The 57,671-nt window shown below is 56.5% G+C and carries 49 protein-coding genes and 1 tRNA gene (2 of these 50 running past the window's edge); 37 read left to right on the forward strand and 13 right to left on the reverse strand.

What is annotated here, in order from left to right:
* From A2273_06425 to A2273_06530, 22 genes are all read left to right on the forward strand, one after another.
* A protein-coding gene (locus A2273_06425) for a hypothetical protein (GenBank protein OGF08570.1) crosses the window boundary here: on the forward strand, nt 1-1,127 show its 3' portion. Its footprint begins 91 nt before the window's first position; only the last 1,127 of its 1,218 coding nucleotides appear in the window; its start codon lies off the left edge, out of view; it ends in the stop codon at nt 1,125-1,127.
* A gap of 4 nt (nt 1,128-1,131) precedes the next feature.
* Complete coding sequence (locus A2273_06430) at nt 1,132-2,682, forward strand: hypothetical protein (GenBank protein OGF08571.1); 1,551 nt, start codon at nt 1,132-1,134, stop codon at nt 2,680-2,682.
* A 2-nt stretch (nt 2,683-2,684) separates the two neighbouring features.
* Nucleotides 2,685-4,025, forward strand: coding sequence for a hypothetical protein (locus tag A2273_06435; protein ID OGF08572.1), 1,341 nt, complete (start codon nt 2,685-2,687; stop codon nt 4,023-4,025).
* Nucleotides 4,022-4,906 carry a hypothetical protein gene (locus tag A2273_06440; GenBank protein ID OGF08573.1) on the forward strand — a complete coding sequence of 295 codons (885 nt, stop codon included), beginning with the start codon at nt 4,022-4,024 and terminating at the stop codon, nt 4,904-4,906. Before A2273_06435 ends, A2273_06440 begins: the two co-directional genes overlap by 4 nt.
* Nucleotide 4,907: 1 nt before the next feature.
* Nucleotides 4,908-6,401 (forward strand): hypothetical protein, encoded by a 1,494-nt coding sequence (locus tag A2273_06445; protein OGF08574.1) that lies wholly within the window; start codon nt 4,908-4,910, stop codon nt 6,399-6,401.
* A gap of 473 nt (nt 6,402-6,874) precedes the next feature.
* Entirely contained in the window at nt 6,875-7,954 is a 1,080-nt protein-coding gene (locus tag A2273_06450) for a sugar ABC transporter ATP-binding protein (GenBank protein ID OGF08575.1), read from the forward strand.
* Between the two features lie 99 nt (nt 7,955-8,053).
* Nucleotides 8,054-8,350, forward strand: a complete 297-nt coding sequence (locus A2273_06455) for a hypothetical protein (protein OGF08576.1) — start codon at nt 8,054-8,056, stop codon at nt 8,348-8,350.
* Between the two features lie 118 nt (nt 8,351-8,468).
* Nucleotides 8,469-9,143: a hypothetical protein gene (locus tag A2273_06460; GenBank protein ID OGF08577.1), complete on the forward strand. Its 675-nt coding sequence runs from the start codon at nt 8,469-8,471 to the stop codon at nt 9,141-9,143.
* 43 nt (nt 9,144-9,186) lie between these two features.
* Nucleotides 9,187-11,289 (forward strand): hypothetical protein, encoded by a 2,103-nt coding sequence (locus A2273_06465; GenBank protein ID OGF08578.1) that lies wholly within the window; start codon nt 9,187-9,189, stop codon nt 11,287-11,289.
* Nucleotides 11,290-11,489: 200 nt separating this feature from the next.
* Nucleotides 11,490-12,386: a hypothetical protein gene (locus tag A2273_06470; protein ID OGF08579.1), complete on the forward strand. Its 897-nt coding sequence runs from the start codon at nt 11,490-11,492 to the stop codon at nt 12,384-12,386.
* Between the two features lies 1 nt (nt 12,387).
* A complete protein-coding gene (locus tag A2273_06475; GenBank protein ID OGF08580.1) occupies nt 12,388-13,011 on the forward strand; it encodes a hypothetical protein in 624 nt (207 codons plus the stop codon).
* A 2-nt stretch (nt 13,012-13,013) separates the two neighbouring features.
* On the forward strand, nt 13,014-13,580 hold the full coding sequence (locus tag A2273_06480) for a hypothetical protein (GenBank protein OGF08581.1): 567 nt from the start codon (nt 13,014-13,016) through the stop codon (nt 13,578-13,580).
* A 329-nt stretch (nt 13,581-13,909) separates the two neighbouring features.
* Nucleotides 13,910-14,785 (forward strand): YicC family protein, encoded by an 876-nt coding sequence (locus tag A2273_06485; protein OGF08582.1) that lies wholly within the window; start codon nt 13,910-13,912, stop codon nt 14,783-14,785.
* A gap of 21 nt (nt 14,786-14,806) precedes the next feature.
* Nucleotides 14,807-16,327 (forward strand): hypothetical protein, encoded by a 1,521-nt coding sequence (locus A2273_06490; protein OGF08583.1) that lies wholly within the window; start codon nt 14,807-14,809, stop codon nt 16,325-16,327.
* A 553-nt stretch (nt 16,328-16,880) separates the two neighbouring features.
* Nucleotides 16,881-17,495 carry a guanylate kinase gene (locus tag A2273_06495; GenBank protein ID OGF08584.1) on the forward strand — a complete coding sequence of 205 codons (615 nt, stop codon included), beginning with the start codon at nt 16,881-16,883 and terminating at the stop codon, nt 17,493-17,495.
* Nucleotides 17,496-17,515: 20 nt separating this feature from the next.
* Entirely contained in the window at nt 17,516-17,710 is a 195-nt protein-coding gene (locus A2273_06500) for a DNA-directed RNA polymerase subunit omega (GenBank protein OGF08585.1), read from the forward strand.
* The gene (locus A2273_06505; GenBank protein ID OGF08586.1) at nt 17,703-18,899 is read left to right on the forward strand and encodes a hypothetical protein; all 1,197 of its coding nucleotides are present in this window, start codon (nt 17,703-17,705) and stop codon (nt 18,897-18,899) included. The genes A2273_06500 and A2273_06505 overlap by 8 nt, the downstream gene beginning before the upstream one ends.
* A 119-nt stretch (nt 18,900-19,018) precedes the next feature.
* Nucleotides 19,019-19,576: a uracil-DNA glycosylase gene (locus A2273_06510; protein OGF08746.1), complete on the forward strand. Its 558-nt coding sequence runs from the start codon at nt 19,019-19,021 to the stop codon at nt 19,574-19,576.
* Complete coding sequence (locus A2273_06515; protein OGF08587.1) at nt 19,566-20,954, forward strand: replicative DNA helicase; 1,389 nt, start codon at nt 19,566-19,568, stop codon at nt 20,952-20,954. Before A2273_06510 ends, A2273_06515 begins: the two co-directional genes overlap by 11 nt.
* Nucleotides 20,955-21,096: 142 nt before the next feature.
* A complete protein-coding gene (locus tag A2273_06520; GenBank protein ID OGF08588.1) occupies nt 21,097-21,897 on the forward strand; it encodes a hypothetical protein in 801 nt (266 codons plus the stop codon).
* Between the two features lie 20 nt (nt 21,898-21,917).
* On the forward strand, nt 21,918-23,408 hold the full coding sequence (locus A2273_06525; GenBank protein OGF08589.1) for a hypothetical protein: 1,491 nt from the start codon (nt 21,918-21,920) through the stop codon (nt 23,406-23,408).
* 11 nt (nt 23,409-23,419) lie between these two features.
* Nucleotides 23,420-24,148, forward strand: a complete 729-nt coding sequence (locus A2273_06530; protein OGF08590.1) for an ABC transporter ATP-binding protein — start codon at nt 23,420-23,422, stop codon at nt 24,146-24,148.
* Nucleotides 24,149-24,271: 123 nt separating this feature from the next.
* Here the strand turns inward: A2273_06530 and A2273_06535 are convergent, their stop codons facing one another.
* The gene (locus tag A2273_06535) at nt 24,272-25,228 is read right to left on the reverse strand and encodes a hypothetical protein (protein ID OGF08591.1); all 957 of its coding nucleotides are present in this window, start codon (nt 25,226-25,228) and stop codon (nt 24,272-24,274) included.
* A 252-nt stretch (nt 25,229-25,480) separates the two neighbouring features.
* Between A2273_06535 and A2273_06540 the strand changes: the two genes are divergently transcribed.
* Nucleotides 25,481-27,604, forward strand: a complete 2,124-nt coding sequence (locus A2273_06540; GenBank protein ID OGF08592.1) for a hypothetical protein — start codon at nt 25,481-25,483, stop codon at nt 27,602-27,604.
* A gap of 92 nt (nt 27,605-27,696) precedes the next feature.
* Here the strand turns inward: A2273_06540 and A2273_06545 are convergent, their stop codons facing one another.
* From A2273_06545 to A2273_06575, 7 genes are read right to left on the reverse strand one after another with little or no spacing between them, the layout of a single operon-like run.
* Nucleotides 27,697-28,275, reverse strand: a complete 579-nt coding sequence (locus A2273_06545) for an orotate phosphoribosyltransferase (GenBank protein ID OGF08593.1) — start codon at nt 28,273-28,275, stop codon at nt 27,697-27,699.
* A complete protein-coding gene (locus A2273_06550; GenBank protein ID OGF08594.1) occupies nt 28,262-28,996 on the reverse strand; it encodes an orotidine 5'-phosphate decarboxylase in 735 nt (244 codons plus the stop codon). Before A2273_06550 ends, A2273_06545 begins: the two co-directional genes overlap by 14 nt.
* Before the next feature lie 14 nt (nt 28,997-29,010).
* On the reverse strand, nt 29,011-29,472 hold the full coding sequence (locus tag A2273_06555) for a hypothetical protein (GenBank protein ID OGF08595.1): 462 nt from the start codon (nt 29,470-29,472) through the stop codon (nt 29,011-29,013).
* Nucleotides 29,466-30,392, reverse strand: a complete 927-nt coding sequence (locus A2273_06560) for a dihydroorotate dehydrogenase B catalytic subunit (GenBank protein ID OGF08596.1) — start codon at nt 30,390-30,392, stop codon at nt 29,466-29,468. The genes A2273_06555 and A2273_06560 overlap by 7 nt, the downstream gene beginning before the upstream one ends.
* Nucleotides 30,389-31,165, reverse strand: a complete 777-nt coding sequence (locus A2273_06565; GenBank protein OGF08597.1) for a hypothetical protein — start codon at nt 31,163-31,165, stop codon at nt 30,389-30,391. The genes A2273_06560 and A2273_06565 overlap by 4 nt, the downstream gene beginning before the upstream one ends.
* Entirely contained in the window at nt 31,166-32,725 is a 1,560-nt protein-coding gene (locus tag A2273_06570) for a hypothetical protein (GenBank protein OGF08598.1), read from the reverse strand. It lies immediately after the preceding gene.
* Between the two features lie 8 nt (nt 32,726-32,733).
* Nucleotides 32,734-34,173, reverse strand: coding sequence for a peptidase C69 (locus A2273_06575; protein ID OGF08599.1), 1,440 nt, complete (start codon nt 34,171-34,173; stop codon nt 32,734-32,736).
* A 253-nt stretch (nt 34,174-34,426) separates the two neighbouring features.
* Here A2273_06575 and A2273_06580 point away from each other — a divergent pair, with 253 nt between their 5' ends.
* The 14 genes from A2273_06580 (at nt 34,427) to A2273_06645 (ending at nt 53,117) form a co-directional block, all read left to right on the forward strand.
* A complete protein-coding gene (locus tag A2273_06580) occupies nt 34,427-35,065 on the forward strand; it encodes a hypothetical protein (protein ID OGF08600.1) in 639 nt (212 codons plus the stop codon).
* Nucleotides 35,065-36,513 carry a hypothetical protein gene (locus tag A2273_06585; GenBank protein OGF08601.1) on the forward strand — a complete coding sequence of 483 codons (1,449 nt, stop codon included), beginning with the start codon at nt 35,065-35,067 and terminating at the stop codon, nt 36,511-36,513. Before A2273_06580 ends, A2273_06585 begins: the two co-directional genes overlap by 1 nt.
* A 5-nt stretch (nt 36,514-36,518) precedes the next feature.
* Nucleotides 36,519-37,190, forward strand: coding sequence for a hypothetical protein (locus tag A2273_06590; protein OGF08602.1), 672 nt, complete (start codon nt 36,519-36,521; stop codon nt 37,188-37,190).
* 4 nt (nt 37,191-37,194) lie between these two features.
* A complete protein-coding gene (locus A2273_06595) occupies nt 37,195-38,982 on the forward strand; it encodes an excinuclease ABC subunit C (protein ID OGF08603.1) in 1,788 nt (595 codons plus the stop codon).
* Nucleotides 38,983-39,495, forward strand: coding sequence for a hypothetical protein (locus A2273_06600; protein OGF08604.1), 513 nt, complete (start codon nt 38,983-38,985; stop codon nt 39,493-39,495).
* Nucleotides 39,496-39,524: 29 nt separating this feature from the next.
* Nucleotides 39,525-40,913, forward strand: a complete 1,389-nt coding sequence (locus tag A2273_06605; protein ID OGF08605.1) for an MBL fold metallo-hydrolase — start codon at nt 39,525-39,527, stop codon at nt 40,911-40,913.
* A gap of 119 nt (nt 40,914-41,032) precedes the next feature.
* A tRNA-Arg gene (locus A2273_06610) sits at nt 41,033-41,109 on the forward strand.
* A gap of 36 nt (nt 41,110-41,145) precedes the next feature.
* On the forward strand, nt 41,146-43,131 hold the full coding sequence (locus tag A2273_06615; GenBank protein OGF08606.1) for a hypothetical protein: 1,986 nt from the start codon (nt 41,146-41,148) through the stop codon (nt 43,129-43,131).
* A 93-nt stretch (nt 43,132-43,224) separates the two neighbouring features.
* Entirely contained in the window at nt 43,225-46,761 is a 3,537-nt protein-coding gene (locus A2273_06620; GenBank protein ID OGF08607.1) for a hypothetical protein, read from the forward strand.
* Nucleotides 46,762-46,876: 115 nt separating this feature from the next.
* Nucleotides 46,877-47,872: a DNA polymerase III subunit delta gene (locus A2273_06625; protein ID OGF08608.1), complete on the forward strand. Its 996-nt coding sequence runs from the start codon at nt 46,877-46,879 to the stop codon at nt 47,870-47,872.
* Nucleotides 47,873-47,888: 16 nt separating this feature from the next.
* On the forward strand, nt 47,889-48,770 hold the full coding sequence (locus A2273_06630) for a hypothetical protein (GenBank protein OGF08609.1): 882 nt from the start codon (nt 47,889-47,891) through the stop codon (nt 48,768-48,770).
* A gap of 92 nt (nt 48,771-48,862) precedes the next feature.
* Nucleotides 48,863-51,484, forward strand: a complete 2,622-nt coding sequence (locus tag A2273_06635; GenBank protein OGF08610.1) for a leucine--tRNA ligase — start codon at nt 48,863-48,865, stop codon at nt 51,482-51,484.
* Between the two features lie 96 nt (nt 51,485-51,580).
* The gene (locus tag A2273_06640) at nt 51,581-52,159 is read left to right on the forward strand and encodes a hypothetical protein (GenBank protein OGF08611.1); all 579 of its coding nucleotides are present in this window, start codon (nt 51,581-51,583) and stop codon (nt 52,157-52,159) included.
* Between the two features lie 118 nt (nt 52,160-52,277).
* On the forward strand, nt 52,278-53,117 hold the full coding sequence (locus A2273_06645; GenBank protein OGF08612.1) for a hypothetical protein: 840 nt from the start codon (nt 52,278-52,280) through the stop codon (nt 53,115-53,117).
* A 70-nt stretch (nt 53,118-53,187) separates the two neighbouring features.
* Here the strand turns inward: A2273_06645 and A2273_06650 are convergent, their stop codons facing one another.
* The 5 genes from A2273_06650 to A2273_06670 form a co-directional block, all read right to left on the reverse strand.
* Nucleotides 53,188-53,889: a hypothetical protein gene (locus A2273_06650; protein ID OGF08613.1), complete on the reverse strand. Its 702-nt coding sequence runs from the start codon at nt 53,887-53,889 to the stop codon at nt 53,188-53,190.
* Between the two features lie 63 nt (nt 53,890-53,952).
* Nucleotides 53,953-55,110 (reverse strand): hypothetical protein, encoded by a 1,158-nt coding sequence (locus A2273_06655; GenBank protein OGF08614.1) that lies wholly within the window; start codon nt 55,108-55,110, stop codon nt 53,953-53,955.
* A gap of 6 nt (nt 55,111-55,116) precedes the next feature.
* Nucleotides 55,117-55,689, reverse strand: a complete 573-nt coding sequence (locus A2273_06660; protein OGF08615.1) for a hypothetical protein — start codon at nt 55,687-55,689, stop codon at nt 55,117-55,119.
* A gap of 141 nt (nt 55,690-55,830) precedes the next feature.
* On the reverse strand, nt 55,831-57,243 hold the full coding sequence (locus A2273_06665; protein ID OGF08616.1) for a hypothetical protein: 1,413 nt from the start codon (nt 57,241-57,243) through the stop codon (nt 55,831-55,833).
* Nucleotides 57,244-57,334: 91 nt separating this feature from the next.
* A protein-coding gene (locus A2273_06670) for a hypothetical protein (GenBank protein ID OGF08617.1) crosses the window boundary here: on the reverse strand, nt 57,335-57,671 show its 3' portion. 446 nt of this gene lie beyond the right edge of the window; the window shows 337 of its 783 coding nt (coding positions 447-783); its start codon lies beyond the right edge, outside the window; its stop codon occupies nt 57,335-57,337.

The raw sequence follows: 57,671 nt of genomic DNA on the forward strand, positions 1-57,671 counted from the left end.
CCTATGGGTCGCCGGCGTCAAGTTATAACGCCCTGGGAACAGCTCTGAACCTAAAGGGGGTAGCCCTTCCCGGACAGGGGCTGCTGGCCAATCCGGCGCTGATGGCCGAGACCGACGGTCTGGAGGCCCAGCTTACCGCCGGCATCAACTGGCGGCGGGAATACCGTTCCATCGAGGTGTTCGACTCCTACGCCAATTCGGTCGGCCTTAGGACCACGGCCATCAATGATCAGACCGATTACAACCTCCAGGGTGCAGAGGTATCGTATGCCGCCAAATTCAGACAATTTCCCAAGACGGCTTTGGGTTTCGGCATCAGCCGGGAATACGATTTCAACTACCGGTTAAAGGCGGAGGAGCGTGATGCCTTTTATTACCTGACCAGCCTGTATGAGCAGGTCCAGGAGGGAGCAGTTTACGGATACAGCGGGGCCCTGGCGGTGAAACTGCTTTCCTTTTTTTCCGCCGGGCTGGGGTTGACCAGGCTGTCGGGTGATCCCAAACTCACCATCACCGAAAATTTTGAAGACCCGACATACACCGACATCGCCATTGGTTATCAGCATAATTACCAAGGCTACCGTTTTTCGGCCGGGGCTTTTGGACAGTTGACCCCGCGGATCAACCTGGGGATAAGCTGGAAAAGCAGCGCCCGGGTGGAGGGCCTATTGTCCTACAGCGATAACGACACTTCCATCAGCCAGACCCAGAGGGTGGGGCTGCCCAGCAGTTACGCCATGGGTGCAACCTACCGGCCGTCCAACGAATTTCCGGCCACCGTCAGCCTGGAATATGAGCATACTCCCTGGCAGAATCTGGAGGATAACCTGTTCTCCTACGAACCGCTGGTCCCGGTGAACAAGTATAGCTTTGGAATATCCCACCGCATGAAAAACAATCTGCCCCTTTATTTTGGAGTGTCCTTTGCCAACTCATATCGTTCATCGTCCATCGGGCTGGCCCGGGCCGGGTTCGGCACCGAGATATCCGTCTCCCAGGTCAGGACCGGGATCTCGGCCGGAGTGGGGCGCCGGACCTATAATTACGGCCAGGCCTTCGGCACCTCCAGCGGAACCACGGTTTCCGAGACCATGGCCGACCTGATGTTAACCTTTTCGCTGAAGTAAGATTATGTTCAAGAACCTCAAACTTATATTTGCGTCCCTGACCTTTCTGATAGCTGGGACCGCCCAGGCCAAGGAATGGCAGCACCTGATAATTCTGCACACCAACGACATCCACGGCCACCTGCCCCAGGAGGAGGCCTGGTGGATCAACCCGAACTTTCCGCCCCCCATCGGCAATGCCGCGGCGGTGGCCACCATCATCAAGGAGGAGCGGCAGCGGGCCGAGCAGAACGGCTGGGGTTTTCTGCTGGTGGAGGGCGGGGATATCTTCCAGGGGACGCCGCTGGGAGAGTTCACCAAGGGCCAGGCGGTGATAGATTTCATGAACCTGATGGGCTATGATGCTATGACGGTGGGCAACCACGATTACGACAAGGGGCAGGAGGTGCTGCTGGACCTGATCGCCGGAGCCGGATTCCCGGTGCTGGGCGCCAATGTGGTGGATTCTTCCAGCGGCCGGACCGTCGACTATCTCAGGCCCTACGTCATCCTGGAACGGGGCGGATTGAGGATCGGCCTCTTCGGCCTGCTGACCCACTACATGAGGGGCATGTCTACCCCGGAGCATGTCCGGGGCTTGGATTTTGCCAAGGAGTCGGCCACCGCCAAGCAGATGGTGGATTCCCTCAAGGCCCAAGATGTCGACCTGATCATCGGTCTGCTGCACACCGGCTTCCGGCACGACAAGGCCATCGCCGACACCGTGGCCGGCATCGACGTGATCATCGGATCACACAGCCATACCGGGCTGCGAACCGCCTACGAGGACCCCAGGCATCACACCATCATCGTCCAGACCTTCGGGCATCTGACCACCATCGGGAAACTGGACCTGATGATAGACCCGGACACCAAGCGGATCGTGGGATACAACAGCGAACTGAAGGAACTGTTCACCGAGGCGGTCCCCCAGGATACCATGGTGGACCGGATAGTGTCCGAAAGTGCGGCCCGGGCCGAAAAGGGGTTTGACGAATCACTGGGAGAGGCTCTGGTGGACATAAAACGCGGCGGGGGCGATAAGGAGAGCTCCATCGGGAACTTTGTATGCGATGCCATGATGGACGCTACCGGAGCCGACATCGCTTTCCAGAATTCGGCCGGCATCAAGGCCGACATCATGAAGGGCGAGATAACCTACCGCAACATCTACAAGGTGGACGCCTTCGGCAATTACCTGGTGACCATGGATATGACCGGCAGCCAGGTGATAAGGGTTTGCGAGACTAGCGTGCTGGGCTACCATGCCATCTTCCAGGTGGGGGGTCTGCAGATGACCTACGACACCAAAAAACCGGTCTGGAAAAGGGTGGTCGGGGTTGCCGTAAACGGCCAGCCCATCGACACCGCCAAGGTCTACAAAGTGGTCACCAATAATTTCCTGGGGGCCGGCGGCGGCAATTACAAGATCTTTCAGGAGGGGGGCAATCGTTCGGATACCTATATCCAGCTGAGACAGGCCATGGTCGACTATGTCAAGAAAAGATCGCCCATAGAGGCCAGGATCGAGGGCCGGATAAGAAAAGCGGAAGGAGGCGGAGAGTTGCTCAAATGAGGATGATATTCAGGATACTGTTTTTATGCCTTTTGTGTATCTGGGTCGGCGTCAGCCAGGCGGAGTACAGATGTTTTTACGGCAACCTGCATGCCCACACCAGCTATTCCGACGGCGAAAGCACCCCCGACACCGCCTACGCCTACGCCCGGGATGTGGCCCGGGTGGATGTTCAGGCCCTGACCGAGCACAACAACGGCGGGAGCTTCGGCGGGGTCAGCTATTCCATCACCCCCGAGCATTACCAGAACCTGAGGCTGATCGCCGACACCATGACCGCGCCGGGCCGGTTCGTGGCCCTGTCCGGACAGGAGGTGGGCAGCATCGGCAGCTCCGGTTTCGGCCATATCAACATCTGGGAGGCCCCCGGCCTGTGGCCCTACAACAACACCGACCTGCTGGGCTGTTATTCCTGGATTTTGGGGCAAGGCTACCCGGCCATGTACTGCCATCCCGATTCCTCCTGGAACAGCAATTTCAACGATCTGTACTACTATCAGGATTACGACCGGGCCATGGACCTGATCGAGGTGATCAACAGCAGCTCGCTCTACGAGGATGCCTATTTCAGGGCCCTGGAGAAGGGCTGGCATGTGGGGGCCTCGTCCAACCAGGACAACCATCACCGGGACTGGGGCCACCGGGTGAATTACTACGGCAACATCCCGCTGACCGGGATCTGGGCCGACACCCTCACCAAACCGGCCATTCTGGAGGCCCTACAGGCCCGGCGCACCACCGCCATGGAGGTCAGCCCGGCCGATGACCGGATAGAGCTGCTGCTTTCGGTGGACGGCCGCTATCAGGGTCAGCATTTCATCCGGCAGGAGGGGACGGCAAAGATCAGGATCGAAGCCCGGGCATCCACCAGCTTCGCCAGCCTGCTGCTTTACAGCAACGGCATTCCATCCGATACTTTCAATCTGGTCCCGGCCTCCAACCAGACGGTATGGGAGCTGGAGAAGAGTATTGGATTGGGCACGGTGTATTATTTTGTCAAGGCCCTGCAGACCGACGGCGACCGGGCCTGGACCAGCCCGGTGCACATCGACGGGGTGGCCGAAAAGAGTCCGGTGGTAACCTGGCCCACCCCCATAAGGAATTTTTCCCGGATCGTTTTCACCCCTCTGCCTGGCGCAATCTCGGTCAAAGCTGTCATCTTCGACCTGTCCGGGCAGAAGATAAAGGAGATAACCGGAAGCCAGCCCGATCAGCCTATCGGCTGGGACGGAAAGGATGCCAGGGGCCGCCAGGTCATGAACGGCGTTTACTTCATCCGGCTGGAACAGAGATCCGCCACCGAAACCAGGACCTCCCTGGGGAAAACGATGGTGTCCCGATGAAAAGATTTATTATCATTTTGGGCGCCGTGGTGCTGGCCCAGACAGTCCAGGCCCAATTACTTTACTGGGGCCTGCCCACCACCGCGGAACAGGTGGCGTTCGGCCAGGGATGTCTGCTGCAATCCCGGGAACCCCAGGGGTTGATGCATAACCCCTCATCCCTGGGCTTCATAAAATACCGGACGCTGGCGGCCTCGGGGATCCAATGGTGGCAGGAGGTATACGGGGGCTCGGCCAGCGCCGTGCTTCCGGTCAGAGGATACGGCACGGCTTCCCTCGGCCTGGGCTATTGGTCACTGGGGACCATGGCCGGGTATTCGGAGGACGGCCGGCCGATGGGAACCGTCCAGTCGCAGGCCACCAACCTGGGGCTGGGTTACGGGCTGGTGCTGGACGATGCCTGGGGGCTGGGTCTGGCCTTGAAATCCTCCCGGTTGAACCTGCCGGACCGCTACGACTGGGGCTGGAGCTCGGATATCGCCCTGAGCTATAAAAGGGGCCTGATCACCGGCAGCCTGATGGTCAAGGACCTGGGGCCGGATTATCCCAAGAACAACGAAATCAACTATCCCCTTAATACGGTATATCTGGCCGGGGCCGGGGCGGCATATTTTGAAGGAAAGGTCAGCGGCTCGGTGCAGTATAACATCAGAAAAGAGGAGGGCGGCTATCCCTCCCTTTCCCTGGAGGTCGCACCGCTGTCAGGCCTGGACCTGAAAATAGGGTATGAAAAAGTTCCCGAGCTGGCCGACCGATCTCCCCTGGGCTTTGGGATCGAGATAGATAAGCTGGGGCGCCGGGACCTCAGCGTGACCTACGGTTACCGTTCCTACGGTGATCTGGGCCATATCCAGGCCCTGACCATGGGGATCAGCTTCTAGCATGCCGGAGAACCATACCACGCCTAGGCCGGCAAACCCGGCTGATTGGGCTTCGCTGCAAAAAGCGGCGGCGATCATTAACCGGGCCTGCCGGGAGAAACGGGGCATCGCCATTTGGGGCCATGATGACATCGACGGCATTGCCAGCGTCGCCATCATGCTGGATGCCCTGCGGGGCAAGACGGAGGTGATCTATTACATCCCCCCCAAGTCCGTCACCCATTACGGCCTGGACCGGGAGGTGATCGATCAGCTGCTGGCCCGGGGGGCCTCGCTTTTGATAACCGTGGACTCCGGCATCTCCAGCATAGATGAGGCGGAATATGCCGCAGCAAAAGGGCTGGAACTTATCATCACCGACCACCACGAACTTCCTCCCCGGCTGCCGAAGGCTGTCTGTCTGCTCAACCCCAAGATCCCGGAGGAGGGGCGTCCCACCCCCCATCTGGCCGGAGCCGGTGTGGCCCTGTATCTGGCGGCTGCAATGGACGGTGAATCCCGGGAAGACTGGCTGAACCAACATCCCCAACGGACAGCCTGGGCGGCACTGGCCACCGTCACCGACCGGGTGCCTATGACCTCTGAGAACTGGCATATAGTCCGGAGCGGATTGGGGTTCATCGACGGCAACGAAGTGATCGGCAGATTGAACGATCTGCTGGGAATATCCAGCGAACAGGGCCTGTCGCCCAGGATAATTTCCCAGACCTATGTGAGCCTGCTGTCCTCGGGCATCTCCCAAGGGTTTCGCCATGAGACCCTGGAGCTGCTGCAGGGTGATTTTGATCCCCAGCATTGGCAGGAGCTGTACTCGGAGGAACAGCTGTGGCTGAACCGGATGGAGGAGCAGGTGGCGGCCAAGACCGAAAAGGCCCTGGCCGACCCCAATCCCCTTAAAGTGCTGGAGGATGATCAACTGCCCTGGAGCCTGGTGGGGCCGGTGGCCGGCGGGGTCCGGGACCGGACCGGGCTGCCGGTGATAATCCTGGGCCGCAAGAACGGCCTGACCGCCGGGGAATGCCGGGGGTTCGAACCGTTCGATTTCGTCGCCCTGCTTAATGAACTGAAAAGGTTTTTTCTCCAGCATGGCGGGCACAAACCGGCGGCCGGCTTCACGGTCCTGGAGGGCCGGGAGAAGGAGCTGATCGAGGCCCTGCGAAAATACGGAACTAAAGATCCAGCCCTGATCCTGAAAGCGAAACCATCAAAAAAAACCGACCATAAACTTGTCCGGCTGTCGGAGATCGATGCGGCCCTGCCGGAGATACTTTTGCGGGCGCCGTTCGGTCCGGCCAACCAGCCTCCGGTCTGCGAATTTGATAATTTGCTTTTGCCCAAATACAGCCAGCCGGGTGACCGTTATTGGCTGAGATATCTTATGGCCAGCCAGAAAAATCAGGATTTTGTAAGCTGCAAATGCCGCTGCACCCTGGATGTCACCCATAAGGACATTTTCTATTTGGATATTTTAGAGCTCAAAGCAAATAAATATTGAGTTCTTAATAAGTAATCTTCGTGAATTGCTGTATCGCAAGGGAAGAAACCTGGTATTTTGTATCTATATCCATGTTTCCTCTCCACTTTCTCTTTATAGAGAAAGTGGAGAGGAGAATCGCCGCCTACACCGGTGCTTTGACGGAATGATGTCCGACGGACTGAATTTGCTGAACACGCCAAGCTCATTTGTGTAACTCACAGCAAATTCCGGGCGTCCGCCTAAGCCTAACCAGCACCGCTGACTGCGGCACATTGGGGAACCCAGGTAAAAGGCCGCTTCAGCTGACGGGGATGGCAACAGTGGCCGGTAAGATTTATTTGCAGAGCACGGGTTTTATTTATCTCATCAAGAAATTTAGGCCCCGTATATCTTTACCCACCCGGGAGGTGTGCGGCGAGCTCTTAACATCTCCCCGCCTTGCGGTACTGAAAGTAGCATTAAACAGTTTAATATATAATAGGATAGAGGGCATGGCTGAAGTATTACTTGAGAATTTGACCAAGGTATATGACAAAAAGGTCACGGCGGTAAGCCGGGTGGATCTGAAGATCAAGAACGGGGAATTCCTGGTTCTGGTGGGCCCGTCGGGCTGCGGCAAGACCACCATCCTAAGGATGATCGCCGGATTGGAGGAGATCACCGAAGGTAAGGTTTATATCGATAGTGCTGTGGTCAACGATGTCGCCCCTAAGGACCGCAACGTGGCCATGGTCTTTCAGAATTACGCCCTTTATCCCCACATGACGGTGTTCGACAACATCGCCTTCGGGCTGAAGATGGCCAAGATGGACAAGGCCCTGATCAAGGAGAAGGTGGCCCGGACCGCCGAGATGCTGGACATGGGAAAATACCTGGACCGCAAACCCAAGGCCCTGTCCGGCGGCCAGCGCCAGAGGGTGGCCCTGGCCCGGGCCATCGTCAAATCGCCCAAGGTCTTTTTGTTCGACGAGCCGCTGTCCAACCTGGACGCCCAGCTCAGGACCCAGACCCGGGCCGAATTGAAGCGGCTCCAGCAGCAGCTTAACACTACCGCCATCTACGTCACCCATGACCGCACCGAGGCCATGACCCTGGGCGATAGGATAGCGGTGATCAAGGACGGACGGCTGCACCAGGTGGGCGAGCCCCTGGCCATCTACAACGACCCGGCCGACCTGTTCGTGGCCAATTTCATCGGCACCCCGGGGATCAACCTGATCCCGGGAGAGCTGACGGCCGCCGCCGGCAAATTAGGCTTCAAGAACAAGCAGCTATCCAAGGAGCTGCCGCATATCTCCGCCGGGGCGGAGAACGGCACCCCGGTTTTGCTGGGAGTACGGCCGGAGAACGTATCGCTGGTAAAGGAAGGGGAGGGATTCAAGACCGTGGTGGACCTGGTGGAGCAGCTGGGGGGTGAATCGCTGATCTACACCACCTCGCCAGACGGATACAAGGTCATCGCCCGGAGCTTCGGCAATGTCAAGCTGGAGCAGAACAGCCACATCAGCCTGGATTTCAAATCTTCCGAGGCCCATCTTTTCAGGGAGTCCGACGGGCAGAGGGTAAGATAGACTGCGGTATGGTCCATAATTGCATTAAAGCCCCTGTTCGTAGTTTACTGATTACGGGTAAGGGCTTTTTGTGTTCTTAAATATGTGTATGCCAACGGAATGCTTTTGGCCAGGTTAGACAGCACCGGGAGGAAGTTCTACTACCACCACGATGCCCTGGGAAGCACCATAGGCATAAGCGACAGTAATTACGCTGTTTACAAGAGTTACCTTTACGACGAGTTCGGAGACAGCCTTGGCGCGTGGGGTCCTACTCCTTATAACACTTATAGGTACACAGGCCAAGAGTATGATGGAAAGCCTGCGTATGCGTATAACCTGAGAGCGCGGGAGTATTACCCCAAGCTGGGCCGGTTTGGCCAGAACGACCCGATAGGGGACAAGGGCGGGAGCTAACCGGTCAGTCCTGCCGCATATTATCCGTTCATTCGGCTTGACAGTCCCCGGTCAATTCATATATAATCATACATTGACGGAATAAAAACATTCTAGAACTTAAGGGAGAATTTTAAAAGTGTCGCATAATATCAGCAAGCACCGGCTGAAACACGATGAGTTCGCCGAAGACATGGCCAAGACCATAAACCTGTTCCGGAAATACAGCACCGAGATCCTGGCCGTCCTGGTGGGGGCCCTGATCATCGTGATCGGATTATTCTTCGTGGCCCAGAACCGGACCAAGAACGAGCGGGAGGCCAACCTGCTGCTGGGATCGGCCCATGCCGCCCTGTTCAGCGGCGACGCCCAGCAGTCCCGCCAGGGATATGAGGACATCATCAAGCGTTTCGGCAGCACCGAATCGGCCAAGGAGGCCATGATCAACCTGGGCAATCTGAATTTTCAGATGCGCAACCAGGAGGAGGCCCTGAAAAATTACCAGCGGGCGGTCCAGGCCAAGCCCAAGAGCTACCTGCTGATGTCGGCCGCCATCGGCGGGGTGGCCGCCTGTTATGAGCAGTCGGGCGATTTCAATAAAGCTGCCGAGGAATATATGCAGATATTCCAGCGCTATCCCAAACAGAACTATATTTCGCTTAACGCCATGCTGTCAGCCGGCCGGTGCTATCGGGCGGCCGGAAACAATGCCAAGGCCCGCGAGGTTTATCAGGGGATCCTCAGCAAATATCCCGATGACCAGAACGCCCAGAAGGCCCGGTCGGCCCTGGCCATGCTTCCGACGGCGGAATGAGAAAGGAACCATGCCTGCCCTGAACGTCGCATTTCTGTGGCATATGCACCAACCCTGTTACCGGGAGCCGGATAACAGGGTTTTTCGCCTACCGTGGGTAAGGCTGCATGCCCTGAAGGATTATTACGACATGGTCTCCATCGCCCAGCAGCATCCGGATATCAAGCTGTGCTTCAATCTGGTGCCGGTGCTGCTGGAACAGCTGCAGGATTACGTATCGGGAAGTTGCAGCGATCTGCATCTGGAGGTCAGCAAAAAACCGGCCGCCGACCTGAACAACGAAGAAAAGCTCTTTGTGCTGCGGGATTTTTTCATGGCCAACTGGGCCAACATGGTGGAGGTCCATCCCCGGTACCGGGAGCTGCTGGGCAAGCGGGGCCGTAATCCCAAGCCCGGGGATCTGGCCGATATCGCCAGACGGTTCAGCGTCCAGGACATCCGCGACCTGCAGGTCTGGTTCAATCTGGGCTGGACGGATCCGGTCCATTTCCAAAATGACCCCCAGCTGGCCCGGCTTAAGGCCAAGGGCAGCAACTTTACCGAGGAGGACAAGGGGCTTTTGTGGAACAGCCAGCAGGCCATCCTGGCCTCGATCATCCCGCTGTATAAACAGGCCTGGGATTCGGGACAGCTGGAGATATCCACCACCCCCTATTATCATCCCATCCTGCCGCTGCTGTGCGACAGCAATATCGCCCGGGAATCAATGCCGGGAGCCCCGCTGCCTCCGGCCTTTGTTTTCCCGGAGGATGCCCTGGCCCAGATCACCCAAGGGCTGGATTACCTGGAGAAGATATTCGGCCGGAGGCCGGCCGGGATGTGGCCCTCCGAGGGCAGCGTCAGCCGGGAGACGGTGGAGCTGATGGACCGGACCGGGGTCCGCTGGCTGGCCAGCGACGAGGGCATTCTGGAACGGTCGCTGGGACGGCATCTCCGCAGGGGGCACGAGCTGGCCCATCCTGAGATCTTATATCGTCCTTATCGCCTGGGCAGCTGCAGCCTGTTCTTCCGGGACCGGGTGATCTCGGACAAGCTGGGCTTTGATTATTACAACTGGGACCCGGCCCAGGCGGCCCGGGACCTGGTGGCCAGGCTGGAGCAGTCGGCAGAAAAACTGGGGGCCGAGGCCGCAAAACATATCGCCCCGATAATACTGGACGGCGAGAATGTCTGGGAATTCTTTCCGGATGACGGCCATGAATTCCTTAACCAGCTGTACGGCCGCCTGTCATCCAGCCAGAAGCTGAGATGCTGCACCTTCAGCCAGTATCTGGACGAACAGCATGATCTGCCCGGCCTGACGAAACTGTTTCCCGGCTCCTGGATAAACAGCGATTTCCGGATATGGATCGGGGCCGAGGAGGATAACGAGGCTTGGGAGCAGCTGCTCCGGGCCCGCCAGGCGGTCCAGCAGAGTCAGAAAACCCTGGAGGGAGATCCTGAGAGATACCGCCAGGTGATGGAGCAGATCTACACCGCCGAGGGCAGCGACTGGTGCTGGTGGTACGGCGGCAACTTCTCCAGCGAGAATCTGGCCGAGTTCGACGAACTGTTCCGGGGGCATCTCCGGGCGGTGTACAAACTGCTGGAGATGGAGGCGCCGGAGCGACTGTTCCGGCCGATCGCCAAAGAGGGGGCGGAACGCCAGCCGGTGTCCCAGCCCATCGGCTTTATCACTCCGGCCATTGACGGCCGGGTCACCGAGTTCTACGAGTGGTCGGGCAGCGGCGTCTATGACGTCCATCTCAACGGCGGGGCCATGCGGCGCAGCCAGAGCTTTTTCTCGCAGGTCCACTTCGGATTCGACCCCGGGAATTTTTATCTGCGGCTGGACCCTTCCCCCGGATCGAATTTGGGATCGCTGGGCGATGCCCGGCTGAAAGTGGAGCTGCTGAGCCCGGTCCGCAGAACCATGATCTTCCGCCTAAAGGAACAGCAGGGGCCGGAGGGCTGCCTGATAGCGGCGGACCGGATCGTGGAGATGAAGATACCCTTTGAACTGACCGGGGCCAAAGCCGGAGAAAGCGTGGGCCTGCTGCTCATTCTGGAGGAGGGCGGCAACGAACTGGAGAAGCATCCCGACGGGCCGCCCATAACGATAAAGGTGCCGGGCCGGGATTTCGAGGACCACTACTGGCAGGCCTGAGCTCCGGCTGCACTAAGATGACGATGAAAGCAAATCATGATAAACCTAAGGCCATGAATGGCCTCGTTACTCCTCTAGGGGCTTATTTAACCCAGCCATTAAGGGCTGGGTTAAAAGCGGGGATCCTGCCTTTGCTGGCTTTGCTTCTCCTGTCGGCCAGGCCTTCGTGGGGCGTCACTCCGGTATTGCAGGGGGCGGGGATGGGCCGGGCGGTCGTTCCCCTTCCGTTAAAAAGTGCAGCCGCTGAAGGCCGGATAGCCATGGAAAGCCAGACGATCACGGCCGATCTCTATCCCGGTTTGGCGCTGATCAGATGGAAGATCGTCCTGAGCAACCGCGGTGGAAAAAATATTCAAATATCTTTGGCTCTCCCCAAAAGCGGAAGTTTTACCCACGATGAGATATCCATAATCAAGCTGGATTCGCTGTTCGACCTGAAAATATCCTGGAAAGGGCGGGAGCAGATGGTAAAAACCATCACTGCCGATCTCCGATCAAGCGACGGGTATCTTTCCCTGCCGGAATCGTACCGTGATTCGGTCAGCCAATGGTATGGCTGGGCGGTGGATATCCCGCCCGGCAGCCGGGATACGTTAAGATTATCGTACGCCGTCAGGACCGGCCCGGCCCAGCTGGCCCGGGGCGGCAATGTCCGCCGCTCGTTCTTCCTGGGATTTCTGCTGGAGCAGGCCCGGGCCTGGGAAGGACAGATGCAGGATACCGAATTACAGATCGATCTGAAAGGCCGGCTTTTGTCATCGCAAGTGTTCGGGATCTATCCCAGAGAAGTGTTTGAATACGACGACCAGGGGCGGCTTTATTTCCAGATCTCCGGCCGCAATCCCATCCGGCATGATGATGTATTGATGGGCTATGATAGCAAAGACGGGTTCGATTATTTTGCCGATTATCTGCAAAACAAAGATAAATATGACCGACCGATAAACCGCATCCAGCCGGACAGCCTTAAAACAAGCAAAATGCCTTCCGGCAGATTCGATGTCTATCCGTTCAAGGAATATGCCATCCTGGGGACGCTGGCGGCCTGCCTGGGGCTGGCCGCCCTGCTGGTGATATATCTTATAAGGAGGAGATAAAATGGACAAGTTCGCCGTTTCCACCGGATTGATCGGCCTGACAATCGGGCTGATCGCCCTGCTGGTATTCATCTATCTGATCAGCCGCCTGGCCAAGCGAAAGGCCGGGGCCGGCCGGGCCGTCAACCTGCTGTTGAATTCGGCGGTGCTGGCCGTGCTCTCGGCGGCCTTCATCTTCTTGTCGCTGTTCGTCCAGACCCTCAACCGTTACCTGCACGACCAGCGGATCGGCACCATCTCCGCCCGGCAGGAGGGGCAGGGCCTGAGGATGGAGTTTACCGATCTTAAGACCGAGCAACGGTTTAATTTCGAATTGAACGGCGACCAGTGGATGGTGGAGGGCTACATCGTCCGCTGGAACCCGCTGCTGAGGTGGCTGGGGGCCGGGGCCTATTACAAGATCGACCGATTCTCGGGGCGCTACGAATCGGATACCTGCTCGCTGGTTCCCGGACGGCAGGTGATAGACAGCTCCCATCGCGGGCTGTGGAAAAGCCTGCTCAAATACGGGCAACGGACAAAGCTGATCGACGCCGCCTACGGCATCGCCGCCTTCCAGTATCCGTCCCAGGAAGCCTACGGACTGTATATCAACGACAGCGGGTTTATCATCAAGAAGGAATGAACATGAGGATCAGGGATTCGGGCTGGTCGCTTCTGGAAACGATAATAGCCCTGACCATATTCGGAATAGTGATGGCGGGCATTTTCGGGGTGCTGGTCCCGACGTTCAGGGCTTTCGCCAAGAATCAGCTTCGGCATGAACTTTATATGCAGACCGAACAGGCGCTGAACGGGCTGAACCGGAAGGTATCCGATTCATTCGGCTGGCTGGAGGGGGATTCGCATAGAATGCTGCTGGCGGCCCAAAACGGCGATACCATCTCCATATTTCGCGGCACCAAGGACAGCGTTCTGTATGTCAATTCTAAGCCGGTCCTGCCGGCTGGGTATAAAACAGCCGAATTCAATATTCAATACAAGCCGATGAACGACAGCGCCATGGCCATGACCCCAGCCCAGTGTTTTACTGTCGCCGATGCCGACCAGAACGGCCTCATCCAGGGGGGCGAGATATCGCAGGTGGCTTCTATGGAACTGAGATTGACCGTCACCAAGGCCAGAGAGAGTTACACGGGATCGACCTTTCCCCGGATCCCACCGGCCATAGTGGAGATCGAGATCGGGGAGTGAGGGTTTTTCTTCACCGCAGAGGTGCGGAGGAATTTTAAACACTAAGCGCACAAAGGGCACAACGGATTGACCCTGGCTTTTTCTCAAACCTGTTTTCATGGATTCCCGCCGGAAGCCTGCCCTGAGTAAGGCAAGCAAGCCCTGCTGGCTCAGGGTTTGTCCCGTACTTGATGCGGGGCGGGAATGACATGCCAGGCCACCAAATCCGCAAAATCACATGCAATTAATGATCTATTCAGCCATCATCGGCGGCCTTGCCTGGGCCGTCTTTTATTTTCCGTTGACATCACCCTAATTTATGTTATAATAAGACTTTATATTGGGGCCTTATGATAAAAAGCATGACCGGATACGGCCGGGCGGAGTCCACCCTTAACGGCTCCCGCCTGACCCTGGAAATACGCTCGGTGAACAACCGCTTCACCGACTTCGGCATCAGGCTGCCCCGGGCCTTCGCCAGCCTGGAGCCGGAGGTCAAGAAGTTTCTGCAGAAGCGCATCGCCCGCGGCTCGGTCAGCCTGACCGCCACCTACAACGGGGGCGAAGCCCCCGACCTGCCGGAGCTGGATCTCCGCAGCGCCGATCATTTCTACAAACTGCTCAACACCCTGCGCAAGCGCTACCGGATAAAGGACCCGGTGGAGCTGGAGGACATCTGCCACTTCTCCGAGATATTCAGGAGCCGTCAGGCCCCGCTGTCGCAGGGCAAGGCCTGGTCCGGACTGCAGGTCTGCCTGAAGAAGGCCCTGGACGATTTTGACCGCATGAGGATTCGCGAGGGCTCGGCCCTGGCGGCCGATCTCCGCAAGAACATCGCCGAGCTGAAAAAGAGCCTTTCGTCCATCGAGAAGCTGGCCCCCTTGAGGATCCGGCAGTTCCGCGACAAGTTCGCCCAGCGCCTTAAAAAGATCTCCCAGGGAACGGCCCTGGACCCCCAGCGGCTGATGCAGGAGGCGGCGGTCTACGCCGACCGGTGCGATATCAGCGAGGAGTGCGTCCGCTTCGCCAGCCATATCAAGGCCTTTGAGGAATATCTGGACACCTCCCAGCCGGTGGGCCGGCGGCTGGACTTCCTGCTGCAGGAGATCAACCGCGAGGCCAACACCATCGGCTCCAAGGCCAACGACGACAAGATATCCCAGCTGGTGGTCCGGATAAAGGAGAACCTGGAGAAAATGAGGGAACAAGCCCAGAACGTGGAATAATATTAAGGGAAGGAATTTGCCATGAAAAAGACCCTCTTGTCAATAACCCTGAGCCTGGCGCTGGCCGCCGGTCTTAACGCCCAGAGCCTCGCCACCCAGATGGAGGCCCATATCTCCATGTCCACCCCGGAGCTGAACCTGTACTTTCTGGACCTGGGCTTCCTGGACCTCAACCTGGCCCACGGCAGCGTGGGGATGATGAACAACCCCGGGGGCCTGGGGAGGACCGGGATCATGGACGTCACCGTGGCCGGCAGCCTGTCCAAGGACGCCAGCATGAGCACCGACATCAGGCTGATGGACAGCACCGAGGTGACCGGGGAACTGAATATACCCACCTACCTGACCCTGACCGACCAGGGCGGGTTGGATTACGTGGGGGTGGCCGGCAAGATGGGGCCCTTCGGGGTGGGCATCGCCTACCAGAGGAGCTTTGCCGTGGAGGCCGGGCTGGACAAGGCGGATATGGACATCTCCCAAAGGTTCAATTACGCCTACGATTATATCCTGACCAGCGACGCCAACGGGCTGCTGCCGGGAGGACTGGCGGTCCCGGTGACCTTCAACGTCTCGGCGGTCACCAACGTCCGCCTAAAGGGCAGCGGGGAGGCCCGGATCTCCAACCAGCCGATCTTCGTGGGAGCCGGCACCAAATACGGTCCCATCAACATGGGGATGGGGTTTAAGGTGACCAGGATCGAGGCGCTGGCCAACACCAGCCTCAAGCTGTCCGGCAGCATCGACAGCCTCAGGGGGGAGCTGGATTCGGCCAATTACGGCGGCCCCAGCGTGATCTTTGACAACGTGGACATCTACGCCCCGTTCGGTGATTCAATCTTCTACAGCAAATTCTCCAGCGACCTCCAGGGGACCCAGTACAGCCTGGTGCTGGGCGGGAACATGGAACTGCCCATCGTCAAGCTGGGGATGTCCCTGGAAATGGGAATGCCCTACAAACTCTCCGGATATTACTTCAACAACTCGGGACTGCCCGAAGGCCAGCCGCTGCTGGACAGCATCAGCGTCAGCAGCCTGCAGTACGACAGCGCCAGCCAGACATTCACCGGCGATGTCAAACTCAATCTGGGCGGGGTGGAATACACCCGCAAGACCGCCGCCGACACCGGCGAGATCGAGCTTCCCGGGGTGACCAGCCTGAAGGCCTCGCTGGGTCTCAAACTGTGGGGCCTGCGGGTGGGGGTCAACGGCGGCATGGACATGATGACCGGGGAATGGCCCATGATCGGCAATGCCTACGCCTCGCTGGGCACCTCGCTGTCCATCAAACGCACCAGCTTAAGATTGGGGCTGGCCAGCCGCTGGCAATACCTGGCCCTGGAGGATGACAAGCTTTACAGCTCGGCCCCTATGGTGATATTGGGTGCCGGGGTGGGCATCCCCTTTCCCAAGGGCGAGCTGATGCTGGGCTCCCGGATCAATCTGGCCAACGGGATCTTAAGCACCTCCAACCTGGAGAAGATGGAGGACTTCAAGCCCTGGGAGACCATCGCCCTCAACGCCGGGATCAGGGTATCGATCTGAAATTAAAACACCGGCAGCAAACTCAAGAAATCATTTCCAGCCGTGACAAAGACCGGAGCTCCTGTGCCTGAATATATGTCCTCCGCTTTCTCTTTGAAGAGAAAGCTACAAAGAGAACTGTCGCTGCACCGCTGCCCGGTAGCCCTGAAACCAGCCGCCTAAATGTTTTGATCACGAAACCGGGCACCAGCAGGCAAAACATTCTTAACGGCGGCTTTTACCAGGCAGCAGCGCTGATGCGACCCGGGGCCCCGCCATCAGTGAAGCGGCGCACACTTCAGCCCCGATAAAGCAGTCATTGCGTCAAAGACATCCTGCAAGTTCTGGTTCAATGAATGCCTGGGCGTAGGCCTTACTGTCCGCAGAACTGGGCGAGGCAAAGATTTCCTTCGTTTGCCGAACAAGCAGACTGACTCAGGACGTGCCTTTGGTTACTTTCGGCGCCTGCCCTGAGAAAAACAACCCGCCTTGTTTGTGAAGGGTCATAAGAAAGTAACATTTAAGTTGCTGCAGGCCCACTTTCAAAAATATTTAATGCCAATTAATTATTTATATGCATAACCTGACACGCCAGGGGTTTCCCATAATACTCTCCGCCCCGTCCGGGGCGGGCAAGACCAGCCTGTGCCGCAAGGTGGTGGAGAGGCACCCCGAGATCGTCTACTCCATATCGGTGACCTCCCGGCCGCCCCGCCCCAACGAAAAACACGGGCAGGACTATCATTTCGTGTCGGCGGCCGATTTCGAGGAGATGCTGGAGAGCGACGCTCTGGTGGAGTGGGCCATGGTCCACGATAATTATTACGGCACCCCCCGCAAGGACATCTCGGGCCAGCTGGAGCAGGGGCGGGACGTGATCATGGACATCGATACCGTGGGGGCCCGGTCGGTCAAGAAGACATACCCCCAGGCGATCAGCATCTTCGTGATCCCGCCCTCCATCGAGGCCCTGAAGCAGAGGCTGATGAGCCGGGCCACCGACAGCGACGAGGTGATCAGCAAGCGGCTGAACAAGGCCCGGCTGGAGATGGAGCAGATCGGCGATTTCGACTACTGGCTGGTCAATGACGACCTCAACCAGGCCATCGATGCGGTGGTAGCCATCATCCGGGCCGAGCGGCTCAGGCTTTCCAGGTACAACAAGGACGAGATCATAAAAATAATATAAAATCTTTAAGGAGACCGGCAATGGCTTTCATTCCCATCGAAGAACTGAGCGAAGGCATGGAGAACAAATACATGGCGGTCCTGGTGGCCGCCAAGGAGGCCCGGCGCCTCAACGACAAACGGAGGATGGGCCGGATGGACATGGCCCTGAAGCCCATCTCGCTGGCCCTGGAGCGGCTGAGGGACCACAAGGTGGAATTCCACGGCAATGACTAAAGCTCCCAACATAGTGTTGGGGGTGACCGGCAGCATCGCCGCCTACAAGGCCCTGGACCTGGTCGGCCGCCTGAGGAAGAAAGGCTGCCGGGTGACGGTGATCATGACCGGCAATGCCTGCAAACTGGTGGGCCCGGCCTCATTCGAAGCCCTGTCGGGCAATCCGGTGGCCCGGGAACTATTTCCGGATTCCAAGCCGCAGAATATCGAGCACATATCCCTAGCCCAGCTGGCCGATGTGCTGGCGATAGTGCCGGCCTCGGCCAATTTTATCGCCAAGGCCGCCGCCGGCATCGCCGACGATCTGCTGACCACGGTGGCCCTGGCCGTTAGGGCGCCGGTGCTGCTGGCCCCGGCCATGAATGTGAATATGTGGGAGAACCGGATCGTCCGTCAGAACGTCAAACGGCTGGCGGATAACGGCTGGCGGATGGTGGAGCCGGAATCAGGCCGGCTGGCCTGCGGGGCGGAGGGCAACGGTCGGCTGGCTTCGCTGGATAAGATTGAGAATGAAATCCTTTGCCTGCTGGGCTGGAAGGATGATTACCGGGACATCCCGCTGATCATCACCGCCGGGCGGACCGAGGAGCCCTGGGACCCGGTGAGGTTCATCTCCAACCGCTCATCCGGCAGGATGGGCATGGCCCTGGCCGAACAGTCCGCCCGCCGGGGGGCCAAAGTGACATTGATATCCGGCCCGGCCGATGTCCCGGCTCCGGAGGTATTCAAACATATAACGGTAAATACCGCCGCCCAGATGAGCCAGGCGGTGCTTAAAGAGCTGCCGCATAACCGGGCATTGATCATGGCGGCGGCGGTGGCGGACTACGCCCCAAAAAATATTGCCTCCGGCAAGATCAAAAAAAATAACGACGACGATATGACTTTGACCCTCAAGAAGAATCCCGATATAATTCAACTGGCCGCAGGCAGGCGAAAAGCCGGGACGGTGCTGGTGGGTTTCGCCCTGGAGACGGATAATCTGATTGCCAACGCCAGGAAAAAGCTGGCCGCCAAAAAACTGGACCTGATCGTGGCCAACCCGGCAAAAACGCTGTCCAGTGAAAATATCCAGGCCGTGATCATCGACCAAAAAGGAAATACCGCCAAATTCCCCCCGATGCCGAAATCCCGGCTGGCGGGGCTGATCCTGGACCGGACCATCAAATTGATAGGAGCCGATAAGTGACATCAACCGTGGCCATCAGCCGGCTCAGGAAATATCTCCTCCAGGAGCAGGAGCAGGGCGTCAGCGAACTGGTGCTGAGCAAAAAACCGGTGATATCAAGCTCCGGCAGGAGCGGGGCCCTGGCCCGGTACCAAAAAGAGATCTCCGGCTGCGCCAAATGCCCGCTGTCCAAAACCCGCACCAACTTCGTTTTCGGCGACGGGGATCCCAAAGCCGACATGGTCTTCGTGGGCGAGGCCCCGGGCCATGATGAGAATCTGCAGGGAAAACCCTTTGTGGGCGCCGCCGGGCAGCTGCTGACCAAGATCATCGAGGCCATCAAGCTGGACCGCTCCCAGGTATATATCTGCAACATTCTCAAGTGCCGCCCGCCGGGCAACCGCAATCCGGAGCCCCGGGAGATCGAGATGTGCGAGCCCTATCTGATCAGGCAGCTGGAGCTGATAAAACCCAAGGTGATCTGTGCCCTGGGCACCTTCGCCGCCCAGACCCTGCTGAAAAACACCACCCCGATCTCAAAACTGCGGGGCCAGATCCACTACTATCATGATATAAAACTGGTGCCGACCTTCCATCCGGCGGCCCTGCTGCGGAACCCGGCCTGGAAGAGGCAGACCTGGGAGGACGTCCAATTGGTAAGAAAGATATACGATCAGGAAAGGTCCGATGGCCGATAGCAACAACATGATAGAGAGGCTGCCGCCCCAGTCGCAGGACGCCGAGATGGCGGTGCTGGGCTCGATGCTGTTGTCGCCCGAGGCCGTCTCCCGGTCGGTGGAGATCATCAGCGACGAGGAGAATTTCTACTCCTCGGCCCACCGCAAGATATTCCGGGGCATCATCAACCTCTACGAGAAGAACCAGCCGGCCGACCTGGTGACGGTGGCCGACGAACTGCGGCGCCTTAAGTGGCTGGACGACGCCGGGGGGCCGGTCTACCTCACCCGTCTGGTGGAGAGCGTGGCCACCGCGGCCAATGTCGATTATTACGCCCGGATCGTGCTGGAGAAGGCGGTGGTGCGCCGGCTGATCAACTCCGCCACCCAGATCGTTTCCTCCTGCTACGAGGCCAGCGAGACCGCCGAGGAATTATTGGACCGCGCCGAACAGCTGATATTCTCCATCAAGGAAAAGCGCCTTCGCAAGCATCTGATGCCGCTGGGCTCCTTCATCAAGGACAGCTTCGAGATGGTGGAGAAGATGTACAAGGAGAAGCGGCACATCACCGGGGTGGAGACCGGTTTTGCCGACCTGGACGAGATGACCTCCGGCATGCAGAAGGGGGACCTGATCATCGTCGGGGCCCGCCCCTCGGTGGGGAAGACCGCTTTCGCCCTGAACATCGCCCAGCATGCCGCCATAACCAACAAGATACCGGTGGCGGTATTCAGCCTGGAGATGTCCAAGGAACAGCTGGTCATCCGCCTGCTGTGCTCCGAGGCCCGGGTGCCGGGGCATAAGGTGCGCAGCGGCTATCTCTCCCAGCAGGATTTTACCAAGCTGGTTTCGGCCGCCGGCCTGCTGCATGAGGCCCCGATATACATCGACGAGAGTTCCAGCTCCAGCCCCCTGGAGATCAGGGCCAAGGCCCGGCGCCTGAAGTCCGAGGTGGACCTGGGGCTGATCATCGTGGATTACCTCCAGCTGATGCGGGGCTCCAATTACCGCTCCGAGAACCGCCAGCAGGAGATCTCCGAGATATCCCGTTCCCTCAAGGCCCTGGCCAAGGAGCTGGATGTCCCGGTGATGGCCCTCTCCCAGCTGTCCCGCATCTCCGAACAGCGGGGCCAGGACTCCCGCCCCATCCTGTCCGACCTGCGCGAGTCGGGGGCCATCGAGCAGGACGCCGATGTGGTGCTGTTCCTGCACCGCCAGAAGGGCGTCTACAAGGACAAGGAGGAACGGAGCCAGTCCGAGCAGACGGACGCCGACAGCGCCGAGCTGATAATCGCCAAGCAGAGGAACGGCCCCACCGGCAAGTTCAACCTGACCTTCCTCAAGGAGTACACCCGGTTCGAGAACCAGACCCAGGAGCAGAGGACCGATCCGTTCTAAGCCGAATTGCGCCAATAATAGACCGCAAATGACCAGTATATTTCACCGCAAAGACGCTGAGTGCACTAAGCTTGGGTTGAGGTATTACCGGAACATCTCTGCGCCTCCGCGGTTTGCCGTCTCAAACCATTAATCCGTTATTATGCCTTTCAAACTTAACATTCTTTCCCAGCGCAGTATTTTCGAAAACATCGGCCGCTCGACCATCGACCTTTTCCAGGGATGGGGAGCGGCTTTCATCCTTTTGGGAAAGATCGCCCTGTCATTAAGATACATCCTCAGGAATTTCTCCCAGGTCCTCACCCAGATGATGTTCTTCGGGGTGAGCTCCCTGCCGGTGGTGCTGTTCTCGGCGGTATTCACCGGGATGGTGGCCGGGGTGCAGGCCGCCTACCAGATGCAGGGCCTGGTGCCGCCCATCTGGCTGGGGGCCGGGATCTCCCGGGCGGTGCTGATAGAGCTGGGGCCGGTGCTGACCGCCCTGGTGGTGGCCGGCCGGGTGGGGGCCGGGATCGCCGCCGAGCTGGGCACCATGAAGGTCACCGAGCAGATCGACGCCCTGGAGACCATGGCCATCGACCCGGTGGCCTACCTGTACATGCCGCGTTTCGTGGCCGGGGCGGTGATGGCCCCGGTGTTGACGGTGTTCGCCAATTTCGTGGCCCTGATCGGCGGCTGGCTGGTGGCGGTGCTGTCGGTGGGCATCTCCAGCCAGATGTACCTGGACGGCCTGCGATTCCATTTCCACACCCGGGACCTGGTGGGCGGGATCGTCAAATCGGTGTTCTTCGGGATCATCATCGCCACCTCGGGGTGCTTTCACGGCTCGACCACCGAGGGCGGGGCCGAGGGGGTGGGCAAGGCCACCACCAATTCGGTGGTCACCTCGGCGGTGCTGATACTGATATTCGATTACATCATCTCGGCCTGGATATTCAGGTAAAACAAAAGCAGGTGTTTTAGATGCAAGAAGTAACACAACAGAAAATATTATCAATTCATATCGATAAATTAAAAAGTATTGTTAATTTACCTGAAATGTCTTTTGATGGTAAATATATCACTGGCATTTTTGGTGTAAATTGTTCAGGCAAATCAACAATATTACACGATTTAGCGTGTTGCTATAATCCACAAAAAGAGGAACAACAAAACTATAAATTCAGCAATTTCTTTCTTCCTACTAGTGATTCAAAATGGGATGGTAGTAAGTTTACAATAAAGCACAGCTATAGAATTGGTGCTGACGCATATGATAATAAATTATTTGAATTTAGCAAGTCTAATGATAGGTGGAAACCAAAATACAGTAAAAGAATCAAGAGGTATGTAGATTACATTGGAATTAAGACTTGCGTTCCACGGATAGAAGAAGAGAGGCAACGGACATTAATAAATTATCAAACAAACCCTTTAACAAGCGAATTGCATACAACGGTTAAAAGAAAAGCAAGTTATGTTTTAAATCGCGTATATACAGAATATAATCTATTGAATAGTACATTGCGTGGCACCACTTATACTGGTGTTGCCCACAATCGTTTGAGATATAGCGCACTTAGCATGGGTGCAGGCGAACAAAGAATATTTAAAATATTAGAGCAAATATATAAAGCACCCAAATACAGTTTGATTTTGATAGATGAAATAGATTTACTTATGCATAATGATGCACTAAATAGACTTATTGAAGTACTTTCCGAGAGAGCAATAGATAAAAATATTCAAATAATATTTACATCACATAGAGAAACATCACTAGATTTGAGTAATTATATTAATATTAGGCATATACACACAATAGGTGAAAGCACGTTATGTTTCAATAATACAAAACCAGACGCAATACACCGTTTAACTGGTAGAATTGAAAAACGCCTTGAAATATTTGTCGAAGATGAGTTTGCTCGTTCTATTGTAGAAAAAATTGCCATGGACATGGGACTTTTAAAGTATCTTTCAATAAAAGAATATGGTGCTGCTATTAATTGTTTTACCGTTGTAGCTGGCTTATTATTAAACTCAGATAATATTGATAATACTTTATTTGTTTTAGATGGTGATAGATACGTAAGTAGTTCAGAAAAGTCTGAATTTATTAATAAATTGATTACTGGTTCAGATGAAACAGCAAACAGATTACGTGCAAAAGCATTAACACATATAACGGAAGTAATTTTACCGGCAGCAACGAGTCCCGAACAACATGTGTATAATATTCTAAAATCGTTACAAAACACTGAAAATGAGTTTGTTTCCCTCGCAAATAATATTTCCGTTGAGAATGATAATCATAATTATATTGATAGAATCATAGATACAATAGGCTTAGACCAGAAAGCTGGTTTAGTAAGAATTATAGATTTAATTTCTGAAAGAGAAGAGTGGGAAACAATGGTTAGTAATATTAAAACTTGGTTGGAAAGTAAAAAAACAGAAGTAATCGAAAATTAATAAACATTTTAATGATCGAGATATCCAACATATACAAATCCTTCAACTCCAAGCAGGTGCTGGCCGGGGTGGACCTGTCTATCAACACCGGGGAGACCATGGTGATCATCGGCGGGTCGGGCTGCGGCAAGAGCGTCCTGCTGCGCCATATCATCGGGCTGATGCAGCCGGATAAGGGATCCATCAAAATTGACGGCACCGAGCTGGCCCATATCAGAAAAAATGAATTGTTCGCCCTGCGGAAGCGCCTGGGTATGTTGTTTCAGGGGGCGGCCCTGTTCGATTCGCTGACGGTGGCCGAGAACGTGGGGCTGGGGCTCAAGGAGCATTCGGAATATTCGGCCGAGCAGATATCCGGCATCGTCAATAAAAAGCTGGAGCTGGTGGGCATGTCCGGCACCGGCGGCCTGATGCCGGCCGAGCTCTCCGGCGGGATGAAGAAGCGGGTGGGGCTGGCCCGGGCCATCGCCATGGACCCGGAATACATCCTCTACGACGAGCCCACCACCGGGCTGGATCCCATCATGGCCGACAAGATCAACGATCTGATCATCGACCTTCGGAACAAGATGACGCTGACCTCGATAGCGGTCACCCACGACATGGTCAGCGCCTCCAAGATCGCCGACCGGATCGCCATGCTGCATCAGGGCAGGATCATCTTCTGCGGCACCCCGGAGGAGATAAAAGGATCGCCGGACCAAAGGGTCCAGCGGTTCATCAACGGCGAGGCCGATTAAAAAGCCCGGATTTTCATCCGGGCTTTTGTCAAACGGTTGATTCTTAACAGAGGACCTCACCCTACCCCTCTCCTAATGCTTTAGGAGAGGGAAGCCGACAGGCAGGGAGAGGTCAAAGACCCATTACTGCCAGCCAAGAAACCTCAAGGTATTGTTCAGGCTGATGTCATCCAGCTCTTTTTGGCTGAAGCCCCTGGATTTCAGCATCCTTATAAGACCGGGCAGTTTGTCCGGACCGTCCAGTCCCTCCGGTGTTTCCCGTATTCCGTCGAAATCCGAGCCGATGGCCAAGATATCGGTCCCGGCCAACTCTTTAATATACTCGAACTGGTCGGCCACACTCTCTACCGATTTGGGTTTATGTTTATCCCCCAGAAAGGCCGGACAAAAATTTATTCCCATCAATCCCATTTTATCAGACACGGCCTTGATCTGCTTGTCCGAGGCATTCCTGAAATGCCCGTTGAGAAATTTTACGCAGGAATGAGACAGCAGGGGGGGATGTCGGCTGGTTTTCAGCACATCCCAGAAAGTTTTTTCCGAGGAATGGGAGAGGTCGATATGGATGCCCAGTTTATCGGCCCGGGCGATGAGTTTGCGTCCCAGCGGGGTGAGACCTTTGTCCAAGCCGGTTTTATGCGCGCTGTAGGCCGAAGTGGCAAACTGGTTGGAGTTGTTCCAGGTGAGGGTCAGGATCCTCACCCCTTGGTCATAAAGTGAATCCAGCCGGGAGATGTCGCCGTCCAGCACGTGACCGCCCTCCACTGCCAGCATGATCCCTACCTTGTTATTTTTACGGCATTCCTGCCAGCTCTTTTTATCGCTGACCAGCATCAGTTCAGAGGGATGGTCGGATATCTCCTTCTTTGCTGCGGCTATCAGCTGCCGGGCCCGGTCCCATGCCTTGCGGTGCCTGTATTTGGGAGACACCCAGCAGGCGTAGACCTGCAGGCCGATCCCGCCGGCTGTTAGTTTTTCCGGAGCGACCTGGCTTTTTGCCTGCTGCCCGCCGATCCCCTTACCGTCGGCCAGGTTGATGGCGGTGTCGCAATGCAGGTCGCAGATGGTGGTTTGGGACATATTGTCGCCGGCTCCCTGTAAAATATTTGCGGATAAAATTATCCTTGATAGTGTCGGAAAAATGAGGCGGTGCTTCATAATATCCTCCCAAAAGGTACTATACTACAGAAATATTGACAAATCAACAAATTTTACTTGACAAATCGCTTAACTTATTATAATTTATACATATTACAGGGGATCAGGGCTATAATCGAACGTTAATAAAAGGAGCGAACCATGAGATCATGGGTTTTTCGTGGATTATTTTTAATGATCGCCGGATTCTTTCTGGTGCTGTCCGGATGTTCCCAAAGCGAAAAGTATCCGCCCAGCGAATCCGGAGGGACTTTGACCATCGGCACCTTGAACGAGCCGGCCTCCTTGAATCCGCTGCGGCTGTCATTCACGGCCTCCACCGATATCCATGAAAAACTGTTCATGAGCCTGCATCACTTCGACCAGGGCATGAACATCGTGGCCGGGCTGGCCCGCTCCTGGAAGTTCTCGGAGGATTTCAAGGAGGTCACCTATGTTCTGCGCAAGGATGTCAAGTGGAGCGACGGACAGCCGGTGACTGCCGAGGATGTCAAGTTCTCCTTCGACATGATGCGCGATCCCCAGATAAAATACGCCCGGTCCGGCGGCCTGCAGTTCGTGGAGAAGGTCGAGGTGGTGGGGCCCCTGGCGGTGAAGTTCTTTTTCAACCGGGTATATTCCGACGAGCTGTTCGATACCGGGATCATGGTCCTGCCCAAGCACATTCTGGAGAAGCTGAGCGCCGCCAATTCCACCGAGTTCGACGCCACCCCGGTGGGCGACGGGCCGTACAGGGTGGAGGAATGGGTGCGGGGCGACCGTCTGGTGCTGGCCGCCAATCCGGACTTCTACAAGGGCAAACCGGCCCTGGATCGGATCGTTTTTAAATTTTTCGGGGACGAGGCCAGCCTGATGAACGCCCTGCAGAACGGCTCGGTGGACATGACCAACGACCTGTCGCCCCAGTATGCCCTCAAGGTCCAGGGCGACCCCAATCTGACCTCCATTGAATATCCCGGGCGCACCTACACCTTCATCGGCTGGAATTTGAACAGCCCGCTGTTCTCCGATGTCAGCCTGCGCAAAGCCTTCGCCCTGAGCATCGACCAAACGGCCCTGATCAACGACGTTTTGATGGGCAAGGGCAAGCCGGCCAACGGCCCGTTCCTGCCCACCAGTTGGGCCTACGATCAGGGCCAGAAGGCCCAGCCCTACGATCCCCAACAGGCCAAAACCCTGCTGGCCGAGATGGGCTGGAAGGACAAGAACCGCGAGGGATACCTGGCCAAGGGGCCCAAGCAGGTGCTGGAGCTTAACCTGCTGCTGGCCCAGGGACAGCCGGTGCAGGAGGCCACCGCCGTGCTGATCAGGGAACAGCTTAAAGTCGTAGGGGTCAAGGTCAACCTGGCGGTGGTGGATGCCAGGACCTTCATTCAGCGGCTGAGGAGCGGCCAGTACGACGCCATGCTGTTCTCCTGGAAGAACGATTTCAAGGTGGACCCCACGGCGGTGTGGCATTCGGCCCCGGAGAAGGGCATTTATAATTTCATCCTTAAGTATTCCAATTCCTCGGTGGACAGCCTTATCGACGTGGGCCTGGCCACTTTAAGCCGCCGCAAGGCCAAGGATATCTGGGTCAAGTTCCAGCAGGTGGTCAATACCGAGATGCCGGCCACCTATCTGTATGTTCCGGACGTGGTCACCATCATCTACAAGGGGGTCAAGGGTCCGGCCCAGGATGCCCGCGGGCCGATGGCTTCGCTGGACGAGTGGTGGATCCCGGCCGCCCAGAGAAGGGGAGAGGCCCTGGCCTCCGCAACCCCCTCCGCTGTGGTGCCGCCGCCGCCATCCCAGCCGGTGGAGACCGCCGCTCCGGAAAGAGGGCGGCCGGAAAAACCGACCACCGCAGTAACAACCAAGCCCCAGCCCATAGCCACCAGGACCGAACAGCCGGCACCCAAGCCGGCGGCCGCACCGGTGGTGACTCCGCCCAAGCCTGCCGCGGTGAACCCCCAGGACTTGCTGGTAGCCGAGGCTGCACCATCGGCGCCCGCCCCAGTCCCGGAGGAGGCCCCTGCCGAGCCTGAAATTCGCCCCACCGAACCCGAAGCGGTGAAGATCGTTTCTCCGTCCTATCCCGAGACCGCCCGTAAGGCCGGGATCACCGGGAGGGTGTATGTAAAGTTATTGGTGGGCCCTGACGGCAAGGTCAAGGATGCCCAGGTGATCCGGGGGATAGGGTACGGCTGCGACGAGGCCGCCACCGATGCCGCCTACAAGGCGGTGTTCAAACCGGGGACCAAGAACGGCAAGCCGGCCGATACCTATATCACCATTCCCTATCCGTTCATGAAATAACGCAGAGATATTTTAAAAGCCCCTTCATCAGAAGGGGCTTTCTTGTTTTCCCATGGATCCCCGTTTAAGCCGGGAATCACAGAAACGGTTAACTATTTCTTGGGGCTGCTGCCGTGCTTGGCCAGCGGTATCCCTTGCTGGCACAGCGGACAATTTTCAGGGTCGAAGGTCTCCACCTTTTCGTGATACAACGAGAAGAAGGGGGCCCCGAAATCCGGTTTCTCGGCGCTGCGGTCTATGAACACCGCCACGCCTTTCAGTTCCGCTCCGGCTTTTTTTACCGCCTCAATGGTCTCCAGAACCGAGCCTCCGGTGGTCATCACGTCGTCCACCACCAGCACCTTTTCGTCCTTGGCCAAGGACATCCCTCTTAAGAAACCCCGGCCGTCCGGCGTCCGCTCGGCATAAATGGCCTTTTTGCCCATCTCCCGGGCCACCTCGAAGGCGATGATAATCCCGCCGGTGGTCGGGCCGGCCACGGTATCGATATCAGTCCCTTTTAAATGCTCGGCAATGGTCCGGCAGAACAGGGCGGCGTCGGCCGGCTGCTGGAGGACCCGGAATTTCTCGAAATAGAAACGGCTGTGGCGGCCCGAGGTCAACAGGAAATGACCGTCCAGCAAAACCTGATTTTTAATAAGTATCTGTTTTATATCTTCATTTGAGAGCATCTTCGATCTCCTTGATTATCTTTGTGGCGGCGTCGGCCGGATCTTTAGCCGCGGTGATGGGGCGGCCCACCACCAGGTAGTCGGCCCCGGTACTGATGGCCTGTCCCGGGGTCAGGAATCGCTTCTGGTCGTCGCTGGAGCTGTCGGCCGGGCGTATGCCTGGCGTCAGGATCACAAACTCGCTTCCCAGCTCCTGGCGCAGCATGGCTATCTCGTGGGGCGAGGCTACCACGCCGTCCAGCCCGGCGCTCTGGCTTAAGCGGGCCAGGTGCAGCACCTGTTCCTCTATGGACCGTCCGGGAGTGCCCAGCACATCCTGGAAAGTGGCCTCGTCCATGCTGGTCAGGACCGTCACCCCCAGCATGACGGGCTTGGTCTTTTTATCGCTGGAGGCGGAATTGGTGACAGTGGTGGCCGCCGTCTCCATCATGGAAAACCCGCCCATGGCGTGCATGTTGAACATATCGACGCCCAGTTCGTAGGCCGCCTGGGCGGCCCGGGCCACGGTGTTGGGGATGTCGTGGTATTTGAGATCCAGAAAGACCTGGTGTCCCCGTTCTTTTATCAGTTCGACTATTTTGGGGCCACAGGAGGTGAACAGCTGGTTGCCCACCTTGTAAAAATTCACCGAGGAGCCCAGCCGATCTATTAAATTCTGCGCCTGCTTCAGATCCGGCACGTCCAGGGCCACTATCAGCCGGTCGCGGGGGGAGATGTTCATAGAAGTCCTTTAGCTTATTGGGGATATTTTAACACTTCCAGTTTGACCTGTCCGATGGACAGCAGATCGATGGTTTTGGCGGCCCCGTAGGACAGGTCTATGATCCGTCCCTTGATGAAAGGGCCCCGGTCGTTGATCCGGACGGTGATGCTCTGGTCGTTGGACAGATTGGTGACCCGGACCATGGTGCCGAAGGGCAGGGTGCGGTGGGCGGCGGTCATGGCATTCATGTCGAAGGTCTCGCCGTTGGCGGTCTTTCGGCCGTGGAATTCCTTGCCGTAATAACTGGCGATGCCGGTGACGGTGGTCAGGGGCCATTCGGCGGCCGGTTTCTCATTTTTCTTGACGGGATCGCTCTGAGGGGCCGCCGTCTCCCTGGCCGGCCCTGCGCGGTAGATGGGGGCCGGGGCGCAGCTCAGCAGGGCCAGCAGGACGGAGAAGGCGACCAGCCTGCTTTTAAAATTTGACATCAGCATTTCAATATCCCGGTAAGGTTCTTAATTCTGGGGAGGTTGTTCTCCCGGCAGTATCCTGTCATTCCCGCCAGGATGTCCTTGGCCGCCGAGGGGTTGACAAAATTGGCGGTCCCTATCTGCACCGCCGCGGCCCCGGTGATCATGAACTCCAGGGCATCCCGGTGATCCATGATGCCGCCCAGGCCGATCAGCGGGATCTTTACCGAATGGTAGGTCTTATAAAGATTGTACAGGGCCACCGGTTTGATGGCCGGCCCGGAAAGGCCCCCGGTTATGTTGCCCAGCACCGGACGGCGTTTTCTTATGTCCACCGCCATGCCGTAGAGGGTGTTGATCAGGGACAGGGCGTCGGCCCCGGCTTTCTCGGCCGCCCGGGCGATGGCGGCGATGTCGCTGACATTGGGGCTGAGCTTTACTATCAGGGTCTTTTTGTAGACCCGGCGGACCGCTTTGGTCAGGGCCGCGGCGCTGGCCGGGTCGGTGCCGAAGGCTATCCCGCCGTGCCTGACGTTGGGGCAGGAGATGTTCAACTCCAGGGCCGGGATATCGGTTATTTTATCCAGCTTTCCCGCCAGCTGGGCATACTCTTCAATGGTGTTGCCGGCGATGTTGGCGATGATCACAGCACCTTTTCCGAGCAGACGCGGCAGCTTTTCTTTTTTAAAGACCTCGAACCCCACGTTGGCCAGCCCGATGGAATTGAGCATCCCGCAGGCCGTCTCGCAGATCCGGGGCGGCTGGTTGCCGGCCCGGGGGGAAAGGGTGATGGTCTTGGTGATGACGGCCCCGAAATCCCCGGGTTTTGCCAAGGGGGAGTATTCCGTTCCGTAGCCAAAAGTGCCGGAGGCGGCAATGACGGGATTTTTTAGCTCCAATCCGGCCAGGCTGACCCGCAGGTCGATGTTTTTTAATTGCTTCATATGACGCAATCCTGGTCCCAGTCGATCCGCCGGCTGTCGAAAACCGGACCTTTGTCGCAGACCGAAAGGTAGCCGCCGTCGCTGTCCCTGACCACGCAGCCCTGGCAGGCCCCCACCCCGCAGGCCATGAATGATTCCAGAGAAACCTGGCAGGGTGTTTTTTTATCCCGGCAGATCCGGGCCACCGCCTTAAGCATGGGCCACGGCCCGCAGGCATAGACCACCGGGTCCTGGCAGTCCTCCAGTCTACCCGGCAGCAGGGAGGTGACCAAGCCTTTTTTCCCGCAGCTTCCGTCATCACTTGACAGGCGGCACATTTTTATGTCGGGTGGTATCAGCTCGGAGGAGGACCGGCATCCGTAAAGCAATTCATGCTTCAGTTTCAGGCTTTTCAGCCGGCGGCCCAGAAAGCCCATCGGAGCGATCCCCATACCCCCGGCCACCAGCAGATGGTGCCGTTTGCCGGGATCGATGTCAAATCCCTTTCCCAGCGGCCCGATGATATCCAAGGTGTCCCGGGGCGTCATTTTGGAGAGCAATTCGGTGCCGGATCCCTTGACCTCGTAAAGGACCGATACCCTATCCCCCCGGATGTCGTTGATGCTGAAAGGGCGGCGAAGCAGGGGATGATCCGACCCGGTGCTGAGCCGGATATGTATAAATTGCCCGGGGTCGGCGCTTTTGGCCAACCCGGGAGCTTTAAGGGACAGTTCATGGGCCTTATCGCTAACAGGGATATTCGAGGCGATCTGTATTGAAGGATATTGCTTCATTTATCTGGGATCCATCGAGCGGTTTATATTCGGCCCCGGTATCAGAGGCGTGGGCGGAGTATCTTTGGCGTCACTGTCGGGCGGGTGTGCCTGGGCGCTATCGGGCGGTGCCGGAGGGGCTTCTGGTTTCTGTTCCAGGGGCCGTATATTCATCTCGATCTCCGGTTCAGTGTCGCTGACGGTGGTGTCGATCGGCTGGTTCAGCATCAGCCTGGCGCCGTTGGCGTATCTGGTCCGGGGGTATTTTTCTATCAAGACAGCCAGCAGGCTGTCCGACTTTAAAGTATCCGACAGGTAATTTCGCGCTGTCCAAGCCGCTGCATACCAGGCCTTGGAGGCCAGCTGCTTATCACCGGAACCGCTGGCAACCCGGCTATAGGCGGCCAGGGCGGAATCCGGCTTGTTCAGTCCGAACAGGTAATGCTCGGCCATCAGAAACTGTAATTTGGCGCTTTGTTCCGCCGCCTGCTGATCGGATTGCTGGCGATAGGCCAGCAGCAAAGAGATATCAGCGCTTTTCTTTAGCGCGGCTTCGCGGACATGGGCGGCTGGGTTTTCGTTTCGGGCCTTGTTGTAGTAAACCAAGGCGCTGTCCAGCTCCTGTCCGGCTTCATGGATCTGCCCGATTTTGAACCAGGCCTCGGAGGATACGGCGGTCTTGGGATATTTCTGCGCCAGACCATAGTACAGTCCAACCGCAACGTCGGTTGTGATCCCCGGGGTTTGGCAGTTCAAGATCTCCAGTTCTATGGCCGATATCCGGCTCTTATCGGACTCCCGCTTCAGCAAGCGTTGATACAACGGCAGGGCCGCGGAATGTCTGCCATTCCCCTGGTAGGCCTGGCCCAGCAACATGGTGACCTGATAGCGGAAGTTCCTTTTGATCCGGGAATCCAGAATCATCTCCAGCTCCCGGATGGAGTTGGTGAATTCATTCAGGGAGAACAGGCACCGGGCGTAATTATAACGAGCATCGATCACCAGATCGCTTTTATAGTGATTATGCAGGAAGCGCTCCCAGGAGATGATCGCTTTGGGATAATCGGGGATGGCCTGCAGTATCAAGGCCTCCAAATACGCCGTCCTTTGATTGATGTTTCTGTCGTCGGTCCTTATCTGGGACAATTCCCACAAGGCCTTGTCCCATTGCTTCAGGTTATGGGAGATAAGGGCGCTGTTCAGTTGGGACCAGGCCGAATATCTGCTTTCCGGATAGTATTGCCGTATCTCCTGGTACTTGCGGGCCGCCTTGTCGTATTCGCCCCTCAGGTAATAGGCATTGCCCATATTATACAGGCTGGGAAGGACCCAGCGGCTGTTGGGATATCTCAGGGCCACATCGGCATATTTGTCGATGGCTTTTTTCAGGCCGTCCTTTTCCGCGCCGCTGGCGGCGGTGGTGTCGGGAAACTGCTGGTGCTTCTGGCTGGCCGAATTGTAGAGTTTTTGGGCGTTGTAGTAGGTGTTGAAATAGGCGCAGCCCAAATTTCCGGCCAGCATAACCAGCGTCAGAACAAAGCCGGTCCTTTTGGCAAGCGTTATGCATCTATTGTTTGACATATTGGGGATCAGGAGACTCCTATCTGGACGTTGCGGAATCTGGCCGGGGAGACCCCGTGCCCGACATGAGCGGTCTGCCCCGGCTGGCCCTTGCCGCAGTTGGGGATGCCCCATAGGTGCCATGATCTGCTGTTGCAGATGGCATCGCAGGAATTCCAGAATTCGGGGGTCAGGCCGGTATAGGTGGGGTTCTTGTATGCCTGGCCGGTAAGCCGACCGCCCTTGATCTGCCAGGCGATCTCGGTGGTGAACTGGAAATTAAGCCTTTTGTCGTCTATGCTCCAGGTCTTGGTGGTGTCGAACAGGACCCCGTCGGCGGTGTCGGCTATGAGGTTCTGGTAATCCCAGCTGCCCGGCTCCAGGTTGATATTGGTCATCCGGATCAGGGGGATCCGGTTCCATCCGTCGGCCCGCATGGCGCCACCCGACAACAGGCCCAGCTGGGCTGCCGTTTCCCGGGAGCTCAGATAACCGGTAAAAAGACCGTTCTTTATTATGGGCACATTCTGGGCCGGCACTCCTTCGTCATCCCATCCGAAGGTCCCCAGCCCTCCCGGCGCCGTGGCATCGGCATTGACGTTGACCATATCCGACCCGTACTTAAGGGCATTCAGCTTGTCGGTGGTCAGGAAGCTGGTGCCGGCATAGGCCGCCTCGGTGCCGTAGACCCGGTCCAGCTCGATGGGATGGCCGATAGATTCATGCACCTGCAGGGCCAGTTGGTTGGTGGCAATAATGATCGTGCCCTTTTTGGCCGGACAAAGAGGGGCCTTGAGAAGCAAGGAGGCCTCGCGGGATATCTTCTCGGCGTTGCCCGCCAGGTCCAGTTTTTCGATGAACTCATATCCGGCCTGGCCGGTATCCCCGCCCATGTTGGGGTAGGTTCGGATCTGAACCTCCGGTCCGTCCACCGCCAGGGCGCTGATCTCCCCGCCGGATTCGGTGATCTCCTGCGACAGCAGGCTGCCCTGGGTGGAGGCAAACACCTTATCCTCATGAAAGAACCACAGGCTGCCCCGGGCCACTTTTATATCCGGATTCCGGCGCATGATGGTATCGGCCTCCAGCAGCAGGGAGATCTTCTGCTCCAAGGGTACCTTAAAGGGATCCTGCTGGATTTTTGTTCTGTAGCCCCCGGTTTGTTTTTTCAGCGGGGACAACACCGCCGGCTCCCCGGGCGACAGGGCGGAGGCCCGGGCTATCTCCACCGCCAGCCTGACCACCCTGGCTATCTCCGATGTCTCCAGTTTGGAGCTGGAGGCGAAGCCCCAGGATCCATTGATCAGCACCCGGAGGCCGAATCCCTGGTCGGAGGAATTGGTGGCCGATTCCACCGTGCCGTTCTTGGTGGATATATTCTGCCGCCGGGAGCCGAGCACCCGTACATCGGCGTAATCTATTCCTTTGGCCGGCAGGCTGGCGATTACCTTTTTAGCGAACGACTTCATGATACCTCCCAAATATACTCTTTAACAGTAAATATAACATAAAACCTATGGATTTATCAATGATAACTTCATCCTTTCCGAGCTAAAAAAATATATCACAAGAGGGAAACAATTGTTCTTGAAAGCCAACGGGATAAGTGATATATTCTAACTCAACCCAGCGGACTTGAAACGCGCGCCAATTGAAATTAATGCCGGAATATTCCGCCCTTCGGGGGTCCGGCTGTAAACATTATCCTGGAGACACGGCAAGATGACCAACAAAATAAATTTGTTTTTAGCGGGATTGTTTTTCGTGTTGGCGACGGCGTCATGTGTCCCCCGGCCGGAGGGTGCGGCCGACAGCGAAACGATCGACATTCGGGAAGATCCTTTACAGCTGCCGTTAGAAGGGCAGGAGCCTATCAAAATATCGGCCCAGGGCTACGACATAACCATTAAACCAAAGGCCGAATATGTTTTAAAGGGCTTGGTGCTGAGTAGGAAAAATTACGGCTCGGATTGGAATTCAATCATATCCCCCTGCGATCTGGCGGTGGCCTGGGGCAAGATGACCACCACCGGACTGTATAAAAAGGTGAAATGGTCCCAAGGCAATCGCTGGTATTACTGGCGCTATGATGAGGGATTTCCTTTCGACAATTCCTTCATTGCCCGTTATTCGGCCAACGTTCACGCCATCCCGGCCAACGACAACCTCCGGGCGGCCCTGTTGCACATCTCCTCCGGAGATACGCTAGAGGCCTATGGTTTTTTGGTCTATGTGGATGCCGTTAAGGGAGAGGGCAATTTCTGGTGGAATTCCTCCTTGAGCCGGGAGGACGCCGGGGACGGCTCCTGTGAAGTGATGTATATTGATGAGATCCAATTCCGGGGAATGGTATACCGTTAATGGCAATGGAGCCACAAGTTCATAAATACGAGCGAACCAGAGAATTAAATGACCGGCAGTGGCTGGAGAAGCTATGGGATCTCTATAGCCAGAAGCTGTGCATCCTCAACCTGCAGGCCGAGAGGAAGAAGGAGCGGGACCTGCTGGAGGTCATGGCCTGGCTGCTGAAGAGCATGGCCCGGGACGATCACCGGATGGACCTGCTGATGATGCAGGCCAGGCATTACAGCGATATCGGGGATTTGAACAGGGCCGAGGAGACGGTGGAACAGCTGCTGGCCTCGATCACACCTGATACCGGCAGAGACCTGATCCGTCAGGCCTATGAATGGCGGGCGCTGATAGCCCGGGAGAAGACCCAGACCCGCCGGGCCCTGCAGTACTACCAGGAGGCGGAGAAGCATGCCGACAGCGACCTGGACCGGGCCGGGATCTGGCTGGACAAGGGCCTGACCATGGTCTATGGCAACCAGCTTCAGCCTGCCGAGAAGCTGTTGCGGCAGGCGATAGCGGTCTACGAGAGGTTCAATTCGGCGGACATCCTGGGAGACGCCTACAACAACCTGGGCATCTGCCTGATAAATCAGGAAAAGGTGCCCGAAGCCCTGGCGGCCTACAGCCAGGCCATCAGATATTACGACCGTTCCGGTTATAAACTGGGCAGCGCCATCGTCTCCGGCAATATCTCGGAGATTTACTGGTACCACGGAGATTACGACCGGGCGTTAAGATCCGCTTACGACTGCCAGCGATTGGGGACCGAGGCCCAGGACCAGATCAGCGTGGGCCTGAGCTACGAAATGCTGGGGCGGCTTCATATGGACCTGGGAAGTTTCGAAAGGGGGGCGGAATTCCTCAAGGAATCCATCCGGGCCGTGGAGCAGGTGGATGACCGGGCGGTGCTGGCGCTCAACAATTCCTACCTGGCCCAGTGTTATTCCCGGATGGGCGATAGCGGTAAGGCCCGGGAGCATTTTGAGGCTTCCCTGGCCATCAACCGGGAGCTGGATGATCCGGAACTGACCGCCAGGCTGGACCTGGCCGGGATCCATATAGGCCGGTTATCCCGGCCCGGCGGGCCGGTCCTGAGGATGATAGAAGAATACACCGCCAAGTACCGGCAGCACCTGAGAAAAAACGATGTCTGCAAGCTGCTTTATGAGAAAGCGGTGCTGCTTTCCGAAACCGGCCGGCAGGATGAGGCCGAAAAGGCCTATGCCGAACTCCTGGCCGGCATTCCGCCCACCATTCATAAATCGTTCATCCTCAGCGTACAAATCCTGGGTCATTTGATCTTCAAGAGACTGGGCAATTCGGACCGGGCTTCTGAGCATCGCCATAGGGCGCAGTACCTGCGAGACGAGATACGGGAACACATTTCCGATCCGGACTTGAGATCATGTTTTATGGGCAAGAAAGAGGTCGGGCTGATCGATGAAAGGGAATAGCTGGTATGTGCGGAAGATTCGTAAGAAAGAGCGGGGGAGAGGAGGTCTCCCGGGAATTCGATGTCGGCTTAAGTGATATCTCCTTTCTGCTGGAGCCCGGCTATAATATCGCCCCGGGGAACCAGGTGGCGGCAGTGGTCAAAAGTGACCGGCTGGCCGTCGTGGCATTCCGCTGGGGCCTGATCCCGCCCTGGGCCAAGGACGAAAGAACCGGATATAAAATGATCAATGCCCGGGCGGAGACGCTGAGTGTTAAGCCCAGCTTTAAAAAGCCTTTTCAGAGCCAGCGCTGCCTGGTCATAGCCGACGGTTTTTACGAATGGAGCGGCCGGAGCCGGCCGAAGGTCCCGTATTATTTCCACCGGAAGGATCCAGCCCCCATGGGTCTGGCCGGGTTGTTCGAATCGTGGCCCGGTCCCGGAGGACGGGTGGTCAACAGCTGCGCCATCGTCACCACCGCGGCCAACTCCCTGATGCAGCCGGTCCATGACCGGATGCCGGCCATCATCGCCCGGGAGGATTATCGTCTCTGGCTGGACAACGGCATTTTCGATGGAAAGGCCCTCGGGGCTTTGCTCCGGCCCTATCCCCCGGAGGACATGGAGTGCTATCCGGTGTCCCCCCTGGTCAATTCCCCCCCCAACAATTCCCTGCAGTGCATTCAACCAGTTCAGTAGTTTGATGAAAACACCGGATAAAATAGACACCCTCCCGGAATTGCCCGGGGTCTATATCTTCAAGGACCCGGCCGGAAAAGATATCTACATCGGCAAGGCCAAGAATATCAGGGACCGGGTGCTGGGACATTTCCGAAATACCGGGAACGCCAAGGAGGAAAAATTGATCTCCTGCTCGGCCGATATAGATTACATCGTCACCGATTCCGAACCGGAGGCCTTGATCCTTGAAGCCGAGCTGGTGAAGAAACGGCAGCCCAGGTATAACATTCTTTTAAAGGACGATAAAAAATTCCCCTGGATAAAGATCACCAATGAGCCATACCCCAGGATATTCTCCACCCGGAACCTGACCGAAGACGGCTCGCGCCTTTTCGGACCATTCACTGACAGCACCGCCCTGAACCGGACCCTGGCTTTGGTCAAACAGATATTCCCCGTCCGAACCTGCCATCATCAGCTCCCCGCCCAAAGACCCTCCCGCCCCTGCCTCAACCATCAAATAGGCCGCTGCCTGGCTCCCTGCCAGGGCCAGGTCAGCCCCCAGGAATACCGGAAGATGGTAGAGGCCATAGTGAAATATATTTCCGGGCGAAGCCGGGAGCTGGTGCATGAACTGGAAGCATTGCGCGACGCCGCCGCCCAACAGTTGGATTTCGAACAGGCGGCCCATTGGAGGGATCAGTTGCAGAACCTGGAGAGGGTGACCGCCAGGCAGAAAATAATTTTCCGGGGGATGATCAACACCGATTTCATCGCCCTGGCCCGGCTGAGAAAACAGATAATGTTCACGGTGCTTTCCTTTCGGGGCGGAAGGCTGACGGCCCGGTATGACCGGGCCATCGAAGATCCCCTGGGGGTCGGGGATCCCGAACTGATGTCATCATTCATCTCCCAGCATTATTTGAACTCCCTTACCATCCCCGACAACATAATCATGGAAACCTTGCCCCGGGACCGGGAGCTGCTGGAGGGTGTCATGGGCAATTTCAAGGGAACCCCGGTATCGCTTAAACTGCCATCGAGCGCCACCGATAAAAAACTTCAGAGATTCGCGGGGAAACAGCTGCAGAGCAAGATGGATGAAATGGTGGCGGGGAAGGAGAAATTAAGCGCTAAAACCGCCCAGCCCCTGATAGAGGTTCAACGGGCTCTGGGCCTGGATAAGCTTCCCCGGCTGGTGGCGGCTTTCGATATCTCCAACATCTCCGGCACCGACAGCGTTGGTTCGGCGGTCTGCTTCAAGGACGGCAGGCCTTACAAGACTGGATACCGGCACTTCAAGGTGAGGATCAGCGGTCCCAACGATACCGCCATGATCAAGGAGACGGTGGGGCGTTATCTGGTTCACGTCATGGAAAATAAGATGGCCATGCCCGATCTGATCCTGGTGGATGGAGGATTGCCCCAGTTGAAGGCGGCCTTGCAATTGAAGAAGGAAAAAGGCTATAATGTGACCATGGCCGGGCTGGCCAAAAGAATGGAAGAATTGTTCCTGGAGGACGGGAACGTCGTCAGCCTGCCCAGGAGTTCATCCGGGCTGCATTTGATGCAGCGGCTGCGTGACGAGGCTCATCGCTTTGCCCAAAGGTACCATCATGCGCTCCGGGCCGGTCATGCCAACAATACCAGATTGGTCTCCATCAGGGGAGTGGGCTCCGGCATCTCCGGCAGACTGCTGAGAAAATTCGGCTCGGTAAAGCGCATTGCCTCGGCCAGCCCGGAAGAGCTGGCGGAGGTTGTCGGGGCAGCGCTGGCCTCCAGAATATTGCAGGAATTTGAAAAGGGCTGAATGAAAATATATCATTGCCAGTACCATCTGCCTTTGGGGATGGTCTTTGTCTCCGCCACCGATATCGGGCTGTTTTCGGTGATTTTGGGGGAACCTGCGCTGGAAGGTCATTTCAAGGAATTGGAGGTCCGGTTTCAATGCCAGTTCATCCAAAACCCCGGCCGGTTTGAAGACATTTACGTTGACCTGGCCGGCTATTTCTCCGGCATCCAGATCGACTTCAGTTACCCCCTGGATTTAAGGGGCATCACGCCTTTTGAACGCGAGGTATGGAACAAGGTCCGCCAGATCCCCTATGGCCAGGTGCGGTCCTATAAGTGGCTGGCCGACCAGATCCACCACCCCAAAGCCTTCAAAGCGGTGGGCAGGGCGCTGGGCCTCAACCCCCTGCCGGTAATTATTCCCTGCCACCGGGTGATCATGCAGGACCTTTCCACCGGAGGGTTTTCGGCCGGAGTGGGGTGGAAAGAAAGGCTGCTGCGCCTGGAGCGCGGGGAGCTCAGCCTGTTATGAGCCGCACAATATTTAAAGGAGACAAAGGAATGAATATCACCTTTCATGGAGCTGCCAAAAATGTCACCGGGTCCATGCACCTGATTGAAATCGGAGGGAAAAAACTGCTCCTGGAATGCGGGATTCATCAGGGCCGACGGGAAAAAAGCGAGGACCAGAACAGAAATCTTCCCTTTAACCCGGCAGAGATCGACGCCATGATCCTGTCCCACGCCCATCTGGATCACAGCGGGAACATCCCGACCTTGGTGAAGAACGGCTTCAAGGGTGACATCTATATGACCTCGGCCACCAGGGACCTGCTGGGCTTGATGCTCCGGGATTCGGCCCATATCCAGGAGAGCGACATAAAATTTGTCAATAAAAAAAGAGCGGCCCGGGGACTGCCGTTAAAAGAACCCTTGTATACCATGGATGACGCCGAGAGGGCGCTGGACTATTTTGTCAGCCTGTCATATGAGCGGGCTTTCAATCCCCTGCCGGGGGTCAAAGCCGTATTCCATGATGCCGGCCATATCCTGGGCTCGGCTATGGTGGATCTGGAGCTTACCGAGAACGGAAAGGTCAAAAGATTCTTCTTCACCGGTGATCTGGGCCGGAAACACCTGCCCATCATCCGCGACCCCTACCAGCCGGTCCAGGCCGATTATCTTTTGATGGAAAGCACCTACGGGGACCGGACCCACGGCCTCATAGAAGAGACCGGCCGGAGACTTCAGGAGATAGTCCGGCGGGTCCATGACCGCAAAGGCAAGCTGATCATCCCGGCTTTTTCGGTGGGACGCACCCAGGAGGTCGTTTACGAATTGCACGGCATGTTTGAAGCGGGAAAACTGCCGGCCCTTCCGATATATGTAGACAGCCCCTTGTCCGTGAATGTTACCAATATCTTCCGGATGCATCCCGAATGTTTTGACAAAGAGACGCGCCGGCAGATAGAAAACCATCATGATCCTTTCGGGTTCAGCCGTCTGACCTACGTCCTGACAGCGGAGGATTCTAAAAAACTCAACAAAACCGACGATCCCTGCATCATCATCTCGGCCTCGGGAATGTGCGAAGGAGGGCGGGTGCTGCATCATTTGAGGAATTCCCTGGGCGACCCGCGAAACATGGTTTTGATAGTCGGATTCCAGGCCCAGGGCACTTTGGGAAAGCGGCTGGTTGATGAATCCCCTTCGGTGAGAATATTCGGCGAAGAGCAGGACGTCCGGGCCGAGATAAAGGTGCTGAACGGGTTTTCGGCCCACGCCGACCGCAACGATCTGATCGATTTTGTAGACAACATGAAAGGCGGAGCGGGGAAGGTGTTCCTGGTCCATGGCGAGGAGGCCCAAAGCCAGAGTTTGGCCCAGGCTTTACGGGAAACGGGGAGAGAGGTGCTGGTGCCGGATCCGGAGCAAAAGTTGGAACTGTAGTTTATCTGCTTGATTTTTTCTCCCAGAAAAGTTATAATTACCGGCAATGTGCTGGCAGCACCCCGCCGGCTGCGGGATAAAACGCATGAAAGCCTGGCATAAATATAAGCATATGAAATGCGCTCGTAGCTCAACTGGATAGAGCACCAGCCTCCGAAGCTGGGGGTTGCCCGTTCAAATCGGGCCGGGCGCACCATTTTGTACCGGCCGATACCAATATTAACGATTTTCAATGATCATCAAAGTGAAAAAACTTATCGCAGCGAGCATAGGCCCGGGGGCAGGGCCCTGGCTCGTTTTTTTAATCTCCTTTCTGGTCTATCTGAAGACCATGGCCCCCACCATCGGCCCGATAGACTCCGGGGAACTATCACTGGTCTGCCGGTCGCTGGGAATAGCCCATCCCACCGGATATCCGTTATATACCCTGCTGGGTAGGCTTTGGGTGTTCCTGGTTCCCTTCGGGGAGCTGGCCTGGAAACTGAACCTGTTGTCATCATTTTTCATGGCTTTTTCCGCCAGCTGGCTGTTCCGGATAATTGCGGAACTGGAGATCAAGGGGGAGATCGCATTTTCAGCAGCGCTGATATATGCCTTTTCACCGGTGATCTGGCAGCAGGCGGCCTTTCTGGAGGTTTATGCCCTAAGCGCCCTGCTGGCCATGATCCTGCTGTGGCTGGCCGTCAGGTACCATAAATCCCGGGAGGGCAGATATTTTCTGTTGGGGGCTTTTCTGACCGGGCTGGGACTGGGCAATCATTTAAGCCTGCTGTGGCTGATTCCCGGATTGTTGGTGATGACGCTAATAAGGACAGGCCGATCGAAGCTGAAACCACTGGGGGGAGGGGTCTTATTTTTCATCTTCGGCCTGTCGATCTACTTGTTCCTGCCCATCCGTTCAAACCTGGCTCCATTGTTAAACTGGGGCAACCCCAGCAATTGGGAGCGGTTCTTTTGGCATGTCAGCGGAAAGCAATATCAGGTGTGGATGTTCAACCGATCGTGGGGGGAATTGCTGGCTAATTTCAGGAACTTCCTTGAACTATGGCTGGACAACCCGGGCCTGTATCTTTGGTGGCTGATACCTCCCGGGATGTATGCCGTATTCAAAAAAAGTCAGATCCTTTTTTGGTCCCTGCTGGCAATATTTTGCCTGGCGGTATTTTACGGCATCAATTACAGCATCCCCGATATCGAGGCCTATTATATTCCGGCCTTCATCGGTTCCTTTATTTTCCTGGCCTTCGGGCTTGAGTGGATACGCCGCCGGCTGGCGGCCGGACAGGAAAGGCTGGGAAAGGTCTTCGCCGGCGCGGTGCTGGGGCTTTTCCTCCTGCCTCTGGCCCTGAACTTCAGGGCCAATGACAACAGCCGGAACCAGATGGCCTATGCCCTGGCCGGCAATGTCCTGGCATCGGCCGCTCCCAATGGTTTGATCCTGGCCGATAACTGGGATATCTATTCCCCCTGCCTTTACTTGATGCAGAGAGACCGGCTCCGCCCGGATGTCATCCTGATCGACAAGGAACTGCTGCGAAGGAGCTGGTACCTGGAGTATCTGGAGAGGCGTTATCCGGAATTCTACCACAGCTGCCGGGAAAGGATAGAGGCCTTCAAAAAACAACTGTTTCCCTTTGAGCACGGCCAACCCTATGATCATCAAGCCATCCAGCGGGAATTCATAGCCATGATAAATGCCCTGCTGCTGGCCAACTATTACGACCATCAGCCGTATCTTACCCAGAACAAGCCGATAGGCGATTTCGCCGGGATAGCCCCCGATCACCAGCGGATTCCCGAAGGACTGCTGTATCGGCTGAAGCTTCCCGGCATGATCGAGCGGGTGCCGGACGAATTCATGTTCTCCGGGCAGTTGCTGAATACCGACACCCTGGCCCTGTCGTCCCGGGACAAGATGCTTTACCGGATGATGCCCCAGATGCTGTACCAGCGGGGGATGTATCTGGCCCAGAACCTGCTGTTCGACCAGGCCCTGGATTATTTCCTCCAGGCCTTGCGATACGAAAGGAACAAGGCCTCCCTGTACCTGGCCCTGGGCGGCACCTATGCCGGCCTTAACCGGGTGGAGGAGGCCAGCGATGCCTTTCAGAAGGCCCTGCTGCTGGAGCCGGGCAATCCGGTGGCCCTGGAGAACCTGCGGAGGATGTCCATGTTCCTGCCCGGCGGTCCCAAGGGCATTTCAACGGAAATAAAATAAACCGGCCGCATAAAATGATTGACAATTTGCTCTATTATGTTAAAATATTGAATGCGAATAATGAAAACAATATTCATCACTAATGGAGGGGTTATGAAAAAAACAAGTCTGTTCATCATGGCGGTTTTACTGGTAGCCGCCGTCAGCGCCCTGGGTCAGACCCACGGCGACTACCGCTCAGCTGCCAGCGGCAACTGGGGCACCGCCGCCACCTGGGAGACCTACGATACGGTCAGCACCAGTTGGGTGGCGGCATCGGTACAGCCTACCTCGGCTAATAATGTCACTATTCAAACCGGAGACACTGTAATTGTAGAAGCCAGCCCCAAGAACTGCCTGGATCTTACCATCGAGGCCAACGCCAAACTTTACGCCAACAGTACTTCAAACAGATACATAAACATCTATGGCAGCACCATCACCAATAACGGACTGATGGGTGGCGGCACTGATGGTCTTTGCATAACCGCCTGTTATGCAGCCGACCTGCTTTTCCAGGGATCGGGCACCACCGACATATCCCGCCTCAGGCCGGCCAGCGGACAAAATGGGAGAACGATGACCATCGATATGGACATCCTTCTTCGTTTTGCGGGGGCCAGTCTTTATTGCAACAGCAGTTCCAGCATGACCTTTAACATCAATACCGGAAAGACGGTGAGCTTCGGGCCCGGTTCGTTCTTCGCCTACGGAACCAACGGTGCCACAGCTACCACCGGTATGGGCAACGCCGTGGTGAACATCGACGGCAACATGATCATGTACAATGGATCCAATTTCAACGTTTCAGTTACCACCGGCAACACCTCCACGGTCAACATCTCGGGGCTGCTCTCGGCCGGGGATTCCATCATGGCCAACGGCACCGGCAGCGAGGTGTTCAACATCAATACGGGCGGCCAGCTGCTGTTCCCCAACACCGACACCCTGACCTTCCTGGATTCGCTGAATTTCTTCGATCCCAGCGGGTTGTCTCTCACCTATCCCATAACCGTGGCCGGCAAGCTGGGGCTGATGAGCGGGGTCATCGACAGCGCCCAGTACATCAAGATGCTGGACAACTCGACAATCCAGAGGACTACCGGGCGATTGAACCAAGCGCCTATATTCGGCAACACCATCAACCTGATATATTACGGGGCGGCGGCCTGCACCACCGGCTATGAGATGCCGACCACCGACATCGTCCAGAAGCTGGCCGTCAACAATCCCGGCGGACTGACCATGGATGAAACGGTAATGGTCAACGATACCCTGTTCCTGACCGATGGGGTGATCCGAGTGATCGGAGACAACTATCTGGGAGCGGCCGGGGCAGTGGACCGAACCACCGGCTATGTCATCGGCATGATGGGCAGGGTGGTGGAAGCTGGGGCCAACATAAATAAGGCCTTTGACATTGGAACCGCATCGGGATACTCCCCGGTCACCCTGGATTTCAACGTGGTGGCCAAACAGGGGCTGATGTCAGTCAAAACTGTCGCTTCGACCGCCCCTGGCGTCACCACTCCCGAGAACTGCATGCTCCGTTACTGGGAGCTGGGCATGCGCCCGGATTCTCTGATAACATTCGGGTCATACAGCCTGACCCTGAATTACCTGCCGTTCGATTTCAACACCGGTTTTATCGAATCCACCGATGAGCCCGGCATGGTGGCGGGCAGGTACGACAGTGCCTGGACCTTCCCGGTGATCGGCACCAGGAACCCCGGAGGAGCAGCGGACGGGGGATCGGTGGTGCTGGACAGCCTGACCGCATTTGACATCTTCACCCTGGCCAAGGATCAGGATGCCATCTACACCTTCAGCGACACCATCGCACCGTACATAACTGGCGTTTCCCCGGCCTGGGGCGCCACCGGGGTCGGGCTCAACGACACCATCGTCATCGCCTTCTCCGAGCCGATGAACACCGATTCGCTCGACGGATTCACCGATCCCTTCCATGATTTCACCCCCAGCTGGAACGCAGCCGGCGATACCTTCACCCTGGTCCCCCAGGACCCCTATCCCTACAGCACGGTGATGTCCGTTATAATCACCGCAGGGAAAGACCTGGCGGGCAACAGTATGGCCATTCTGCCGGATACCGTGGTTCAGTTCACCACCGCCCCCTTCCAGGGCCCGTCCATCACCCTGGTCCAGCAGCCGGAGGACACCTACGACGGGACCGGTCCCTTCCCGGTGCGGGCGGTGATCACCGACCTGGGCAAGGCGGGGATCGCGGCCGACACCCTGTGGTACACCGACAACGCCACCGACTGGTGGGCTATGGTCCATTCCTCGACCGACGGAGATACCTTCAACTACAGCATTCCCGGGCCACTGGCGGCCGGAACGGTGATAGAATTCTTCTTCGGGGCCTGGGACGACGGGGGGACGGTGCAGTATGACCCCAGCATGTACCGGGGCTATCAGTTCCGCATCCTGGACCCGCTGGCGCCCACCGGCCTGGCTGCAAACGGAGGCAACCTGACCGTCGACCTATCCTGGGCCCCGCCGGCCGAAGTAATTGATTATTCCAATTCAAACGCTACCGGTTTCTTCTGGGACGCCGGAGACATCATCTCCACCCGGTTCACCCCCCAGCATTATCCCTGCAAGGTGGAACAGGTTGTTTCATCATGGTGGAATGCCATTGGGATTGACTCGGTCGAGGTTCACGTCTGGGCGGACGACGGGGCCGGCCTGCCCGATCGGTCGGTCGAACTGGTGCCGCCCCGGGTGGTGCTGCCTCTGGACTACCCGAACTATACTGTGATCGACATATCTTCCGAAAATCTGATACTGTCTTCCGGTGACTTCCATGTTGGTTATGTCATCCGGACCGACAACTATCCCATGCCCACGTGCGACAGCGATGGTCCGGGGATCCGCTCGCTGGTATATGATTCCTCTGCAACGACCTGGGGCAACATGATCGACGGCAGCAACAATTATCACGACTGGAGCCATCAGGCGGCGGTCACCTACCATAATTACAGCAAGGGCCTGGCACTGAAATCTTATGTGCCTAAACCAGGGGACAAGTCGCTGCCGAAGCTGGCCGACATCAAGACCGCAATGATCGCCACCAAGCAAACCCCGGTGTATCCCAGCCTGATGGGGGCCCTGTTCCTGGCCAAGAACATCACCGGTTATGATCTCATGCGGAGCGACGTCTCCGGCGGGCCTTATGCCGAGCTGGCCAAGATCAACGACACCACCTATACCGACAACACTGTTCTGAACAATAACACATACTACTATGTGGTCAGAGCCCTCTATGCCTCTCCCGACACCTTCAGCGACTATTCCAACCAGGCCTCGGCCACTCCCACCGGGGTGGAGGGAAGGCCGGAGTCCCGGGCCTATGTCCTGCAGCTCAGGGCCGCCGCCCCCAACCCCATGACAACCGGCACCGCCATCAGGTTCAGCCTGCCGGCATCGGCCCAGGCCAGCCTGGAGGTGTTCAACGTGCTGGGCCAGAAGGTCACAACTTTGGCCAATGGGAAACTGGATGCCGGGCACCACACGGCGAACTGGGACGGCACCGACCGCCACGGGGCCAAACTGGCATCGGGCGTGTATATCTACCAGCTGAGGACCATGAACAAAACACTGACCAAGCGGATCACGATTCTCCGTTAAATTCAGCCTGATAAAGCCGGGCCTCTTAAAGGGCCCGGCTTTATTTTAACCTGATATTTCGTTTTAAGAATTTTGTTGACAAATCCCTGTTTAGTTAGTAAACTATACAGTTAAGATGACATTTAACGACTTAGAACGCCAGATCGCGGCAAAAAAGATAGCTTTGGCGTATTTTTTCCCGGGAGAAGAGGAGTATCTAAAAGATCAGGCCATCGGCCGGCTGGCCCTGGCTTTCCTGGGCGAATCCCAGGTTTCACAGGGTTTGGAGCGCATCTCGGCCACCGAGCAGGACGGGATCAGCATCCTGCAGCGCACCCAGAGCCTGGGGATGTTTGCCGAACAGCGGGTGATAGTGGTCAAGGAGATAGAGGCCCTCTCGGTAAAGAGCCGGAAGCAGATCCTGGAACACCTGGATTCTCCCGGCCAGGACGTCTGTTTGATATTATGCTCGGTGAATCTGGACAAGAAGACAGCCTTTTACAAGGGGTTGGCCGAGAAGATACCCACCTTGGTCTTCAACCAGCTGAAGGAGGCCGAGACCGTGAAATGGGTGATGGCCAAGGCCTCCGCCCGGGGGTTAAAGATCGTTCCCGCCGGAGCCCAGATGCTGGTCGAGATATCCGGCAATAACCTGGGCATACTGGACAAGGAAATAGAGAAGTTTGAGATATACACCATCGGTCAAAACCGGTCCGAAATTACCGAAGCCGACATAAAGGCACTGGCCGGGTCGTCATTCGAAGTTGAGAGTTACGAACTGGCCGGCGCCATCTGCAACCGGGACCGGGACCGGTCGCTGATACTTTACGAAAAACTGCTGTCCTCCGGGGAGGACCCGGTAAGGCTGGTCAGCGCTGTCTGCTATCAGCTGGAAAAATACTGGAAGGTGCTCCTGATGACCGCCCGCGGGATATCCCCCCGTCAGATCGGATACAGCATCCAGAGCCATGAATATTACGTCAACCAGATGATCCCCGCCTCGCGGAAGAGGACCCCGCAGCAGTATCTGTGGGCCATGGGCCAGATCTACCGGACCGAATATGCCCTTAAATCCGGACGGGGAGAGCCCCGAAGCCTGGTGCAAAAACTTATCTATAAATTATCTTCCTAAATTTAAGGAAATAATAATGGCTGTAGAGAATATCACTGGCAACGAGTCGATAGAGGAACTTCAACGGCTGACGGAGGTCTTCAACAAACGGATCCGGCTGCTGGACGAAAAGAAGGCCGCCACCAAGCCGGAGATCTTCCAGAAGGTGCGCGGGGAGTATGAGGCCAAGCTGCTGGAACTGCAGGTTCTGCTGGAGGAGAAGGGCGCCGGAATGCAGGAGACGCTGGATGCGGCTCTGGCCGAGCAGGCCGGATTGCTGGCCCGGGAGAAGGAGATCCGCACCGAGATGGAGGAACTGGAATTGCGGGCCGCCATCGGCGAGGTGGAGGATGCCGACTATGCCCGGAAATCGGAGGCCCATAATAGCGAGAACGAGGCCATTGTAGCCAAACTCCAGGAGCTGACGGAAAAGATAGATCGCTGCCGGGCGCTGATCGGCGGGGAAACTGCCCAGCCGGCTGCTCTCGTGGCATCCGAACCTCCGGCAACGCCCCCGCCGCACCAGGCTGTTGCTTCCAAGCCGGCATCCCCGCCGCCCCCGGCGGCTCCAAGGCCGGAACCAACCCCACCGCCTGCCCCGGAGCCGGAGGTTCAACCCACACCGGCAGTTCAGCGCAGCGAGTTGGACGATCTGGAGAAGCAGTTCGCCAGCATATTGGGTGCCAATTTCGGCCAGGAGCAACCGGCGGCCGAACCCGTAGCCCCGATACCCGAACCGATCCAGATAGAGGAAAACGTTTCATTTGAGCCCCAAGTCGAGGAGGCCGCCATCGGGGAGTCCCATGAGGGCGAACTTAAATGCCCCAAGTGCGGAGCCTTCAACCGGGCCGACAACTGGTACTGCGAGAAATGCGGCAATGAGCTGATCAACGCCACCGATCTGCTGGGCGGAAAATAAAGGACTTTCAGATAAATAGATTGAAAGCCTTCAGAGATGATTTGTTGATCTGAGGGCTTTTGCAATTAAATCGAACAACCGGAATATCAAATATGACCCGAGAATACAACTTCAAAGAGATCGAAGCCAAATGGCAGGAGACCTGGGAGAGGGAAAAGACCTTCCGGGCTCATGACGATTGTGATAAACCCAAGGCATACTACCTGGAGTTTTTTCCCTATCCCTCGGGATCTGGACTCCATGTGGGGCACCTTAAGAATTACGTTCCGATGGACGCCCTCTGCCGTTACAAGAGCATGAGCGGCTTCAACGTGCTGCATCCCATGGGCTGGGACGCCTTCGGCCAGCCGGCCGAGAACGAAGCCATCAAAAAAGGGCGCAACCCGCGCCAGATGGTGCCAGAGTACGCCGCCAATTACAAGCGGACCCTCAAGCTGGCCGGATGCAGCTACGACTGGGACCGGGAGATAAATTCCAGCCTGCCGGATTATTACAAATGGACCCAGTGGATCTTTATACTGCTCTATAAAAAGGGGTTGGCCTACCGCGACACCGCCCCCATCAACTGGTGCCCGGCCTGCAAGACCGGCTTGGCCAACGAAGAGGTCAAAGAAGGCCGCTGCTGGCGCTGCGACACCGTGGTGGAGAAACGGCCGATGCCCCAGTGGTTCTTTAAGATAACCGCTTACGCCGACCGGCTGCTGAACGATCTGGAGAAGCTCCATTGGACCGAGGGCATGAAGGAGATGCAGCGGGACTGGATAGGGCGGAGCGAAGGAGCCCAGGTCGAATTCAAAATTCAAAATTCAGAATTAAAAATTCAGGTATTCACCACCCGGCCGGACACCCTGTTCGGAGCCACCTTCATGGTGCTGGCGCCGGAGCATCCCCTGGTGGAAGATCTGACCCTGCCCGGGAATAAAGCCGAGGTCGAAGCCTATATCAAGAAAACCCAGTGTGAGACCGAGATCGAGCGGCTTAACACCGAACGCACCAAGACCGGCGCATTCACCGGCAGCTACGCCGTCAACCCGGTCAACGGGGAGAAGATCCCCGTCTGGATAGCCGACTATGTGATGATGGGCTACGGCACCGGGGCCATTATGGCGGTGCCGGCTCACGACCAGCGTGATTTCGAATTCGCCCGCAAGTTCGGCATTCCCGTCCGGATGGTCTTCCGGTCGGAGGGAGGGCCGGCCGGACCGGAGGAGATGACCCAGGCCATTCCCGACGGCGGGACCATGGTAAATTCCGGACAGTTCGACGGCCTGCCCAATTCAAAGGAGACCATTTCCAAGTTTGTAAAATGGTTGGAGGAGAACAAGAAGGGGGCGGGCAAGGTCAACTACCGCCTGCGGGACTGGCTGATCAGCCGCCAGCGGTACTGGGGAGCGCCCATTCCCATGATCCACTGTCCCAAGTGCGGCGTGGTGCCGGTGCCGGAGAACCAGCTGCCGGTGCTGCTGCCGGAGGTGGAGAACTACCATCCCTCGGGTACCGGCGAATCGCCCCTGGCCAATATCCCGGAGTTCGTCAATATTAAGTGCCCCCAATGCCACGGACCGGCCAAACGGGAGACCGACACTATGGGCGGCTTTGCCTGCTCTTCCTGGTATTTCATGCGGTTCACCGATCCGAATAACGATAAGATGTTTGCCGACCGGGAAAAGTTGGATAAATGGCTGCCGGTTGATATCTATGCCGGAGGGGCCGAGCACGCCAGGTCTCACCTGCTGTATTCCCGGTTCTGGACCAAGGTGCTGTTCGATGAGGGCTATTTGAATTTCACCGAGCCGTTCCTGACCCTCCACAACCAGGGATCCCTGCTGGCCTACACCCCGGGAAGAAAGCCCCGGGCCAATGAGAACGCGGAGAACGAGGGCGGCGAAGCCCGTCTGGTCGATTGGATCGTTTTAAAGCCCGAAGAGAGGGAGGGGTTCCCAAAGGACCAGATGGTGTGGCGCTGGGCCAGGATGTCCAAGTCCAAGGGCAACGTGGTGACCCCGGACGAGATCGCCCAAAAATACGGAGCCGACAGCCTAAGGGTCTATGAGATGTTCATGGCGCCCTTCGAGGACGATATTCAGTGGACCGAGGAGGGGATCAACGGCTCTTTCCGGTTTGTCAACCGGGTGTGGCGCTGGATAACCACCTATCAGCCGGTCTATCAGGCTGACTGGGCCGCTAAGATCGAACAGGAAGACCACTTAGCAGTCAGATCGGTCAGGCGGAAACTGCACCAGACCATCAAGAAGGTCACCGACGACATGGAACGCTTCCAGTTCAACACCTCGGTGGCGGCCCTGATGGAGCTGACCAATGAGGTTCAGGACGCCTTTCCGGTCAAGGAGGATATGCCGGCGACCGATCATCCCTGCCTGGTTTCGGAGATATTGGAGACCATGACCCTGCTGATGGCGCCGTTCACCCCGCATATGTCCGAGGAGCTGTGGCAGATGCTGGGGCATAAAGGGACCACCTACAAGGCCCAGTGGCCCAAGTCCGATCCCCAGGTCGCCGCCAATGAGGAGATCACCCTGGTGGTCCAGGTGAACGGCAAGCTGCGGGACCGGATCACCGTTCCGGCCGATATCAGCGACGAGGAGCTTAAGAAGACCGCCTTGAACAGCGAGCAGGTAAAAAAGTATTTGGTTGGGGTGAATGTGAAGAAAGTGGTGGTGGTGCCCAAGAAGCTGGTGAATATTGTAGGGTAAAGGGTGATTGACAAAAATGCTGGCAACAATGCCAGCATTTTTGTATAATACACTATCAGGTATTTAAGATTTAAGAATTGTGTTAAGGAGTAAAATATGTCAACAACAGAAATAGCAGTTTTTATATCAGCAATTGCAACATTAATATCAGCTGCTGCCGTAATAGTTTCAGCAATAACGGCACGGGCTACTATAAAATATGCAAAAACGACAGAAGAAATGGCGAAGGACGAAAAAAGGAAATATAACTATAATATATTTAATGATAAATTTAAAAGCATCAACAATAATTATTTAACTATTACGGTAATAGGCCCCAAGGAAAAAGAATATAATGGATCACATGCATTACGTTTATTGATACCTGAAAATAACTTACGTGGGCTACAAAATAATTTGGTTAAAGAAAGGGGTTTAAAACAATTTCGATATGTTATACAAACCATGGATTTGTTAATTAAAGATTTAAATAAGTTACATAAAGAGGATAAAGCCTCCATTAAAGAGAATGTAATAAAGTTTTATGAAAATTCTATTAAAGAATTTATTGAAATACTTTTAACCTATAAAGAGCACATCAACGGTTTGATACCAGAGCAAAGGATATTAGTTACAGAATGTTATGATTTCTACGAAATAATGTCAAAACTTGAAAACAGCATAGATGGAGGCTAGTACTAAAAATATATGTATCCTTTAAGGGCGTAGAATAAATAACCACCCTTAAAATCAAATTGTCCCATAATAAATATTATGTAAACTATTAATATTGCTTATTACGCAAGGACTTATAATGCAGATCCTCACTCCAAACAGCCTTAAAGACCACTCCCTTCTCGATTCCGGCGATGGCCGGAAGCTGGAACGCTTTGGCGGTTATCTGATCTCCCGGCCCGAGCCGCAAGCCATCTGGAACAAAAAACTCCCGGCCGATCAATGGAACAAAGCTCAGGCTGTCTTCATTGAGACCGGTAAATGGCGGCAAGTTTCGCCTCCTCCCCGGCCCTGGCTTTTCCGATACCAAGGTCTGACACTGGAGCTCAAACTGACCCCGTACAAACATACCGGAGTATTCCCGGAACAGGCCGTCAACTGGGACTGGATATCGGAATTGATCACTAAAAGCCAGCCTAAACCAAGTATCCTCAACCTGTTCGCCTATACCGGAGCTGCCACCTTGGCGGCGGCGGCAGCCGGAGCCAGGGTCTGCCACCTGGATTCATCCCAACCGGCCGTCAAATGGGCCAAACGCAACCAGGAACTGAGCAATCTGGCCGATAAACCCATCCGCTGGATGGTGGATGACTGCCTTAAGTTCGCCGAGCGGGAGGTCAAACGTGGGGTTAGATATGACGGTATCATCATGGATCCGCCGGCATTTGGCCGTGATACCTCAGGTAAAACATTCAAATTTGACCGAGATCTGCCCAGACTTTTGGCCATCTGCTCCAAGTTATTGCCGGACAATCCTTTGTTTTTCCTGATCAATGCCTATAATGTGGGGCATTCGCCCCAGACCCTTAAGAACCTGCTGGCCGATATTCTGCCGCCAGATCGGATCCAATGCGGTGAACTTCATTTGGGCAATAATGATATCTCCATGCCTTGCAGTATATTTGCCAGATTTAGTTAAACCATATATTTATTTAATCAAAAAGCCCGGTCTTATAAAGACCGGGCTTTTACTATTTCATCTAACCACCTTAGAATACGTAGGTTGCAATAAGTTTGGCAGTGATCCCGCTGATCTCCAGCGGCAACGGCAGGACCTGATCCTTGTCGTGGTCGTAATACTCCAATACATCATTGACATTGTCCGGTTCGTGGCTTTCCTTGATTATCAGGTGATCCACCTCGCCCATCTTGTAGCCGATCTCGGCGCTGATATTGAACTTGGGCAGGGCCACCAGGTCCAGCCCTCCGAAGATGCCGAAAGTGGCGGCGCTTCCCTCGGAGTTCCAGTAATGGTTCCATTGGTTGGGCCTGACCTGGCTGGCGTCCAGTCCGGCCCAGATGTTGCCCACCGAGACGCCGGCCTTGGCCTTTAACACCATGGGCACCAGCGGCATGGCGTACTGCACGAAGACATCCACCGGCATCAGTTTGACCTTGTAGGCATGCTGGTCCAGGTTGTCCTCGGCCCATTCCTTGCTGCTGCTCCAGTATCCCAGGTCCACCCCGCCGCCCAATCCCAGGGGCAGGCCCAGTTTAACCTGACCCCCGAAGATGGCGGCCGAGCCGAAGGCTGTCTGGTGGTCGTAAAGCAGCACCTGCTCGTTGATGGTGGTCAACGCCGGGCTGTAGAGCCCGACATAGGGCCCCACGCCGATCTCCAGACCCGGCAGGGCATTGGCGCTAAGCGATAGCAGGATGATGGCCGAAACCATCAGGGATATTTTCTTCATAATGACGCTCCGTATTGTGTTGTCTTTAATGTTATACCAATTTAAGGGTCCAAGTCAAGCAGTTCACCGGATCACCACCATCTTGCCTACGCTCCGGTATTCCCCGGCGCTCAGCTGGTAGAAGTAGATGCCGTTGGCCACCCGGTTCCGGCCGCGGTCCTTTAGGTCCCAGGTCTGGCTGTAATACCCGGCCGGCTGCTCGGCATCCACCAGGGTGGCCACCTGCTGTCCGGCGATGTTGTATACCTCCAGTTTGACCCGGGCCTGCCGGGGCAGCTGATAGCTGACGGCCACCGGCCGGTTGGACGGGTTGGGCGCGGCCCGGCCCAGGAAAAATCCGCCCGGTATGCCCAACCCGGCATTCAATGTCAGGGCGGTGTTCCCGCTGCAGATCTCGGCTCCCTGATCGTTATACAGCCGGTAAGAAAGGGCGACCGGGGTCTGGCTGGCCTTGTTACCCTCGAAGCTCATGGAGAACAGCTGGCCGGATGGCTCCTGGCCCTCCTGCCATTTGGCGGCGCTGATGACGGTCCTTCCCTCCTGCTGCTTGCTCAAGAAAAGCTGCGGCTTGTCTCCCCCCTGCCAGAGGTCCGATGCTTCCAGCGCTTTGACCTTCAGCAGCGACTGGTCGTACTCGATCTCGGCATCCATCGAGGCAAAAATTATCTCCGGCGATATCCTGGCAATCAGCTTCAATTTTTCGCCGGGCGCCGCCTCCAGGCTGACCGGCCCTTCCTGATAACCGCCGGATTTGGCTGATTTGGGATTGTCGGCCCGGTTCCAGGAGTAGATGAAGCCGCTCAGGTCCTCGATGGTGCCGGTGAAATCCTGGGAGACCTCGGTCTCGATGACCCCCCTCTCCACGTCGATCACCCGGGCCTGGACGGTGTAGGTGTTGCCGATCTTGGAGATGGTGCCGCCCATCATCTTGGACACCGCCATCAACTGCCCCACCTGGACCAGGCAGGAGGCGTCGCTGCAGGCCCCGGTCAGCTGGAATTTCTGCTCCCGGAGGATCTTGTCCATCTGCTCCCGCTCCAGCACGTTGAAGTGGCGGGTGTTCACCAGCTCGGCCCGCAGGCGGTCCGACAGGATCACCGCCTCGGCCTGGCTGATGTTGCGGGGCTCGAACTGCAGCACCGCCACCGCCGTCTTCTCCTGCCCCCGGGACAGGCCCGGCAGCAGCAACAGCAGAACCGGGATCAGGATCCTATATTTCATCATGCTTCACCTCTTGGTTTTTTTTGATTTGCTCTTCTTGGGGTAGATCACCTTGTCCAGCACCTTGCCCAGCGCGGCCACCCCCTTCTTCTGGTCGAAGCCGTGCCCGATATAGCGGATGGTTCCGGAGCCGTCGATCAGCACCAGGGTGGGAAAGCTCTTGACGTTGTATTTGTCGGCCACCGCGTTGAACTGGTCCAGCAGAACGGTGCATCCATAGCGGGCGGAGTCGAAATACTTGAGCAGGGTGTCCTTCTTCTCCCCCACGTCCACCAGCACCAGGATCAGGGAGTCGGACGGGTACCTTTTCACCAGGCTGTCCAGCAGGGGCAGCTCCTTCTGGCAGGGCTTGCACCAGGTGGTGTAAAAATCCAGCAGCACCGCCTGGTGTCCCTTGGGGGCGATATGTTCTGAAAGGAAGAACCGGGAGCCGTCCAGGGCCGGCAGGAAGAAGGTGGGGGCCGGAGCGCCCACCTTGACGGTGTCCTGGGCCATCAGGCCGGAGGCCGAGGCGGCCGCCAGGACCAAGAACAATAAAATTCTTAACTGTTTCATATTCCTCTCGTTGAAAAGCATCATCTTTGAATGATAACAGAACAAAAACGGCCTTGTCAATCAAAATAATTATATATTTTGACCGGTGGTTTGCCCCGGGAAAGCCATAAAATTAAAGCCTTTCGAAGATTTACGAAAGGCTTTTATCGGGCGGGGGTCCTTTGTTCAAAGAACGGTTTCCAGCTCCCCGATCATCAGCCGGTATTCGTATTCCGGCGTGGCGGCGTTCAGGCTGCGGTAGAGCGACAGGGCCTTCTCCCGGTGTTCCTCTGAGCGGTTCGCCCGGAACAGGGCGTATTCGATCTCCGCCTGGAAACGCGGTTCGGCATGTTCGGATGACAGCTCCAGAAGCTTTTCGGCCAGGGCCACCCGGTCATCCCGGCATTCCCGCTGGAGTTTCAAAATGCTGCCTTTGACCGTGATCTCCCGGTTGGAGACCCGGCCGGCGATCTCCAGGGCTTCCTTGACGGTGGTTGTGGCCAGCTCCGGGCGGCCGGTATCCGAATAATTCAGCGCCTGCTGGTAGAGATAGGAGCACAGGTAATGCATCAGGTTGATCTCCCGCCCCAGGGCGATGGCCCGGTCCAGGCAGCGCTCCGAGCTTTTCAGGTCGCCGGACAGCCTCTCCAGCTTTCCCAGCATATAGTGGCCGAAGCTGGTGATGGGTTTGTCGCCGAAACGGACGGATATCTCCAGCTGTCTTTGGTAACAATCACGGGCCGGGCCGAACCGGCCCTGGCTGTAGTAAAGATCCCCCATGTTCACCATGGTATAGGCCTCGGTGCGCTCATCACCGATCGCCCGGGCCAGCGCCAGTTGCTGGTTATACCCGTCCAGAGCTTGCTGGTGCCGCCCGGCCTTGGCATGGATAATGGCCATGTTGCCGATACTGGCGCAGATCCCCGCCGTGTTCCCCACCATCTGGCTGCACTTCAGTGACCGCTGGTAGTACTCCATGGCCCGGACGTAATCCTCCTGGTCCAGATATACGTTGCCGATGTTGCCGGTGACCCACCCCAGGCGGATGGTATCACTGGTCTGCTCGCAGATCTTTATCTGGCGGTCGTAATACTTCATGGCCTCTTCGTAATTGCCCTGATCGTAGTATATCACCCCGATCAGCCCCAAAGCGTGTCCGGCATCCTTCAGGTTTCCCTCCTTTTCGGAGATGGCCAGATATTCCCGGAAATACTCCATAGCCTTGGCATATTCGCACTGCTTGTAAAATATATTGCCCAGATAGCTATGGGAGGCGGCCCTTTCCTTTTCATCCCCCAGGGATTCGAAGTCCCTGGCCGCTTCCTCGGCCAAGCGGAAGGCCTCGTCATAATCCCCCTTCAATATCAGTGTGGCGCTAAGCAGGCTCCGGCACTTGGCGGCCAGCCAGGGATCGCCGGTTTTGACGGCAAACTCCAGATTGCGGCGCTGGATGGCCTCGGAATCGTTCCACCGGCCGGTCAGCTGAAGCACATAGGCCCTCTCCCGGTATATATAGTAGGGGTAATACAACGGCCGGCCATCGGCTTGGGCCGTCAGCCACAGGTCTTTTTTATGATATTGCCGGAATTTTATGCTCATATATGTTTGAATAATTTACCTGGATATGATGTTTACTATAACATTTATCTTATGATCTATTCAAGAACAATAAGTGATTTCGTGAGTCATTTCACAGTTTTTTGACCTTAGCTTCTATAACTTTTCTGATCTTCTCGAATGAAGGCGGCGGGCCGGTATTTACCTGTTTGTTATCGATAAATAAAGCATCGGATATTCCCCATTTCAGGAAATTGCCGCGGTCCAGGGTATCCACCGTTTCGAAAACAACCTTTGGGCCTAATTCCAATGCCGCCCGCCTGGCCCTCTCATGGGTCAAATTCTGGGCCGGGCACCAGCCGTTGATGAACGAGGTGACCGTAATCACCCCCGGCCTTTTCTGCGGTTTGGCCCTCTGCTTGATCCATCTGGGCGCCTGGGCATCGGCGGAGAAAGGCTTCCAGACCAGC

The organism is Candidatus Edwardsbacteria bacterium RifOxyA12_full_54_48 (assembly GCA_001777915.1).
Taxonomy (GTDB): Bacteria; Edwardsbacteria; AC1; order AC1; family EtOH8; genus UBA2226.

Coding starts and splice junctions, on each gene's coding strand:
- A2273_06530 (OGF08590.1), top strand. CDS start 23,420: ATGATCGAGATATCCAACATATACAAATCCTTCAACTCCAAGCAGGTG.
- A2273_06515 (OGF08587.1), top strand. CDS start 19,566: ATGGCCGATAGCAACAACATGATAGAGAGGCTGCCGCCCCAGTCGCAG.
- A2273_06630 (OGF08609.1), top strand. CDS start 47,889: ATGGCTGTAGAGAATATCACTGGCAACGAGTCGATAGAGGAACTTCAA.
- A2273_06540 (OGF08592.1), top strand. CDS start 25,481: ATGATCGCCGGATTCTTTCTGGTGCTGTCCGGATGTTCCCAAAGCGAA.
- A2273_06605 (OGF08605.1), top strand. CDS start 39,525: ATGAATATCACCTTTCATGGAGCTGCCAAAAATGTCACCGGGTCCATG.
- A2273_06645 (OGF08612.1), top strand. CDS start 52,278: ATGCAGATCCTCACTCCAAACAGCCTTAAAGACCACTCCCTTCTCGAT.
- A2273_06430 (OGF08571.1), top strand. CDS start 1,132: ATGTTCAAGAACCTCAAACTTATATTTGCGTCCCTGACCTTTCTGATA.
- A2273_06615 (OGF08606.1), top strand. CDS start 41,146: ATGATCATCAAAGTGAAAAAACTTATCGCAGCGAGCATAGGCCCGGGG.
- A2273_06575 (OGF08599.1), bottom strand. CDS start 34,173: ATGAAGTCGTTCGCTAAAAAGGTAATCGCCAGCCTGCCGGCCAAAGGA.
- A2273_06590 (OGF08602.1), top strand. CDS start 36,519: ATGTGCGGAAGATTCGTAAGAAAGAGCGGGGGAGAGGAGGTCTCCCGG.
- A2273_06500 (OGF08585.1), top strand. CDS start 17,516: ATGGCTTTCATTCCCATCGAAGAACTGAGCGAAGGCATGGAGAACAAA.
- A2273_06480 (OGF08581.1), top strand. CDS start 13,014: ATGAGGATCAGGGATTCGGGCTGGTCGCTTCTGGAAACGATAATAGCC.
- A2273_06580 (OGF08600.1), top strand. CDS start 34,427: ATGACCAACAAAATAAATTTGTTTTTAGCGGGATTGTTTTTCGTGTTG.
- A2273_06485 (OGF08582.1), top strand. CDS start 13,910: ATGATAAAAAGCATGACCGGATACGGCCGGGCGGAGTCCACCCTTAAC.
- A2273_06565 (OGF08597.1), bottom strand. CDS start 31,165: ATGAAGCAATATCCTTCAATACAGATCGCCTCGAATATCCCTGTTAGC.
- A2273_06660 (OGF08615.1), bottom strand. CDS start 55,689: ATGATGCTTTTCAACGAGAGGAATATGAAACAGTTAAGAATTTTATTG.
- A2273_06450 (OGF08575.1), top strand. CDS start 6,875: ATGGCTGAAGTATTACTTGAGAATTTGACCAAGGTATATGACAAAAAG.
- A2273_06520 (OGF08588.1), top strand. CDS start 21,097: ATGCCTTTCAAACTTAACATTCTTTCCCAGCGCAGTATTTTCGAAAAC.
- A2273_06640 (OGF08611.1), top strand. CDS start 51,581: ATGTCAACAACAGAAATAGCAGTTTTTATATCAGCAATTGCAACATTA.
- A2273_06620 (OGF08607.1), top strand. CDS start 43,225: ATGAAAAAAACAAGTCTGTTCATCATGGCGGTTTTACTGGTAGCCGCC.
- A2273_06525 (OGF08589.1), top strand. CDS start 21,918: ATGCAAGAAGTAACACAACAGAAAATATTATCAATTCATATCGATAAA.
- A2273_06570 (OGF08598.1), bottom strand. CDS start 32,725: ATGTCAAACAATAGATGCATAACGCTTGCCAAAAGGACCGGCTTTGTT.
- A2273_06600 (OGF08604.1), top strand. CDS start 38,983: ATGAAAATATATCATTGCCAGTACCATCTGCCTTTGGGGATGGTCTTT.
- A2273_06665 (OGF08616.1), bottom strand. CDS start 57,243: ATGAGCATAAAATTCCGGCAATATCATAAAAAAGACCTGTGGCTGACG.
- A2273_06555 (OGF08595.1), bottom strand. CDS start 29,472: ATGCTGATGTCAAATTTTAAAAGCAGGCTGGTCGCCTTCTCCGTCCTG.
- A2273_06455 (OGF08576.1), top strand. CDS start 8,054: ATGCTTTTGGCCAGGTTAGACAGCACCGGGAGGAAGTTCTACTACCAC.
- A2273_06475 (OGF08580.1), top strand. CDS start 12,388: ATGGACAAGTTCGCCGTTTCCACCGGATTGATCGGCCTGACAATCGGG.
- A2273_06545 (OGF08593.1), bottom strand. CDS start 28,275: ATGCTCTCAAATGAAGATATAAAACAGATACTTATTAAAAATCAGGTT.
- A2273_06625 (OGF08608.1), top strand. CDS start 46,877: ATGACATTTAACGACTTAGAACGCCAGATCGCGGCAAAAAAGATAGCT.
- A2273_06490 (OGF08583.1), top strand. CDS start 14,807: ATGAAAAAGACCCTCTTGTCAATAACCCTGAGCCTGGCGCTGGCCGCC.
- A2273_06535 (OGF08591.1), bottom strand. CDS start 25,228: ATGTCCCAAACCACCATCTGCGACCTGCATTGCGACACCGCCATCAAC.
- A2273_06445 (OGF08574.1), top strand. CDS start 4,908: ATGCCGGAGAACCATACCACGCCTAGGCCGGCAAACCCGGCTGATTGG.
- A2273_06595 (OGF08603.1), top strand. CDS start 37,195: ATGAAAACACCGGATAAAATAGACACCCTCCCGGAATTGCCCGGGGTC.
- A2273_06495 (OGF08584.1), top strand. CDS start 16,881: ATGCATAACCTGACACGCCAGGGGTTTCCCATAATACTCTCCGCCCCG.
- A2273_06435 (OGF08572.1), top strand. CDS start 2,685: ATGATATTCAGGATACTGTTTTTATGCCTTTTGTGTATCTGGGTCGGC.
- A2273_06655 (OGF08614.1), bottom strand. CDS start 55,110: ATGAAATATAGGATCCTGATCCCGGTTCTGCTGTTGCTGCTGCCGGGC.
- A2273_06470 (OGF08579.1), top strand. CDS start 11,490: ATGGGCCGGGCGGTCGTTCCCCTTCCGTTAAAAAGTGCAGCCGCTGAA.
- A2273_06650 (OGF08613.1), bottom strand. CDS start 53,889: ATGAAGAAAATATCCCTGATGGTTTCGGCCATCATCCTGCTATCGCTT.
- A2273_06505 (OGF08586.1), top strand. CDS start 17,703: ATGACTAAAGCTCCCAACATAGTGTTGGGGGTGACCGGCAGCATCGCC.
- A2273_06635 (OGF08610.1), top strand. CDS start 48,863: ATGACCCGAGAATACAACTTCAAAGAGATCGAAGCCAAATGGCAGGAG.
- A2273_06440 (OGF08573.1), top strand. CDS start 4,022: ATGAAAAGATTTATTATCATTTTGGGCGCCGTGGTGCTGGCCCAGACA.
- A2273_06465 (OGF08578.1), top strand. CDS start 9,187: ATGCACCAACCCTGTTACCGGGAGCCGGATAACAGGGTTTTTCGCCTA.
- A2273_06560 (OGF08596.1), bottom strand. CDS start 30,392: ATGAAGCAATTAAAAAACATCGACCTGCGGGTCAGCCTGGCCGGATTG.
- A2273_06550 (OGF08594.1), bottom strand. CDS start 28,996: ATGAACATCTCCCCCCGCGACCGGCTGATAGTGGCCCTGGACGTGCCG.
- A2273_06585 (OGF08601.1), top strand. CDS start 35,065: ATGGCAATGGAGCCACAAGTTCATAAATACGAGCGAACCAGAGAATTA.